The sequence below is a fragment of the Kribbella sp. NPDC056345 genome (genome assembly GCF_042262745.1).
Classification (GTDB): Bacteria; Actinomycetota; Actinomycetes; order Propionibacteriales; family Kribbellaceae; genus Kribbella.
Genome location: NZ_JBHJQQ010000003.1, coordinates 1 through 56718, shown reverse-complemented (window position 1 = coordinate 56718; position 56718 = coordinate 1). Strand labels below are relative to the sequence as shown.

Here is a 56718-nt window from a genome sequence, read left to right as displayed (position 1 = left end):
ATGTTGCTCGACGGTCCGTGGCGACAGGAACAGCACCTCGGCGATCTCGCGGTTGGTCAGGCCCTGCGACACGAGCCGGGCGACATCCTGCTCCCGCGGTGACAGCTCCAGCCCGTAGCCCCGGCGACCTCGCCGCGACGGGGCGGGCGTCCCGCGGGAGCGCAGGTCGTGCCGGCAGCGGGCGGCATCGCGAGTCGCACCCAGTACGTCGTACCAGTCGGCCAGCGCGGGCAGATCGCGTGTCTCGGCCCGCTCGGAGGCTTGCGCGGCGAAGTAGACCGCATCCAAAGCCCGGTACGCTGCCTCTGCCGATCGGAACTGCTCCGGGTCCGCGGTGATCTCGCCGCGGCAGGACCACAGCGCCGCCTGAGCGAGTGGGGCGTCCCGATCGGCGATCCCGGCCGCGAACTCATCGGTCAATGCGGCGGCCTCGGCGACCCGACCGGTCGCCAGCAGCGTGCTCACGGCAACCGGCGCGAGGTCGGCGGCCCAGACCCACACACCCTTGCGCCGGACCAGTTGCAGACCACGCTCGACGATGGCCGTGGCGGCGGTGAGATCGTCCTGCGCCAGCCACATCCGGGCCAGTCCGGCGTAGCCACCGATCGCGATCGGCGTGATCGCGTCCTGTGGACTGTGCACGCCGGTGCGGCCGAGGTGCTCGGCTGCGGCCGGCCATTCGCCGCGGGTGATCGCGAGGAGGCCGAGAACCAGCGAGAGTTCGCTTGCTACCGGCAACAAGTCGCGGTACTCGCCGAGCAGCCGGGTGGCGCGTTCGGTGAGGCCGGACCAGTTGCCGGTGTACCAGTCGAGGCGGACCTCGGTGGAGCGGGCGGTGCTCACCACGAAGGGGCTGCCGGCTTCTGCGGCCAGCCGGATCCCGCTGGCGAGGAACTCGCGGGCCTGGTCGAACCGGCCGATCGTCGTACAGGAGTCGGCCAGGTTGCAGCGGGTACGGGCGAGCTGGCGGCGTTCGGCCTGGGACTCGACGGCGGTCGGGAGGGCGGTCAGGTCGGACAGGACGGCCGGGTCGCCGATGGACAGCCGGGACCCGAGCAGGTTGGCGAGCAGGGAGAACCGGATCTCGAGTTGGTCGCAACTGACCAGGTACTCGTCGACTCGTTCGAGCCACGGGAGATGCTCGGCCAACGGGGTGTCGCCGATGAACGTCGTACCGAGCAGGGCAGCGCCGCGGGCGGCGAGGTCGGGGCGCTCGGCGAGCTCGTCGACGGCCTGGCCGATGGTCAGGCGGGCTTCGGCGATCCGTCCGCTCTCGCGAACCAGCAGCCGGCCGAGCAGGAGCCGGACCTCGCCGCGGGCCGCGGTGGACAGCCGCTGGTCGCTCAGCACCCGGTCCAAGGTCGCGACCGGGTCGTGCTGGTCGAGGCCGGCGTACGCGACCGACCCGAGCTTGGTGGCCAGGCGGTCGACCTCGCTGGTCGGCAGGTCGGGCTCGGCGAGGAGCCGCTGCAGGAGACCGGTGGCGACGGCCGGGTCGCCGACTTCGGTGGCTCGGTCGGCCGCCTCTTCGCCGTACCGGAGCCAGTCGGTACGGCGCCCGGCCCGGCGGCTGTGTTCGGCGAGCTGCACGAGTGGGGGTGGCTCGGTGCCGCGCAACGCGTCGATCGCGGCGAGGTGCAGTTGGCGGCGGGCGGGTCCTTCGAGGGAGTCGTAGACCGCCTGCTGGGCGAGCACGTGGCGGAACCCGTACCGGTTCGGGTGGGTCTCGTGCAGGACGCCGGCCCGGGCGAGCTGGATCAGCGCGAGCTCGGCATGTTCGGGGTCGATACCGGCCACGACCGACAGCTGCTCGACGCCTGCCGGTACGCCGAGGACAGCGGCCGCGTGGACGATTCGGTGCGCGAGGTCGGGGAGCCCGGCGAGACGGTCGGCGAACGCGTCGCGGAGCAGGACCGGTACCTCGACCTCGTCAGGCAGCCGGGCGGCCGTGCCGTGCAGGGAGCGCAACAGCTCCTCGACCACGAACGGGATCCCCGCGGTCCGCTCGTGCAGCCGGTCGGCGAACTCCTCGCTCACCGGCTCGTGCTCCAGGATGGCGGCCGCCAGGACCCGGACCGCGTCGACATCGAGGGGGCGGAGCTGCAGGAGGATCCCGGCCACGTGGTCGGGCGGCCGGTACGCCGTACCGAGGGGAAGGTGGCCGGCCAGGTCCTCGCGGCGGTAGGTGATGACGACCGACAGGTTCGGGGGCGGGTCGGCCATCAGGAAGCGGAGCAGTTGCCGGGTGCCGTCGTCGGCCCACTGCAGGTCCTCGACGACCAGGACCGCCGGGCCGATCGCGGCTAGCACCTCGCGGGTCGCGCGCAGGGTTCGGTGCCGCTCGGCGTGCGGGTCGCCGATCGGCTCGGGCTGTGGTGGCAGCAGCTCTGCCAGCTCAGGCAGGAGTGGCCGCAAGGCTCCGGCGAGCGGGCTGAGCGCGGATAGGCGGGTCAGGGTGGGGGCCGGGCGCACGTCAGCCGGGGCCGATCTGGCGGCCGGGACGCGCGGAGCCAGGGACCGCAGTGCTTCGATCACCGCGCCGTACGGGAACGGTTCGCGCAGCGGCTGGCAGTGCCCGACGAGGACCGTGAGTCTGGCGACGTCGGGGTGGGCGAGCAGTTCGTCGACCAGCCGGGTCTTCCCGATGCCGGCCTCGCCCTCGATCATCACCACGGTCGACCGCCGCGGCACGGTCGAGACCAGCACCTCGAGCTCTTCGCTCCGGCCCACCAGAACAGGTGAGCTCGTGCGGAGCAGGAACGAGCGCGGCATGGTCACTTCCTCGGGGGCGGCGAAGTCGTGTACATCGTTGAGGGGACCCTAGTTCGTCACCGACCGTCCTGGAAGAACCTCAGCCCGTGAGCTTTCGAGGAGCCGGTGTGGCCTTGAGCAACAGGTCGGCGATCAGGGCGTGCCCGGCCGCGTTCGGGTGGTCGCCGTCGGGGGCCAGCAGGCCGGTGATGTCGGGTGCGGTCTCGAACGGCGTGAACACGTCGACGTACGTCGCGTGGGCAGCCTGAGCGGCACTCGCGATCACCTGGTTGGTGGCTTGGGTCAGGGCCTGGGTCGCGTTCTGTCCCTGGAGCGGGTAGGACTCGCGGGCGACCTGGCCGTCCTTGAAGACATTCCAGTAGCCCGTCACCAGGATCTCGGGAGTCCGGTGGGTGTCGAGTTCGATGATGCGGTCGAGGATTCGGCGCAGATTGCGCGTCAGCCCGGCCATTTCCGCGCTGACGCACTCCGTGGTGCAGCGTCCGGCGGTGACGTCGTCCTCGTGCCCGGCGAAGTCGTTGGCGCCGATCGTGAGCAGGACGTAGTCGGCGTCGGTGGCGGCCCGGGCCATCTGCGAGCTGGAGCGGTCGAGCTCCTCGAGGAGACCTTCGGAGTCGAGCCCGCCGACCCCGAAGTTGTGGACGGTCACGCCCGTGCCGGTGCGCTGCGCCAGCAGGTCGCCGTACTCGGCGGGGAAGGCGTCGCAGTAGCAGTGGTAGCCGGACGTGACCGAGTCACCGAGCGCGAGCACGCTCAGGTTGCCGGTGGGTACGTCGAGAGTGGCAGGCCGTGCGTCCGCCGCGACGGTCAGCGTGACCAACGCGAACGTGACGGCGAGGATGAGGAGTCTGCGCGTCACGCCGACCTGTGGTGGGGTGGGTTGAGCTGGCCGACCAGCCAGGGGAAGGACCGGGCGAACGCCGGACCGGCGAACTGCCAGACGTGCGAGCCGGGGGAGACCTGGACCGTCGACGGGATACCGACCTTGGCTGCGGCCCGGGACAGCTGGTGGGCCTCGCGCTGGTGGGTCTTCTCGGCTGTGCTGGTCAGGAACATGCCGCTGACGCCGGTGTACTTGCCGTGGGCATGCATCACCTTCAGCGGCTCATTGGCCTGTTCCGACGCCACCGAGCCACCGTACAACTGGATCAAAGTGTCGTGGTCGTCGCCGCTGTTCGGCTCCAGGTCGCCGGAGATGTCGACGAAGTGGGTGAAGGTGCCGGGGTGCTCGACGACCAGGTCGATCGCGCAGGTCCCGCCCATCGAGAACCCGGCGACCGCCCATTGGGCCGGATTCCGGGAGGCTCCGAACGTCTTCTCGACGTACTGCGGAATGTCGCGGGCCAGGTGCGTCGCGGCGTTCCCGCGCGGGCCGTCGACGCACTCGGTGTCGTTGTCGAACGAGGCCGTCGCATCCACGAACACCAGTATGGGCGCATAGCCGTGGTGTTGGTGGGCATATGCGTTGGCCGTGTCGACCGCGTTCCCGAGCCGCACCCAGTCCGCGGGCGCGCCGCGCTCACCGCCGATCACCTCCACCACGGGCAACGCCGGATGGTGCTTCGCGCTGCGGAACCAGACCGGCGGCAGGTAGACCAGCTCCGGGCGGTGCGTGAACCCGCTGTACGTCGCCGGGATGTCGACCGACACGAGTTTGCCGGCCCGCGGGAGGCTCCGCCCACCCGAGTCCTGGGCGAGCCCGGTCATCGACACCTGCCCGGGCAGCGGCGCGTTGGTCCAGTCGCTCACCGCGGAGTCGATCGTCGGGTAGTACCCGACGAACTGGTTGACCTGGTTCGCACACACGAGGGCCGCGACCGCCATCGCCAGTACGGCGGTTCCGCGCCGCAGCCAGCCTGCAGACTTCCAGCCGGCGACCAGTACGACGAGCGCAGCCAGACCGACCCCGAACCACACCCACACGCCCAGCGGCAGCGGATCCGTGATCCCGACCAACTGCGCTCCCGGGTACGACGCCAGCAGGGCCCCGACGACCGACAACACTGCGATGAGCGGAACCAGCCGCCACCGCCAGCGCCGATCGCGCCACCCGACCGCGATCAGCAACAATCCGCCCGCCAGCACCTCCAGCGCGGCCGGAAACCAACCCCCGAGCAGCGAAATCTCTGCCAGTCCCATCGCAGCCTCCCGTTCAACGGTCCACCCGGGTGACGCCGAGCCCGTCCCGCTGGTTGGCACGAGCGGTGTCTCGCCCGTCACACCGCTACCGTCAGGGCATGCCCGCAGAGTTGCTCGACCACCTCGTCCTCGGCACCGCCGATCTCCTCGGCACCGTACGGCGGTTCGCCGACGCGACCGGAGTCGATCCGGTGGAAGGTGGCCGGCACGAGCGGTGGGGTACCCGGAACTTCCTGGTCGGCCTGGGCGGTACGGCGTACCTGGAATTGCTCGGGCCGGACGTGGACGCGACCCGGGAACCGGCGTTCGACTTCGGCGCGGAGCGGTTCCTCACCTGGGCAATCCACCCGGCCGACATCGACGCCGTACTCGCGACCGCACGAGCGGCCGGAACTGACCTCGGAACGATCGGACCGCTGTCCCGCAAGACCCCGAACGGCGAGCTACTCAGCTGGCGAGTCAGCACACCCCCGGAGTACCTGTACGACGGCCTGGTCCCGTTCCTGATCGATTGGGGCACGACGCCGCACCCGACCACGACCTTGCCGACCGTCGACCTGGTGAGCCTGCACGCGACCCACCCACAGGCCGACGAGCTGCGAGCAGTCCTCCAACTGCTGTCGACGAGCCTCGACCTCAGCACCGGACCCGCCGCGCTGACCGCGACCTTCCGCGGCCCGCGCGGCGAGTACACCGTCAGTTAGTTCGGCCAGCTTGTCGGTGCGCGGCCGAGGCGGATTCGTTGGGGGTGGTCGCCGACCGGGACGGAGACCTGCTTCTGGCCGGTGGCGAAGCTGATCGCGGTGATCTGGTCGGTGCCGCTCTCGGAGATCACGCAGCTTTGACCGTCGGCGCTGATCGTTGCCCAGTACGGTTTGCTCGCCGTGACCAGCGGGCCGTGCGTCAGCGTGCTGCGGTCGACCACGGTCGCGTAGTCGTCCATGGTGCCGGCGACACAGAGCTTGGTGCCGGCCGGGTTCATCGCGAGGCCGTGGTGACGGGAGTCGTTCACCCAGGTGGTGCGGTCCTCGTTCGTGTTCGGGTTCTTCGGCAGTTCGACCTGGCGGGTGATGGCGTCGGAGGCGACGTCGTACTCGAGGAGGCCGTTGAAGAACGACACCTGGAAGTAGAGCTTCGACTCGTTCGGGGTGAACGCGACCGGCCGGACCGCGTCGGACAGGTCGCTGCGGCCGAAGGCGTCGAGCCACGGGCGCATGTCGATCACCTTGACCACCTGGTACGTCGTCGCGTCGGCGACCGTGATCCTGCGGTCGCCCTTGGTCCAGTCCCAGCCGGGGCTGTCCAGATCGGTGAAGACTTCACCGATCGCGGAGTTCCAGATCTTGCCGTCCGCGGTGAACACGTTCTCGTGCGGTTTGTCGCCGGTCGGGAACGAGCCCAGTTGCACGCCGGTCGCGGCGTCCAGGACGTGCACGGTGTTCGACGTCGAGGCGGAGACCGCGACCCGCCGGCCGTCCGGTGACAGCGCCATGTGGTCGGCGCGGAAGCCGGACACGGGGAACCGCCACTTCACCTGCCCGGTCGCGATGTCGATCGACACGACGTCGGCGAAACTCGGCCGGGACGCGACGATCGCCGTACCGTCGGGGCTGCTGTAGAGGTCGTCGACCAGCTGGTCGTGGCCTTCACCGGGTCCGTTGCGGATACCGAGGAAGAAGCCGAGCTTGATCGGGTTCAGGTAGATCTCGGCGAGCCGCTCGGCCTTGTCCGGCACCATGTTGACCCGGCCGATCTTGGCGAAGGTCCCGGACGGCTGCAGGACGTCCGCCGTCCCTTCCCAGTTGTTCCCAACGAACATCACCGGGCGCAAGGCCGCGGTGTCCGCGGCGGCAGCAGTGGTCAGACTGCCGGCAGCCAGACCGGCCAGGGCCAGCGCGATCACCGGCCGGCGCCGGAACGGGGCCCGCGGCCGGGCATGGCGAGCAGAACGGATCCTGAGCATGGGGCGACTCCCAGGGGCGGTGGGGACGGTAGGTGAGCAGGAGATTACCGTGAGGTATCTTCACTTTCCAGTGTGAGATGCCCGTGAGACGTTCCTGAAGTGCCGACCCGCTGGGCTGGACCCATGAGAAGAGCGCTGATGGTGGTACTCGGCATGGTCTTGACGACGGTGGGCCTCACCGCACCGGCGCACGCGGACGCACCGCCGCACCAGGAGGTGTACTGGCAGTACTTCGAGCCCAACGGCCAGAAGTATCAGACCGTCCGCGTCGACTGCCCGGCCGGAATGATCGCTACCACCGCCGGGGCGGACGGCGAAGGTTACCCGTCAGTGTCCGGCAGCCGGTCGGTGGACCACGGGCGCGGGTGGGAACTGATCCTCTCGCAGATCTGGCCGAACCGGTTCTCAGTACAGGTCGTGTGCTGGAGTGGGCTGAGCAACCTCACCACCCTGACCACATGGGCCGACGTGAAGGCCGGCGCAGTCGGTGCGACGTACAACGTCTGCCCAGGCGGTGCCCAGCGGTTCCTTGGCGGTGGTGCCTACACGACGGATCCGGCGATGACCCCGAAGAACTTCGTGTCGTATTCCAACTCTGGCTGGCAGGCCAGCTTCCGCAACACGACTGCGGCCACCCAGCGGATCTTTGTCCAGGTGCTCTGTGCGGACGGTCTGACCGGTCTCCGATGGCAGTCCACCCGCGGCGAGCACATAACCGACGACAGCATCGCGATCCTGAGATGCCCGGACGGAACGGAGGTCGTCAGCGCGGGCGCGCTGGGCCCGCAGGTAGATTTCGTGTATACGCACGGACGGGATGAGCGCGGTTCGTCGTACTCGGTGATCGGCGCCGAGATGGAGGGTGACGACACGTTCTTCCAGGCTCGGGTCCTGTGTGCGTTCTGAGTTTCAGTTGGACGGGAAGATCAGCTGGGCTGCGTCGCGGTGGCTGACTTGACAGGTGATGTCGGCTGCGGTTTGGACTGTGCATGTGAGCAGGCCCGCCGAGGCCGCGGCGATGAAGGTGCTGTCCGATAGCCAGTGCCCGAACATTCGGGGTTGCGGGCCGGTGATGCGGAGGCGTTGCCCGGTCGCGTCGTACAGGTGTGGTGCATTGCCGTTCGGCGCGACGGACAGGTAGGAACCGTTGGGGGAGATGCGTACGGCGGCCTGCCAGGCCGAGTCCTTGAACGCCTCGAGGTGGTAGGGGGTCCCCGGGGAGGCGCCGCCGCTGCGCAGGAAGAGTGACCTGTCTGCGCTCTCCAGGAAGCCAGGGGACAGGTACACGTAGCGATCGGCGGCGGCGGCGACCGACTGGACGGGGACGCCGGACAACCGGATCACGGTGCTCTTCGAGGTGTGCAGGTCGACTCGGAGGACGCCGTTGGTCGCGTCGAAGTATGCGTAGCGATCGTCGAGGCCGACGAGTGAGCGCCGCGTTGTGGGCGTCAGCGGCTCGGAGTCTCCGCTGGGTTGCGGCGTGCTGTGCACGATCTGGTTCGTGCGGAGGTTGATGACGACGGTGCGGGTTCCGCCCGGGACCTCCTCGGTCCAGCCGGCGAAGTCGCCGGCGGCGAACAGCTCCGTGCCTGGCTCGACTGCGGCGACTGTGCGGCTGCTCCGGCCGTCGGTGAGGTGCAAGGTCGGGCTGTTGAGTCCGAGGTAGAGGAAGCCGAGGTTGGTGCGCGCCAAGCGGTCGAGGTCCTTCAGGCCGGTGTCGATCGTCGTGTCGCCGAAGTGGATGACACCGCCGACCGCGTACGTCGGACGTCGTTCCTCGAACGGCAGACCGGCGACCGGTGCCTGGTCACCGGTGGCGCGGACGGCGACCAGGCCTGCGGCAACCACGGCTGCGGCGAGGAACGCCGTACCGATTGCTGCGCCGAGGCGGCGCCGGCGGATCCGGCGGTCACCGGTTGCCATCAGGGCGTCGAGGTCGAGCGGCGGCGGCTCGGATGCCGCGGCCTGGGCGGTGAGGGTGTCCTTGAGTAGATCGGTCACGGCCGGGCTCCTGTCAGGTCCAGGGGAAAGACGTCGTCGCCGAGGCGGTCGCGGAGTTTGCGGAGCGCGACCGAGACCTGGCTCTTCACGGTGCCGATCGAGCAGCCGAGGACCTCGGCGGTCTGGGCCTCGGTCAGGTCCTCGTAGTAACGCAGGACGAGGGCGGCGCGTTGCCGGGGCGGCAGCTGGAGGAGCTCGTGCCACAGCCACAGCCGGGTACCGGTGTCGTCCGAGGGGCTGACTCCGTCGGGTACGTCGTCGTGCGGCCGCTCGTGGTACGACTTGCGGCGCCACCAGTCGATCGCGGTGTTGGTGATCACCTTGCGGGTGTAGGCCTCGGCGGCCAGAGGGTCGCGCAGCCGGCGCCAGGCGATGTACGTCTTGAGCAGGGCTTCCTGGACCAGGTCGTCGGCCAGGCCGCGGTCACCGGCGAGCAGGTACGCGTACCGGTACAGGGCCCCGTGCCGCCCGCGGGCGAACTCGGCGAACTCCTCGCCCATCGGGGCTCCTCTTCTCCTCGGTGGCTTCGTTGTCGCTCACCCAGACGTGTTCACCCTCCCAAAGGGTTGGATCAGGGTGGAAGCAGTCGCTGCGCGTCGCTGGAGAGTTACCGAGTGTCGCAGACCAGTTGTGAACTGGTCCCGTTCGACAATGTCGAACGGCGGGCGTTGTGGTGGCCGCCGATGGCTCCTAGATTCCAGCCAGCCGTGGTCGTCACGGTGGTCTTTGTCAGAGGAAGGGAGGCCAGCCGGTATGGCTACGACCGAAGCGGTCAAAGCGAAAACCCTTCTGGGGGAGTGTTCTGCCGAGCTCGCGGGCACGTTCATCCTGATCCTGTTCGGCTGCGGTGTGGTGGCGCAGGTGGTGGCCGGCGGGATCGGTGACCACGACTCGATCGCATGGGCGTGGGGACTCGGTGTGACACTGGGTATCTACGTGGCGGGCCGGATGACCGGTGCGCACCTGAACCCGGCGGTGACGATCGCCCTGGCGACGTTCCGCGGGTTCAGCTGGAAGAAGGTGCTGCCGTACTCGGTGGCACAGTTCCTCGGAGCGTTCCTGGCGGCGCTGGTAGTTCGGTGGAACTACACCGAGGCACTCAACAAGGTCGACCCGGGCCTGACCATCAAGACGCAGGGCGTGTTCTCGACGCTCCCGGGCAACGGCAGCATGGATCTCGGCGTCGACATGTGGGGCGGCTTCCGCGACCAGATCATCGGTACGGCGATCCTGATGTTCGTGATCCTGGCGATCACCGACCTGCGCAACACGGCCCCCGCGGCCAACCTCGCACCGTTCGTCGTGGGCCTCCTGGTGGTGGCCATCGGGATGGCGTGGGGTACGAACGCCGGCTACGCGATCAACCCGGCCCGTGACTTCGGCCCGCGGTTGGCGTCGTTCTTCACCGGGTACGGGGGAGCGTTCAAGGATCAGTTCGGGGACGTCTATTTCTGGGTGCCGATCGTGGCACCGATCATCGGCGCCCTGGTCGGCGCGTTCCTCTACGACCTGCTGGTCGGGCGCAACCTGCCGATCGCGGACGAGGACGAAGAGCCGGGCCGCATTCCTGACGAGAAGACCGTATGACCCACGTGCGTGAGGAAGGGACTTTTCATGGCTGACTTCGTCGGTGCCGTCGATCAGGGCACCACGAGCACCCGCTTCATGATCTTCGACCACTCCGGTAACGAGGTGGGCAAGCACCAGCTGGAGCACGAGCAGATCCTGCCGCAGGCCGGCTGGGTCGAGCACAACCCGACCGAGATCTGGGAGCGGACCAGCTCGGTCATCCAGACCGCGCTGAACGCCAACGGTCTGCATGCCAGCGACCTGGCGGCGCTCGGCATCACCAACCAGCGCGAGACGGCCGTGGTCTGGAACCGCAAGACCGGCCGCCCGTACTACAACGCGATCGTCTGGCAGGACACCCGGACCGACCGGATCGCCTCCGCTCTCGAGCGCGACGGCAAGGGTGACGTGATCCGGCAGAAGGCCGGGCTGCCGCCGGCGACGTACTTCTCGGCCGGCAAGGTGCAGTGGATCCTGGAGAACGTCGACGGTGTCCGCGCCGCCGCCGAGGCCGGGGACGCCGTCTTCGGCAACACCGACACCTGGCTGCTGTGGAACCTCACCGGCGGTGTCAACGGTGGCGTGCACATCACCGATGTCACCAACGCCAGCCGGACCATGCTGATGAACCTCGAGACCCTCGACTGGGACGACGAGCTGATCAGCTTCTTCAACATCCCGCGGCAGATGCTGCCCGAGATCCGGCCGTCGTCGGACCCGAACAAGTACGGCGAGACCCTGGCGAACGGCCCGCTCGGTGGCGTGGTCGCGTTGACGGGTGACCTCGGTGACCAGCAGGCCGCGACCGTCGGCCAGGTCTGCTTCAACCCGGGCGAGGCCAAGAACACCTACGGCACCGGTAACTTCATGCTGCTGAACACCGGCACCGAGCTGGTCCGGTCGAAGGCCGGTCTGCTCAGCACGATGTGCTACAAGTTCGGCGACGAGGCACCGGTGTACGCGCTGGAGGGTTCCATCGCGGTGACCGGGTCGGCGGTGCAGTGGCTGCGTGACCAGCTCGGCATCATCTCCGGTGCGAGCGAGACCGAGACGCTGGCCCGGCAGGTCGCCGACAACGGCGGCGTGTACTTCGTCCCGGCCTTCTCCGGCCTGTTCGCGCCGTACTGGCGATCCGATGCCCGCGGCGCGATCGTCGGGCTGTCGCGGTTCAACACCAACGCTCACCTGGCGCGCGCAACACTGGAAGCGATCTGCTACCAGAGCAAGGACGTGGCGGACGCGATGGAGAAGGACTCCGGTGTGCGGCTGGACGTGCTGAAGGTCGACGGCGGTGTCACGGCCAACGAACTGTGTATGCAGATGCAGGCCGACATCCTCGGCGTACCGGTGAGCAAGCCGGTCGTCGCGGAGACCACGGCCCTGGGTGCGGCCTATGCGGCCGGCCTGGCGGTCGGGTTCTGGAAGAACAAGGAAGAGCTCGTCCAGAACTGGAACGAGGACAAGCGGTGGGAACCGCAGTGGGACGACGAGCAGCGCGCGAAGGGGTACGCCGGCTGGCAGAAGGCCGTGTCGCGCACGCTCGACTGGGTTGACGTCGACTAACAGGCAGTACTGGTAACTCGGAAGCAGAAGGAGCAGCACAGTGGCGGTAGTAGCTCTGTCACCGCAAGCAAGGGCCGACGCGATCGACGCGATGGCCGACGGACGAGAGCTGGACGTCCTGGTGGTCGGTGGCGGGGTGGTCGGCACCGGCGCGGCACTCGATGCCGCGACCCGGGGCCTGACCACCGGACTGCTGGAGGCACGCGACTTCGCGAGTGGCACCTCCAGCCGCTCCAGCAAGCTGATCCACGGCGGTCTGCGCTACCTGGAGATGCTCGACTTCCGACTGGTGCACGAGGCGTTGCAGGAGCGCGGCCTGCTCCTGCAACGCCTGGCACCGCACCTGGTCAAGCCGGTGCCGTTCCTCTACCCGCTCCAGCACCGCTGGTGGGAGCGGTTCTACGCCGGCGCCGGCGTCGCCCTGTACGACGGCATGGCGGTCAGCTCCGGTCTCGGAGCCGGACTGCCGATCCACAAACACCTGACCCGGCGCGGCGCGATGCGACTCGTGCCGTCGCTGAAGAAGTCGGCCCTGGTCGGTGCACTCATGTACTACGACGCCCAGGTCGACGACGCCCGGCACACGATGGAGCTCGCGCGGACGGCGGCGTCGTACGGCGCTCAGGTCGCGAACCGGGTCAAGGTCACCGGTTTCCTGCGCCAAGGTGAGCGAGTCACCGGTGTGCAGGCGAAGGACCTGGAGAGCGGTCGTGAGTTCGAGGTCCGCGCCAAGCAGGTCGTGAACGCGACGGGTGTCTGGACCGACGACACCCAAGCGATGGTGGGGGAGCGCGGGCAGTACCACGTGCGCGCCTCGAAGGGCATCCACCTGGTCGTGCCGAAGGACCGCATCCAGTCCAGCACCGGCATGATCCTGCGCACCGAGAAGTCGGTGCTGTTCATCATCCCGTGGGGCCGACACTGGCTGATCGGCACCACGGACACGGACTGGAATCTGGACAAGGCGCACCCGGCCGCGACCAGCAAGGACATCGAGTACCTGCTCGACCACGTGAACGCCGTACTGAACACGCCGCTCACCCGCGAGGACGTCGAGGGCGTGTACGCCGGACTGCGGCCGCTGCTGGCCGGGGAGTCGGAGAGCACGTCGAAGCTGTCCCGCGAACACGTGGTCGCACACGCGGCTCCCGGCCTGGTGGTTGTTGCCGGTGGCAAGTACACGACGTACCGGGTGATGGCCAAGGACGCGATCGACGCGGCCGCCGCTGCTCTGGACGGGCGAGTGCCGAAGTCGGTCACCAAGACCACACCGCTGGTCGGCGCCGACGGCTACCAGGCGCTGTGGAACCAGCGGCACCTGATCGCGCAACGCTCCGGCCTGCACGTCGCCCGGATCGAGCACCTGCTCAACCGGTACGGCGCTCTGATCGACGAGGTGCTCGCGCTCGTCGAGGAGAACCCGTCGCTCGGCGAGCAGCTCCCCGGCACGCAGGACTACCTGCAGGCCGAGATCGTCTACGGAGCGAAGGCCGAAGGCGCCCGCCACCTGGACGACGTACTGGCCCGCCGGACCCGGATCTCGATCGAGGCCTGGGACCGAGGCGTCGGCGCAGCCGAGGCCGCGGCCCGCCTGATGGCGCCGATCCTCGGTTGGGACGAGAAGGCGATCGAGCGCGAGGTCTCGTTCTACGTGCAGCGGGTCGAGTCCGAGCGCGCGTCACAGGACCAGCCCGACGACGAGTCCGCCGACAAGGTCCGCCTCGAGGCACCCGACATCGTCTCGCCGGCCTAGGTCTTCGGTCACAGTCTGGCGACAGGTGGGTCGCGGGCGGCCGTCACATCTCGAGGGCGTGAACAGGAACTGGTGGGCCTCAACAAGGCATTACCTGTCTACGCCCGCCGCGCGGTGTCCACACCCACCCTGACCCCCACGACGTTGAGGGACGCTCGACTTTTTTCACGAGTTAGAGTAAGCGTCATGGAGCTGACTGAGCGGCTGGAGCGGGCTGAAGGCGAGATGATGTGGGCGCTCACGCAGACCCCGCCCGGGGTGGTGGAGGCGCTCGGTATCAGCGGGCACCGGATCGGCAAGGGCATCGTCGTGGTGGTGAGCAACGACTCGATCGACTACTGGTCGAGAGCCTCCGGATTCGGCTTCGACCGGCCGATCGACAGTGCTCTGATCGGCGAGATCCTGGAGGTCGCCCGCGCCGCCGGCGGCCGGGTGCTGAACTTCCACCTCGCCCCCGAGGTCCTCCCGGCTGATTGGGCCGAGATCTGTGCCGAGTACGGGATCGTTGCCGGGGGCACCTGGGTCAAGGCGGTCCGCGAAGCCGGCCCGGTCGCCCCGGTCCAGACCGACCTGCGGATCGGCGTCATCGACCCCGAAGAGGCTGCCGTGTGGGCCGCCACCCAGATCGAGATCTTCGAGATGCCGGCCGACCAGACCGACCTGCTGGCCGCATTCGCCGGCGTCCCGGGCTGCACGGCGTACGGGGCCTGGGACGGCGACAAACTGGTCGCGACCGGCGCGCTGGTCGTCACCGGTGAGATCGGCGAGTGCGTCAGCGGTACGACGTTGCCGGCCTACCGCGGCCGTGGAGCGCAGTCGGCGATCCTGGCCCGCCGGGCCGAAGATGCCTTCGCGGCCGGCTGCCGCTGGGTCACCTCCGAGACCGGCAAGCCCGGACCGGGCGAGCACAACTCGTCACTGGCCAACATGGAGCGCGTCGGCTTCAAGGTCGCCTACGACCGCCCCATCTACCGCTGGAAGGCTCAGCCCACCGTCACGGTGTAGTGCGCGCCGTCGTCGGTGAACTCGTAGGTCCCGGCGCCGCCGATCCGCTTCGCACCCAGGTTGTCGTCGTCGTCCGGGAAATCGCCTTCCATCACCGTCAGCACCTTGCCCTGCTCGATCGGGATATCGGAAATATCCTTGTCGTCGCCGTTGGTGAACTGAACCTCATTCATGATCACGGTGCCGTCGACGGTCAGATAAATGTCGTCGGCGCCGGTGTTGTCCTCCTGCTGGTGACACTTGATCCGGGTGATCTTGAGCGCCTGCGTCCCGTCCGCCGACGCCTGCGCGATCACCGGCGCGAGCCCCATCGACGAAACCCCGAGCGTGGCGACCGCCAGAACCCTCACTATCGAAGACATTTCGTTTCCTCCCGAGTCGGTTGCTTGTGCCCGGGACATTAGGCGCGCTCTGTATCAAGCGTTTGAATGTCGCATCACGATCGCCGCTCTTCGATCACCCTGGAAAGGGTTGCGAAATCACTGCTCAGGGCGGATCCAGTTGAAGGTGCGCTGCACGGCGGCTTGCCAGTTGGCGTATTCGGTGGCGCGGCGGGTGGGGTCCATGTTCGGGAGCCATTGGCCGGCGCGGTGCCAGTTGGAGCGGAGGCCTTCGAGGTCGGGCCAGTAGCCGACAGCCAGGCCGGCGGCGTAGGCGGCGCCGAGGGAGACGGTTTCGGTGACCATCGGCCGGACGACGCGTACGTCGAGCAGATCAGCGAGGAACTGCATGAGCAGATTGTTCGCGGTCATGCCGCCGTCGACCTTGAGCGCGGTGAGCGCGATTCCGGAGTCGGCGTTCATCGCGTCGACGACCTCGAGGGTCTGGAAGCCGGTCGCCTCCAGGACCGCGCGGGCAAGGTGGCCCTTGGTGATGTAGCCGGTCAGGCCGGCGATGACGCCGCGCGCCTCGCTGCGCCAGTGCGGTGCGAACAGACCGGAGAAGGCCGGGACGATGTAGGCGCCACCGTTGTCGTCGACCGTCCGGGCCAGCGTCTCGATCTCGGCCGCGGTGTGGATCAGGCCGAGGCCGTCACGGAACCACTGCACGAGCGAGCCGGTGACCGCCATCGAGCCTTCGAGCGCGTACGACGCTGGCTCGTCCCCGATCTGGTAGGCGACCGTTGTGAGCATGCCGTGCTTGGACCGGACGATCTCCTGGCCGGTGTGCAGCAGCAGGAAGGAGCCGGTGCCGTAGGTGCACTTCGCCTCGCCGGCACTGAAACAGGTCTGCCCGAACAGCGCTGCCTGCTGGTCGCCGAGGGCCGCGCCGATCCGGACCCCGGGCAGTACCTCGGTCGCGGTCGCGAAGACTCCCGACGACGGCCGGATCTCCGGCAGTACGGCGCGCGGCACGTCGAAGGCCGCGAGCAGCTCGTCGTCCCATTCCAGGCTGGCGATGTTCATCAGCATGGTCCGGCTCGCGTTCGTCACGTCGGTGACGTGCAGCCCGCCGTTCGCGCCGCCGGTGAAGTTCCAGATCAGCCAGGTCTCCATGGTGCCGAACAGCACCTCGCCGCGTTCCGCACGAGCGCGCAGCCCGGGAGTGTGGTCGAGCATCCATTTCAGCCGCGGTGCCGAGAAGTAGGTGTTCAGCGGCAGACCACACAGATCCGCGAACCGGTCCAGGCCCTCGTCACCGGCGAGCTCGGCCACCAGCCGGTCGGTCCGGGTGTCCTGCCAGACGACGGCGTTGCCGATCGGACGGCCGGTGGCGCGGTCCCAGAGCAGGCTGGTCTCGCGCTGATTGGTGATGCCGATGGCAACGATCTGGCTCGGCGCCGCGCCGATCTGACGGAGTGCGGCCGGTACGACGCGGGTCACGTTCCGCCAGATCTCGGCGGCATCGTGCTCGACCCAGCCCGGTTTGGGGAAGAGCTGCCGGTGTTCGCGCTGCGCCACCGACACGAGTCGCCCGCGCCGGTCGAACAGGATGCAGCGGGTCGAGTTCGTGCCCTGGTCGACGGCGGCGACGTACTGCTCAGCCATTCAGGAGTCACCCCGCAGGTCGCGTGCGATGGCCTCGGCGGTGGCGCGGACCATGGTGACGAGGTCCGTGCGGTGCCGCAGGCGGCTGTCGCAGATCCGCTCGATCCGGCCGATCAGACCGACCGCGCCGACGACCAGCCCGCCGAGCCCACGGATCGGGGCCGCGATGCCGGCGGTCTCGATGGTGTGTTCCTCGAACTCGCCCGCCCAGCCGCGGCCGCGAACCGTGGCCAGTTCCTCGGCCAGCCGCGCCGGGTCGGTGATGGTTCGGGTGGTGAAGGCTTCGAGGCGCTTCGGCCGGGCCGCACCGCTCGCGTCATAGGCGAGCACGGCCTTGCCCAACGCGGTCGCGTGCGGCGGCAACGTCGTACCGACGTCGAGGTCCTGGTCGCTGTCATCGGGGCGGAAGACGTGGTGCACGATGACGACCTTGCTGTCGACGAGCCGGCCGACGCGAACCACTTCGCCGCTGCGCGCCGCCAGTGAATCGGCCCAGTTGATCGCGCGGCTGCGCAACTCGTTCGGGTCGAGGTAGCTCTCACCGAGCCGGCCGAACGCGTCGCTCAGGTGATAGTGCGCGCCGCTGCGGTCCTGCTCGACGAAACCGACTTGATGCAGTGTCCGGAGGATGCCGTGCACGGTCGTCTTGGCCAGGCCGAGCGCGTTGCCGACATCCGCGACCCCGAGCCCGTTGGGAGCAGCCGCGAGTAGCCGCAGCACGGCCGCAGCCCGCTCGATCGACTGCACGCTCCCCGGCACCCCCGCAGGCTACCGGTCAAAGCAGCGTCTGGCTCTACTCCGTGGCGATGGCCTGCAGAACGTTCAAACGCGCTGCACGCCGTGACGGCCAGACCGCAGCGAGTACGCCGATCACTCCGGACACGAGAACGGCGCCGACCAGCTGGAGCACCGGGATGTCGAGCTCGCTGAGGCCGTCGTCGACGAGCACGTTCTGCATCGCGGCCGCGGTCAGCACACCGACCGCGAGACCGAGCAGCGCGCCGAGCAGTGTGACCGCGATCGACTCGACCCGCAGCATCCGGCGCAGCTGCGGACGGTCCATCCCGATCGCCCGCAGCAGACCGATCTCCCGGGTGCGTTCGACGACGCCGAGGGCGAGGGTGTTCACGATGCCGAGGATCGCGATCAGGATCGCCAGGGCCAGCAGCATCCCGATCACCGTGGTCACGGCATCCACCGGTCCGCGGGCCTGAGCGGCGTACGCCTGCTGGTCGCGGACCTGGATCGACGGGTAGTCCTTCAGGCCCTCCAGGATCGCCGTACTGGCCTGGGCAATACCGGTGCCTTCGGCAACATCGACGTACAGCAGCGAGTCGGCCGGGGCGCCGCCGAGCTTCTCGTACGTCGCCAGCGAGATCACGACCGCGTTGAGCTGACGGTTCGGGGCCAGGATGCCGGCCACGGTCAGGCGGTGTTTGCCGGTGGTGGTGGTCAGGGTGATGGTCTGGCCGGGGGAGACGTGGAGGGACTTGGCCATCGTGCGCGGTACGACGGCTTGGCCGGTCGCGAGGCCGTCGAGCGAACCGGAATCGAGGGCGACCGTGATCGGGCCGTCGAGCGTTCCGTCGCCGACACCGGTGACCTTGACCGGGAGATCGCCGGCCTTGCCGTCCTGCTGCCGGACCTGATGGACACCCGCGATCCCGCCGACCTGGCGGATCCGGTCGGCGACCTGCGGACCGAAGGTGTCCGGGTCGGACGAACTCACGACCAGGTCGGAGGTACCGATCGCGGCCGCGACATTCGCGTCGATCGACGCCTTGGCCGAGGCGCCGATCACCACCAGCCCGCTGATCAGTGCGACCGAGATCATCAGCGCCGACGCGGTGGCCGACGTACGGCGCGGGTTGCGCTCGGCGTTGCGGCGGCCGAGCGTGACCGGGGCCTTGTGACCGAACGGCGCCATCAGCCCGCGGACGACGTACCGGCTGACCAGGGGACTGGTCATGACGATGCCGAGCAGCGCCATCGCCGACGAGAGTCCGATCAGGAACGCGCCTGGCATGCCACCGGCATAGTCGCCGATCAGGTAGAGCACCAGCGCCATCAGCAGGAGGAACGCACCGGCCAGCAACCGGACCAGCAAGGAGCGTTCGGGGATCGTCGCGCCGTCGCGCAGGGCGGTCATCGGAGGCAGGCGGCCGGCGCGGCGGGCGGCTGGGTAGGCGGCGCCGACGGTGAGCAGGACGCCGAGCACGTAGCAGGCGATGATCGTGGCCGGCGTGATCTGCAGACCGGCGCTCGGGATCGCCGCGCCGAGCCCTTCGTAGGCGAAGGTGATTCCGGCCGCGACCGCGATACCGAGCAGCAGGCCGAGGGTCGAACCGATCAGCCCGATCACGACCGCTTCAGCGAGGACCGTGCCGGTGACCTGGCCGCGCGACGCGCCGATCGCACGCAGCATCGCGAGCTCGCGGGACCGTTGCGCGACCTGCATCGCGAAGGTGTTGACGATCAGGAACGCACCGACGAACAGCGCGAGCCCGGCGAACATCAGCAAGATCGAACTGAATCCGCCGAACGTCGTGTCGAGCGCGGTCTCACCATCGGCCTCGACCTGCGCCGCCGTGCGGACCTTGAACGTCTCACCGACCGTCTTGGCGATCGCCGCACGGACTTGTTCGGTATCCGCGCCCGGCTTCAGCGCGACGGCGATCGACGTCCAGCCCGGCTTGCCGAGCAGCACGAGCTGAGCGGTCGCGGGGTCGAACGTGACCAGCGGTGCGCCCGCGGCCGGACCAGCCTGGGCAGGTGTCGTGATCGCGGTCAGGGTGGCCGTCACGGGCCGGGTCGCGGTGACGATGCGCACCTGATCGCCGAGGCCGTAACCAGCCTTCGACGCGGTCGACTCGTCCAGCCCGAGCTCCGCCGTACCCCAAGGTTGTTTGCCGTCGAGCAGCCGGAACGGCGAGGTCCGTACGGCGTGCGGCCAGCCGGCGCCGTACGTCGGGAGACCGTAGGTGTCGATCGGGGTGCCGTCGGGTTTGCGGATCTGCACGTCGCTGACCAGCAGTTGCGCGTCGGCGTCGGCCACCCCGGGAACGGCGGCGACCTGGCCGACGACCGCAGCCGCGAGCGTCGCGGGTGGGCCGGTGCGCGCCTCGACCGGATCGACCGGCGTGATCGTGATGTCCGCCGTACTGCCGGCGTACTGCTTCTTCAGAGCGGTCGAGAGGGTGTCGGTGAAGACCATCGCGCCACCGACGAACGCGATCCCGAGCACGACCGCGACCGTGCAGAGCACGAACCGCAGCCGGTGCGCCAGAACCGAGCGCAGGCCGATCCTCAGCATCAGCCGGCCACGGCCGGATCGAGACTCTTCATCGTGTCGAGGACGGTCTCGGCGGTCGGGTCGAGCAGCTCCGAACGCAGCCGGCCGTCGGCCAGGAACAGAACCCGGTCCGCGTACGACGCCGCGGTCGGATCGTGGGTGACCATCACCACGGTCTGCCCGAACTCACGCACCGACCGGTGCAGGAAGCCGAGCACATCGGCCGACGACTGCGAGTCGAGGTTGCCGGTCGGCTCGTCGGCGAAGACCACCTCGGGCCGCGACGCCAGCGCACGGGCACACGCGACCCGCTGCTGCTGGCCGCCGGACAGCTCGGACGGCTTGTGCTTGAGGCGGTCGGTCAGCCCGATCGTGTCGATGACCGTCCGCAGCCACTCCCGGTCCGGCGTGCGGCCGGCCAGGTCGAGCGGGAGCGTGATGTTCTCGTACGCCGTCAGGGTCGGCACCAGGTTGAACGCCTGGAACACGAAACCGATCCGGTCCCGGCGCAGATGCGTCAACTGCTTCTCGGGCAACCGGCTCAGCTCGACATCACCGACCCACACCTGACCGGCCGTCGGCTGGTCCAGACCGGCCAGGCAGTGCAGCAGCGTCGACTTGCCCGACCCCGACGGCCCCATGATCGCGGTGAACCGGCCCTTGCCGAAGTCCGCGGTGAGCTCGACCAACGCATCGACCTGGGTCTGGCCCACGCCGTACCGCTTGGTCACGCCGATCGCCCGGACCGCAGGTGTCTGTTCCACGCTCATGCGACGAACGGTATCGAGTGAGGGTTCCTCGTCAGCCGTCGACGCTGATGAGGTCTACACCGGCGGACTCGACGACGACTTCTTCGACTGATCGCTGCGGTAGCGGAGGAGGTGTGCCACCCCAGGACGGGCAGAGGGGTTTGTAGTCGCACCAGTCGCAGAGGGGGCCTGGGCTGGGGCGCCAGTCACCGGACTCCAGGGCGCGGCTGATCGCGGTCCAGAGCGCGCTGACCTTCCGCTCGCAGGCGCGCAGATCGGCCTCGTCGGGGATGTAGCGGACGATCTCACCGTTGCCCAGGTAGACCAGCTGCAACATCGCCGGCACGACGCCGCGCAACCGCCACAGCACGAGGGCGTAGAACTTCATCTGGAACAAGGCCTTGGCCTCGAAGAACTCCGACGGCGACCGGCCGGTCTTGTAGTCGACCACCCGGATCTCGCCGGTCGGCGCGACATCGAGACGGTCGACGTAACCTCGCAGCACCAGGCCCGACTCGAGCTCGGTCTCGACGTAGAGCTCGCGCTCGGCGGGCTCCAACGCGTTCGGGTCCTCGAGAGTGAAGTACTTGCCGAGCAGTTTGTGCGCCTCGGCCAGCCAGCTCGCCAGCTCCTCGCCGCTGGCGTCCTCGGCGAACAGCCCGGCCACCTCCGGCTCGGCGGCCAGCACCTGCTGCCACTGCGGCTCAAGCATCTCGGCCGCCTGCTCCAGCGTCCGCTGACCGCGGGGGAGATCGAACAGGCGCTCCAGCACACCGTGCACGACCGTGCCCCGGACCGCCGCGGACGACGGCTTTTCCGGCAGCCGGTCGACGACGCGGAACCGGTACTTCAGCGGGCAGCTCATGAAATCGGCCGCCCGGGACGGCGACAGCGCTCCACGCGGATGCCCGTTGACTGGTACCTCGGCCGCAACACTCATACCGGAACCCTAGGCGCTCCCGCCGACACTTTCGGACAGAAGGGCGGAAAGGCTCCCAGGGAATTCCCAGCGGACTTTCGGCCAACTATCGGTTCGGCTTGCCAAGCTCTGAGTATGAAGCCACCACGTGAGCACGATCTCGGCCTCGAATACGACCTCGGCACCCTGCGCCGGCGGAAGGTGCTGAGCCTGTTCGCCGGTGCCGGGTTGGTCGCTCTCGCGGGCTGTTCACCCGACTCGTCGACCACCTCTTCGCCGTCGGCCACGCCATCAGCCACGGGATCGACGTCCACCACTCCGTCCACATCGACGGCCGGTGTCGACGAGATCCCGGGCGAGACCGCCGGCCCTTACCCAGGTGACGGCTCCAACGGGCCGAACGTGCTCACCGAGTCCGGCATCGTCCGCAGCGACATCACCAAGTCGTTCGGGTCGGCCTCCGGCACGGCGACCGGCGTACCGCTGACTGTCGAGCTGACCATCCTCGACGCCGACAAGGACACCCCGCTGACCGGTGCGGCCGTCTACGTCTGGCACTGCGACGCGCAAGGCCGCTACTCGCTCTACTCCGACGGAGTCACCAACGAGAACTACCTGCGCGGTGTCCAAGCCACCGACGCCGACGGCAAGGTGACCTTCACGACCATCTTCCCCGCGGCGTACCCGGGCCGCTGGCCACACATCCACTTCGAGGTCTACGCCAGCCTGTCCGACGCGACCGCCGCCGGGAAGATCAGTGCGACCTCGCAGCTCGCCTTCCCCGAGAACGTCTGCCACGCCGTCTACGGCACCGAGGGGTACGACGGGAGCGCGGAGAACATGCGCCGTACGTCGCTTGCCGACGACAACGTGTTCGGCGACGACGACGGCGTACACCAGCTCGCGACGGTCGCCGGAGACGCGGTCCAGGGGTACACGGCGAAACTCGATGTCGGCGTTTGAGCCGGGTTGGTAGCAGCTTGTTACCGCTGGACCAGTAGCGTTGGAGCGATGGCTGAGTCGCGTGATCCCCAGAGCCCCGCCCAGCCGGCCGGCCCACCGCCGCCCGGTACCTGGGTTCTCGGTCGTGTCCGTGGGATCCGGCTGACCATGCGGTTCACCTGGCTGCCGGTGGCGATGCTGCTGGCGTTCGGGTTCTCCGCGGTGATCGGGCAGCAGTTCCCGCAGATCGGCGCCTGGCGCTACGTCGCGTCGTTCGCCTTCGTGGTCGCGTTCACGCTGTCGATCCTGATCCACGAGCTGGCGCACGCACTGATGGCTCTGAGGTTCGGGATCGGCGTGTCGGAGATCAACCTCGGTTTCTTCGCCGCGGGTACGCATATCGAGGGCGAGCGGAAGACGCCGTTCGAGGAGTTCGCGGTGTCGGTGGTCGGGCCGATCGCCTCGCTGGTGGTCGGCGGTCTGGCGTACGTCGGCTCGCGCGCGGTCGACGATGGTGTCGCGTACATCGCCTTGTGGCAGCTGGCGGTCGCGAACCTGATCGTCGGTGTCACCAACCTGCTGCCCGGCCTCCCGCTGGACGGCGGTTGGGTGGCGCGGGCGCTGGTCTGGAAGATCACCGGCAACATGCACACCGGCACCATCGTGGCCGCCTGGGGCGGCCGGATCCTGGCGATCCTCGTACTGGCCGCGCCGGTCCTGCTGGAGGAGATCTTCGGCCGGCAGCCGACGCTGATCGACTTCCTGATCGCCCTCGCGGTCGGGTTCTTCCTGTGGATGGGCTCCACCGCCCAGCTGATGCAGGCCCGGCTGCGCCAGAAGCTGCCGACCCTTCAGGTGCGCACGATGGCCCGCCGCGCGATCGCGGTGCACACCGGTACGCCGATCTCCGAAGCGGTCCGGATGGCCGGCGACGCACACGCCGGTGCGGTCGTGGTGATCGACGGCGACGGCAAGCCGCACGCGCTGGTCTCGGAGAGCGCAGTCGCCGCAGTCGCGCCGAACCAGCGGCCGTGGACCACGGTGAGCGAGGTTTCCACCCGGATCGGCGCGGGCCACATCATCGGTGTGAACGACACCGGCGAGGAGATCCTGAAGACGATCCGCGAGCACCCCGCCTCGGAGTACCTGGTCCTCGACGCGGCCGGCAGCGTCTACGGCGTACTGGCGACCGCCGATATCGAACAGGCCTTCCGCGGGCGCTGACCACCTCGGTTACGGCGCGAGGGTCACCGAAAGTTAAGGTGAGCGCCTTATGGCTGACTTGCGCGACTTTCCCGACCAGGCGTACTCCGGGGTCCATCACGGCCCGCTGCAGGCGGGGGAGTGGATCACCCTGCAGGACTCCAAGGGCCGCCGGCACTCGGTGTTCCTGGAGCGTGGAAAGGTTTTCCACACCACCAAGGGCGGTATCGAGCACGACGAGCTGATCGACGGCCCGGACGCCGTCGTGATCCGCTCCAAGGGTGGCGTCGAGTACCTCGCGCTGCGGCCGCTGATGGCCGACTACTCGGTCTCGATGCCGCGTGGTGCCGCGGTGATCTACCCGAAGGACACCGCGCAGATCGTCACGATGGCCGACATCTTCCCGGGCGCGAAGGTGGTCGAGGCCGGCGCCGGTTCCGGTGCCCTGACCACCGCGCTGTTGCGTGCCGTCGGCATCCACGGCCAGGTCATCTCGTTCGAGCGCCGTGAGGATTTCGCCGAGGTCGCGCGGAAGAACGTGGCCGGTTTCTTCGGCGGCGAGCACCCGGCCTGGCGGCTCGAGGTCGGTGACCTGGTCGAGAACCTGAACGAGCAGGACGTCGACCGGATCATCCTGGACATGCTGGCCCCCTGGGAGTGCGTGGACGCCGCTGCAGGGGCCCTGAGCCCCGGTGGGGTGTTCTGCGCGTACGTCGCCACCACGACCCAGCTGAGCCGGGTTGTGGAGACGCTGCGGGCACACGGCGAATTCACTGAGCCGCGCGCGTGGGAGTCACTCGTGCGAGACTGGCACGTGGAGGGACTGGCGGTTCGTCCGGGACACCGGATGCAAGGTCACACCGCCTTTCTGGTCACCGCCCGACGGATGGCGCACGGGGTTCAGGCACCCCGGAAGAAGCGCCGGCCGGCACCGGGCGCGTACGGCGACGACTACCAAGGCCCCCGTCGGGGTGACGGTTCCGGAGATGTGCCGGAAACAACAGGTTCATCCGCAACCGACACGTGATGGGATTCAGCTTGCCCGGCGAGGTTTTCTGGGTAAGGTCCATAGGGTCGAGCCCCACATGGTGAGGTGATGATCGTGGCTGGAGACGAGAGTCCTACCGCGGCAGAGCTGCGTAACCAGGTCCGGTACCTGGAGGCCGAGGTCGCAGCGTTGCGGCGTCGGTTGTTGGAGCACCCGGCTGACAGCCGGTCGCTCGAAAGCAGGCTGTCCGAAACACAGGCCTCCTTGGCGAGTGTCACCGCTCAGAACGAGCGGCTGGCCGACACGCTGCGGGAGGCGCGAGAGAAGATCATCGCCCTGAAGGAGGAGGTCGACCGGCTGGCGCAACCGCCGTCCGGATTCGGCACCTTCCTCGGCCGCAACGACGACGACACGCTGGACGTGTTCACCGGGGGCCGCAAGCTCCGGGTGGCGGCCAGCCCGTCGATCGACCTGGACGCGCTGAAGCTCGGCCAGGAACTGATGCTGAACGAGGCGCTGAACGTGGTCGAGGCCTGCGACTTCGAGGTCGTGGGCGACGTGGTGATGCTGAAGGAACTGCTGGCCGACGGCGAGCGGGCACTGGTGATCGCGCAGGCCGACGAGGAACGGGTCGTCCGGCTCGCCTCGCCGCTGCTCGACATCGCGCTGCGCACCGGCGACTCGCTGCTGCTGGAGCCCCGCTCCGGCTATGTGTACGAGAAGATCCCGAAGTCCGAGGTCGAGGAGCTGGTCCTCGAAGAGGTCCCGGACATCGACTACACCCAGATCGGTGGCCTGGCCGGCCAGATCGAGGCGATCCGGGACGCGGTCGAGCTGCCCTACCTGCACAAGGACCTGTTCCTCGAGCACGAGCTCAAGCCGCCGAAGGGCGTGCTGCTCTACGGCCCACCCGGCTGCGGCAAGACGCTGATCGCGAAAGCGGTGGCGAACTCGCTGGCCAAGAAGGTCGCCGAGCGGACCGGGGTGGCCGAGCAGAAGTCGTTCTTCCTGAACATCAAGGGTCCCGAGCTGCTGAACAAGTACGTCGGTGAGACCGAGCGGCACATCCGCCTGGTCTTCCAGCGGGCCCGGGAGAAGGCATCCGAGGGGATGCCGGTGATCGTGTTCTTCGACGAGATGGACTCGCTGTTCCGCACCCGCGGATCCGGTGTCTCCTCCGACGTCGAGAACACCATCGTCCCGCAGCTGCTCAGTGAGATCGACGGTGTCGAGGGCCTGGAGAACGTCCTGGTCATCGGTGCCTCGAACCGCGAGGACATGATCGACCCGGCGATCCTGCGGCCGGGCCGGCTGGACGTGAAGATCAAGATCGAGCGCCCCGACGCCGAGGCGGCCCGGGACATCTTCTCGAAGTACCTGACCACCACGCTGCCGCTGCACGCCGACGACCTCAGTGAGTTCGGCGGCGACCGGGCCTCGTGTGTGAACGGGATGATCCAGCGCACCGTCGAGCGGATGTACACCGAGGCCGACGAGAACCGGTTCCTCGAAGTGACGTACGCCAACGGTGACAAGGAGGTCCTGTACTTCAAGGACTTCAACTCCGGCGCGATGATCCAGAACATCGTCGACCGGGCCAAGAAGATGGCGATCAAGGCCTACCTGGACGAGAACCAGAAGGGCCTGCGGGTGCAGCACCTGCTGCAGGCGTGTGTCGACGAGTTCAAGGAGAACGAAGACCTCCCGAACACGACCAACCCCGACGACTGGGCCCGCATCTCCGGCAAGAAGGGCGAGCGGATCGTCTACATCCGCACACTCATCTCCGGCAAGCAGGGCACCGAGCCCGGCCGTTCGATCGACACCGCAACGAACACCGGCCAGTACCTGTAAGTACGACGTACGAAGGCGATGGGCGACGTGTGTCCGCGAACCGCGCGGACCATGTCGCCTTCGTCGTGTTGTGCGGCGAGCGGGGGCTTCGCCACCCGCACCCCCTTGGTGCCGGGCGGACGTCGGCGCGCTAGGGGCCGCTCGGGGCTTTCCCCGATACCTTCAGGCGCAGGGCGGTCATACCGTGAGTGGTATGGCGACGGAGGATGTGCGTAAGGACCTGCGGGCTGCGGTGGCCGCTCGGCAGGAGCTGGGGCCGGAGTACGAAGCAGAGATCATCGAAGGCTTCCTGGAGCGGCTCGACGCCCAGCGCCGCGCGACCGCGCTCCCTGAACCGGTCCAGCCGCCGGCCTACCCGAGCCGTGAGAAGGACCCGGGTGGCCTGGCCCTGGCGATCGTCTCGATCGTCGCGGCGATCCCGATCACCGCGATCGCCGCCGACATGATCGGCCCGTTCGGCGTCGTGGTCAGCTGGGCAGGCCTGGTCGGTATCAACCTCGCCCGCTCGGTGAGCCGCCGCCGGTTATGAAGGGTTGACCGGTACGGCGTTCCCGGCGGCGTCGAAGGCGCGAATCTGCGCCTTCAGCCCGGCCGGTGACTTGCCGCCGTACTTCGCCCTGGTGTCGGTGTAGGCGAACCCGTCGGCCACGACGCCCTTCGTCCAGGGCCCGGCACCGCCCTGCCAGACGTAGCGGCTCTCGACCCGTGCGATCTCGGGCACCGCCCGATAGATCCGCCAGAACTGAGTAGCGCCCGTCACCGGAGTTTCGAACGCGCCGGTGGTGAGGATCGCCAGGCCCTGGGCAGCTGTCGGGCGGCGGTCCCAGTCGCTGTCCGGGATCGGGTTGTTGAGCGAGTAGGGCACGCAGACGGCCATCCGTTGGTGGTAGCCGTCGTTGGGCTCGCCATCGGCCGGGCGCCGCACCAGCAGGATGGAAGTCCGGCTGCCCGCGGTGCTGTCCAGGACGTATCGCGCCCAGACGACCTCGGTCGTGCCTTTCTCGATCAGGCACGCTGTCGACGCGATCGACGCGGCCGTGGGATAGGGACCGAGGTCGACTTCGGTCGGTACGACGAAGTCGCGAAGCGGTAGCGGAGTTGGCGGCTGGATACTGCGCGTCGGGCTGGAGCCGGCAGGGGGAGCGGCGGGTCCGGTCATCCCGCCGATCGCGACGGCACCGGCGGTGACAGCTGCCACGGCCGCCACGGCGATCGCGGGTACCCAGCGGCCGGCCGCCGTACGACGGGCCGGCCGGGCCTTGGCCATCACCTGCCGGCGCAGGCGGGAGTGCTGCTGCGGTGACAGCGGGGGCACGCGCGGAGGGTCGGTTCGAACAGTCATGACATGTCCTCCAGGAAGCTGTCCCGGCTCATCAGCTCGGGGAAGCGCCGGCGAGTGCGGTGAAGTCGCGCTTTGACAGTGCCGATCGGCACCCCGAGCGCGTCGGCGGCCTCGGCCTGGGTGAGGCCGGCCCAGACGACCAGCTCAAGCGTGTCGCGCTCGTGGCGGGGGAGCTTGTCGACTGCTCGGCGCACCTGCGACATCCGGCGTTCGTCGTCGAGCCGCTGGATGACGTTCCCGGCATGGTCGCCTGCGTGCGTGGGGTCGGGGAGCCGGTCCAGGAGGTTGCGGAAGCGAGCCGCCGTACGGGCCAGCGTGCGGCATTCGTTCGAGGCGACCACCAGCAGCCAGCCCCGAGCGCTGGAGCTCGTCAACGGGCCGGGCGGAGTGCGCTGGAAACGTCGCCACGTGTTGAGGAACGTGGCCTGGACGACGTCCTCGGCGGTCGCCCAGGACGCTGTTCGACGGAACGCGAACGCATGCACCGCGTCCGCATGCCGGTCGAACAGTTCGCCGAGCGCCTCCTGGTCACCGTCGCACAGGCGGCTCCACAACTCGTGATCCGAGGCCGGTGACGCCATCACGGGCTCCGTCTCGTCGGTCAGGATGATCTTCACACCTGTCTGTGACCGGTGCCCCTGCCGATGGTTGCATCAGAGCCGGGCCAGCACCCCGGCGAGACCTTCGTCCCGGTTGATCTTCATCGGAACGACCTCACCAGTGGGCCGATCAGGGCGGCGGTGTCCGGCATCACCGGCCACGAGGGGTCGTCCAGCTTCGCGATCAGCTCGGCCGGGGACATCCAGGCGCCCCACGCGACCTCCGATGGCTGGTGCTGGATCGGGCCGTCCCAGACGCAGCTGTAGAGATAGGCGTGGTACGTCGTGTTGTCATCCGCGTAATCACCTTCCGGCAGCTTCACCAGCTCGACGCCGCTGATCCCGAGTTCCTCGGCCAGTTCGCGCACCACTGCGTCGTACGGGTCCTCACCGGCCGCCACGACGCCGCCGGCCATGAAGTCGTAGTACGACGGGTAGACGTCCTTGGTGGCGGTCCGGCGGTGTACGTAGATGTCGCCGGCCGGATTCCGGACGAGTACGCCGGTTGCGGCGTGGCGCAGGTTGTCGCGGCGCATCACGGAGCGGGGCTGGGCGCCGATGACCGCGTTGCCGGCGCTGAGAATCGCCACCATTTCGTCCACTCGGGCAGTCTCACACGGCGCCCGGGGACCAAGCACCCCGATTTGCGGGCGCAACCGCGTAGGCTCGGAGGCATGAGTGTGCGGCGCATTATGGGGACCGAGACCGAGTTCGGCATCTCGGTGCCCGGCCAGCCCGGGGCCAACCCGATGCTGACCTCGAGCCAGGTGGTGAACGGCTACGCCCAGACGCAGCCACTGGCGCGCAAGACCCGGTGGGACTTCGACGAGGAGCACCCACTGCGGGACGCGCGCGGCTTCGACCTGAGCCGGGAGGTGGCCGACTCCAGCCAGCTCACCGACGAGGAGACCGGCCTGGCCAACGTGATCCTCACCAACGGCGCCCGGCTGTACGTCGACCACGCACACCCCGAGTACTCGGCGCCCGAGTGCACCAACCCGCGGGACGTGGTGGTCTGGGACAAGGCCGGTGAGCTCGTCATCATGGAGGGCGCGCGGCAGGCCCGGCAGATCCCCGGTGCCCCGCAGCTGAACCTCTACAAGAACAACACCGACAACAAGGGCGCGTCGTACGGGTCGCACGAGAACTACCTGATGCGCCGGTCGACGCCGTTCGCCGCGATCGTGCGGCACCTGACACCGTTCTTCGTCAGCCGCCAGGTCGTCACCGGCGCCGGCCGGGTCGGGATCGGTCAGGACGGCGGCACGAACGGGTTCCAGATCAGCCAGCGGGCCGACTACTTCGAGGTCGAGGTGGGCCTGGAGACGACGCTCAAGCGGCCGATCATCAACACCCGCGACGAGCCGCACGCGAATCCGGACCGCTACCGGCGGCTGCACGTGATCATCGGCGACGCGAACCTGTCCGAGATCTCGACGTACCTGAAGGTCGGGACGACGTCGCTGGTGCTGGCGATGATCGAGGACGGCTGGCTGACCGACGACCTCGGGGTCGACCGCCCGGTCACCGCGCTGCACGAGGTCAGCCACGACCCGACCTGCACGCACCTGATGACGCTCAAGGACGGTCGCAAGCTGACCGCGATCCAGCTGCAGACGGAGTACCTGGAGCAGGCCCGCAAGTACGTCGAGGACAAGTACGGCGACGACGCGGACCGGCAGACCAAGGACGTGCTGCACCGCTGGGAGCAGGTCCTCGACCAGCTCGCCATCGACCCGATGAAGCTGTCCGACCAGCTCGACTGGGTGGCGAAGTACAAACTGCTGCAGTCCTATCGCGACCGCGACGGCCTGCAGTGGGACGACCCGAAGCTGCACCTGGTCGACCTGCAGTACGCCGACCTTCGTCCGGACAAGGGCCTGTACCACAAACTCGTGAAGTCCGGCCGGATGCAGCGGATCGTGTCCGACGAGGAGATCCGGATGGCGGTCTCGCACCCGCCGACCGACACCCGCGCCTACTTCCGCGGCCGCTGTATGCAGCAGTACGCACCGCAGGTCGCGGCCGCCTCCTGGGACTCGGTGATCTTCGATCTGCCGGGCAAGGAGTCGCTCCAGCGGATCCCGACCCTGGACCCGCTGCGCGGCACGAAGGCCCATGTCGGTGCCCTTCTGGACCAGTGCGACACCGCAAGTGACCTGGTTCGCACCATTACTGGGGGTGCCGCCGGGTAGGGTCGCTCTTAGAAGCACGGAGAAGCGGTTGGGCGTCTTCTCCACTGCGGTTCTAGGAGGTGTGTGCGATGGCGAAGGACGGCGGGCAGCAGCACAAGCAGCCGAAGCGTTCGACGACCGAGGAAGAGGTCGAGCAGTCGGCCACGTCGGAAGATGTGGCCGAGCGCAAGGAACGGCTCGACGAGGACGTCGACTCGATCCTCGACGAGATCGACGAGGTGCTCGAGGAGAACGCCGAGGAGTTCGTCCGCGGGTTCGTCCAAAAGGGTGGGGAGTGAACCGCTCGATGACATTTGATGCCTCCGGCCGGTTGCCGGAAGCCTTCCTGACCCCAGGTGGCTCGTCGTTCATGGACTTCCTGGCCGGGCACGCGCCCGACCTGCTGCCCGGACGGCGCAGCCTGGGGCAGGCCGACTTCTCCGACCAGGTCCCGCACGGTACGACGATCGTCGCGGCCACCTTCGCGGGTGGCGTGCTGATGGCCGGCGACCGGCGGGCCACGATGGGCAACATCATCGCGTCGCGGGACATCGAGAAGGTGTTCCCGGCCGATGAGTACTCGGCGGTCGCGTTCGCGGGATCGGCCGGGTTCGGGATCGAGATGGTCCGGCTGTTCCAGGTCGAGCTCGAGCACTACGAGAAGCTCGAGGGCACCGTGCTCAGCCTGGACGGCAAGTCCAACCGGCTGAGCGCGCTGATCCGGGGCAACCTGGCGATGGCGATGCAGGGCCTGGCCGTGGTGCCGCTGTTCGCGGGCTACGACCACGACCGCAAGGGCGGGCGGATCTTCTCCTACGACGCCACCGGCGGCCGGTACGAGGAGACCCACTTCCACAGTGTCGGCTCGGGCTCGCTGTTCGCCCGGGGCTCGCTGAAGAAGCTGTACCGCGAGGACCTGTCCGCGACCGACTGCGCGACGGTGGCGATCCAGTCGCTGATCGACGCCGCCGACGACGACTCGGCGACCGGCGGCCCGGACATGCTGCGGCGGATCTTCCCGGTGGTCGGTGTGGTCACCGCGGACGGCTACCAGCGGTTGCCCGAGGACGAGGTCGCCACCCTGGTCGACGCGGCCTGGGCGCAGCGCCACGAGCGCCCCGACGGCCCCGCCACGGCGTCCCTGACCTGAGGGGGTGTTGTGGAGCTCCAGCCCTACTGCGGGGCACCCGGCACGGCATCTCGCCGCACGGGTGCAAAGGGCACGATGCTCCGCATCGAACCCTTCGCCCCCGCACGCCGAGCCACCGCACCGGGCACCTCCTCGCTACGGCCTGAAGCTCCACAACACCCCCTGATCCCCATCGACGATAGAGGACGACACCTTCGATGAGCACGCCGTTCTACGTCTCACCCGAACAGCTGATGCGCGACCGGGCGGACTTCGCCCGGAAGGGCATCGCCAAGGGCCGCAGCGCGATCGCGCTGCAGTATGCCGACGGCATCCTGTTCGTCGCCGAGAACCGCTCACCCGCACTGCACAAGGTCGCCGAGATCTACGACCGGATGGCGTTCGCCGCGGTCGGCCGCTACAACGAGTTCGAGAACCTGCGGATCGCCGGCGTCCGGCTGGCGGACATGCGCGGGTACTCCTACGACCGGCGCGACGTCACCGGCAGGGCCCTGGCCAACGCGTACGCGCAGACCCTCGGCGCGATCTTCTCCTCCGGCGGTGAGAAGCCGCTCGAGGTGGAGATCCTGGTCGCCGAGATCGGTGCTGCCCCGTCCGACGACCAGATCTACCGGCTCACCTACGACGGCTCGATCGCCGACGTCCGGGGGTACGCGGTGATGGGCGGCCAGGCCGAGCAGGTCGCGGAGTACGTCGGCGAGCACTACCAGGAGGGGATCTCGCTGGCCGGGGCCCTCCGGCTCGCCGTCGACGCCCTCGGCCACGACAGCAACGAGCCCCGCGAGCTGACCTCCGACCAGCTGGAGGTCGCCGTACTGGACCGGACCCGGACCCAGGTCCGGAAGTTCAAGCGGATCTCCGAGGAGACGCTGGCCCGGATCCTGTCGGAGTCGCACCCGGCCGCCGACATCGAGGCGGCCGTCGAGGCCGACGAACCGGCGAAGCCCCCGGCTGCCGGGACGGACACCTCGTCGGCAGCGCCGTCGTCGGCCGACGACGAGGCGCCGATCGCTCCGCCGGAGGAGCCCGACGACAGTCGTCCCCTGTGACGGACCGAATCATCGACGCAGCCGCCACCTCCTCCGATGTGGCGGCTGCGTCGTCTCGGGCCGCCGACCCGGAGCCCTGGGAGTTGCTGGGGGAGAAGGTCGCCTACCAGCGGTTCCTCACAGTGAAGGTCCGCCAGTACCGGATGCCGAACGGGCACGAGGTCGAATGGGACGTCACCGGACCCGAGTCCGCCGACGGAATCGCCCGCGGAGTCACAGTCCTGCCGCTGACCCCGGACGGGCGGATCGTCACGATCCGGATGTTCCGCCCCGGCCCGGACACCGTGGTCACCAACCTCCCGGGCGGCCTCATCGAGCCCGGCGAGGATCCGGCAGCCGGCGGAGCCCGCGAGCTGGAAGAGGAAACCGGCTACACCTGCGACAGCATCGAGATCGTCGGCTGGCTCTGGGCCGGCACCTCGTCGATGTTCCGCAAGTACGTCGCGATCGCCCGCGGCTGCCGTCCAGACGGCAAGCAGGACCTGGACGAGGCCGAGGACTGCGTCCCCGTCGAGCTGACGGTCGACGAGTTCCGCGCCGAGCTCCGCACCCCCGGTGGGATGACCGGCACCGACGCCGCCTACCTGGCCCTGGACCACGCGGGCCTGCTCTAGCCCTCGCCCCGGCCAGTTCGTGGGGGCGTAGACACCTCGCCGTGGGTTTGAACAGGTTATGACTTGTTCGAGCCCACCATTTCCTGTTCACACCCGTTCTTCCTGTCCCCGATTGGTCTACTATCACGGCCGCGTGACTCGCGCTGCTCGGCCCGGAGCGCCTTCGGCCACGGTCGAAACGGTCGTGAAGACGGCTCGTGTGGCCGAGGATCGTCGCTATGCCAATCAAGCGTTTCTTTGGTCTGGGGATCGCGATCCTGGTGACTGCCGGAGTCGCCGTCGGAGTCCAGCTCAGGTCCCGCGACACGAGCTCGGCGGCAGCGCCGGCACCTGTCAGCACCGAGCAGAAGGCTCTGCTGCACCAGGCTGAAGAACGTCTCATCAGCAAGTGCATGACGGCGGCCGGTTTCCGGTACGACGAGCAGGCGCTGCCGGCCGTTTCCATCGATCGCAGGTTCCCGTTCCTGATCGACGACATCGCCTGGGCCCGGACCAACGGTTACGACCGGCCGGCCCAGAAGCGACCGGATCCGTACCTGGACTCACTGTCCGACGAACGGCACGCACAGTACGCCCGGACACTGCTGGGCCAGGGCAAGCAACTGTCCGTCGAGCTGCCCAGTGGTCCGCGTCTGTCCGCCAGCGACCGAGGCTGCATCGCGGAGGCCCGGCGTGAGCTTTACGGCGACCTGCCGCGCTGGTTCGTCGTACGGCGAACGTCCGACAAGCTGATCTTCGCCGTCTATGCCGATGTCCGCGACGATGCCCGCTTCAGCACAGCGATGAAGCAGTGGAGCGACTGCATGCGGGACCGCGGCTATCCCGTCGACAACCCCGGGCAACTCCGCGGCCTTGCGAAGGATCGCGGGACCGGGCGCGACACCGCCGTCGCCGAGGCGACCTGCGCCACGACCACCCCCGCGGGCCGGGCGCTGCGCGAACTCGAGGCCGAACACCTCGCCAAGATCACCGCCGAACATCGGCGGGAGCTCCAGGATCTCGACGCCCTGGAGCGGTCCGCACTGCCCCGGGCCGTTGCGGTCCTGGGGAAGCGATAGTCACCCCTCACAGAGATAGGAATCATGATGGTGAGACTCACCGCCGCGAAGACGGCAGCCTTCACCACCCTCGCCGTACTCGGCATCCTGGTCCCGACGACCTCGGCCCAGGCCGCGACGACCGATCTGGGCGACTGCCCGCGGAGCCACTTCTGCGCCTGGGCGGACGACAACTACAAGGGCACCCTGGCCAGCTGGGAGGGCGACGACAGCTGGTGGGGTGACAACAACATGCACGACGACGCCGAGTCGATGTTCAACAACGGCACCCCGGCGAGTGAGGACGTCGTCGCGATCTACTACGACGTCAATCACGGCGGGTTCGCCTTCTGCATGGACCGCGGCGAGACGATCGACGTCAACATGGACGACAACGACTACGACTCGCACGTGTGGACCAGCGGCTGCTGATCAGCTGAGGTGAAGGAGCCCTGCTCTCCTCCGGGGGAGCAGGGCTTCTGCCTGCCGGCAGGTAAACTCGTCCCCGGACCGCGACTGGCGTTGAGGTGGGGTACCACCGGGGAGCGGTCTGCCGGACGATCCGGCCGCCGGGCAGGTTCCGGCCTTGTCGCGCGCCTGGGCACTCGAATCGATGCCCGGAGGAGTGTGCGCATGACCGCCGAACTGATGATCGGGACCGATCTCGCTGCCGAGATGGTGACGAACGCCGCCGCCCGCGCCGAGAAGCTGCGCGAATCCACCGGCGTGCAGCCGTGTCTGGCGACTGTGCTGGTCGGTGACGATCCCGCGTCCGCGACGTACGTGCGGATGAAGCAGAACCGCAGCAAGAAGGCCGGGATCGGCTCGCGCAGCGTCGTACTGCCGGCCGAGACCACCACCGCCGAGCTGGTCGCCGAGCTGACCAAGCTGTCGGACGACCCCGAGGTGCACGGGATCCTGCTGCAGCACCCGGTTCCGGGGCACATCGACGAGCGTGCTGCGTTCGAGGCGATCGATCCGGCCAAGGACGTCGACGGGGTGACCATGCACGCGTTCGCGGCGATGGCGTTCGGTGAGCCCGGGTTCCGGTCCTGTACGCCGGGTGGGATCCTGCGGCTGCTCGAGGCGTACGACGTACCGATTGCCGGAGCGCACGCGGTCGTGATCGGCCGCAGCCCGATCCTCGGCAAGCCGGCCGGGATGTTGCTGCTGGCATCGGATGCGACCGTGACCTACACCCACTCGCGGACCGTCGGCCTGCCCGAGATCGTCCGGACGGCGGACATCGTGGTTGCCGCGGTCGGCAAGGCGAACTTCGTCCGCGGCGACTGGCTGAAGCCGGGCGCGGTCGTGATCGATGCCGGATACAACGAAGGCAACGTGGGCGACGTCCACTTCGAGGAGGCGAGCGCGGTGGCGCGCCTGATCACTCCGGTGCCGGGCGGGGTCGGGCCGATGACCATCGCGCTGCTGCTGGAGCAGACGGTCGACGCCGCTGCAGCGCAATCCGAGACGGCTGTCCAGTCCGTGGCCGGTCTGGCCTAGGCTGTCTACGTTGTGAAGTAAGTTCGATGAGGAGGCGTGACGTGGCGGTGCGGGCGATCCGGGGAGCCACCCAGCTGGACGTGGACGAGCGCGAGCATCTGCTCGAGCGGTCCGCGGAGCTGGTGAAGGCGGTCCTGGAGGCGAACGATCTGGACAGTGCCGATCTGATCAGCATCCTGTTCACCGTCACGCCGGACCTGCACGCCGAGTTCCCGGCCGTGGCCGGCCGGCAGATCGGGCTGACCGACGTACCGCTGATGTGCATGCAGGAGATCGACGTACCGCACGCGCTACCGCGGGTGGTCCGGATGATGGTGCACACCGAGACCGAGCGTTCCCGCGACAAGATCCAGCACGTCTACCTGCACGGTGCGTCGGCGCTCCGTCCCGACCTGACAGGCGCCCAGTGACCGAATTGCGCGGCCCGGTCCGCATCGTCGGTGCGGGCCTCATCGGTACGTCGATCGGTCTCGCCCTCGCGCGGTTGGGGGTGGTCGTTGAGCTGGTCGACGCGAACCCGGACAACGCGTTGATGGCCGAGCGCATCGGCGCGGGATCACGGCTCGTGCAGATCGAGCCGCAGTTGGTGGTGGTCGCCGTACCGCCGGATCACGTCGGAGCGGTGATCGCCGAGCAGCTCGCCCAGACCGACGCGGTCGTCACCGACGCGGCGAGCGTGAAGTCCAAGCCGCTGACGGATGCTCGGCTCCTGTCCACCGACCTGACCCGGTACGTCGGCAGTCACCCGATGGCAGGTTCGGAGCGCAACGGCCCGTTGGCCGCGCGCGCGGATCTGTTCGACGGGGCTACCTGGGCGATCACGCCGCACTCGTCCAGCTCACCTGAAGCGGTTGAGCTTGTTCGTTGCCTGGCCGAGGCTTGTGGCGCGCGGACGGTCGAGCTGTCCGTCGAGGACCACGACCTTGCGGTTGCGCGGGTCTCACACCTGCCGCAACTGATGTCGTCCCTGGCCGCCGGCACTCTCGTCGACGCCCCGAACTCACACCTGCAACTGTCCGGCCAAGGCGTCCGCGACGTCACCCGGATCGCCGCCGGCGACCCCGGCCTGTGGACCCAGATCGTCTCCGCCAACTCCGCCGCCCTGACCGGCCTGCTCGAACAGATCCGCGACGAACTCGACCGCGTCCTGGTTGCCCTAGGCAAAGAAGAAGCCGGCGACGAACTCACCTCGGTGCTAGCCCGTGGCGTCTCGGGCGCCATCCGCGTCCCCGGCAAACACGGCACCCCGCACATCGAACTGGTCAGCGTCCTGGTCACCATCCCCGACCGCCCCGGCCAGCTCGCCCGCCTCTTCAACGACGCCGCCGCCTCCGGCGCCAACGTCGAAGACCTCCGCATCGACCACAGCCCCGGCCGCCCCGTCGGCGAGGTCGAACTCCTCGTCAAACCCGGCTCCGACGACCAACTAGTCGCCACCCTCACCGCCCGAGGCTGGGTCGTCCACCGCTAGCCACCCCGCCCCTGCTGGAACCTCGCAGTCGCTCCGCGTGATTCACCGCAGAGCCCGGCTCTCCCTATACCGCTCGCCGACCTAGGAGCCGGTGACTGCGCGCGCGGTCCCGAGCTCCGGCTCCGGCGCTCCGATCGCGTGCGAGATCGAGGGCTGGGCGACGTACGGGGCCGAGCGGCCGTTCCTGCAGGTTTCACATATGCACGACCGTGGTCGAGGGATGTCCCTGGCGACGGATATTCTCGGGTCATGATCATCGCTGTGGACGGGCCGAGCGGGTCCGGTAAGTCGAGTACCGCTCGGGGCGTGGCCGACCGGCTGGGGCTGCGGTTCCTGGACACCGGAGCGACGTACCGGGCGGTGACGTGGTCCGCGATCGAGCACGGGCTGGACCTGGACGACACCGCCGCGGTCGCGCAGCGGGCGCGCGAGCTGCGGCTCGAGCTCAGCACCGACCCGCTGAACCAGTTCGTGATCGCCGACGGGAGCGACATCACCGCGGCGATCCGGGAGCCGCGGATCAGTGAGCGGGTCAGCAAGATCGCGACCAATCTGGACGTCCGCAAGGAGCTGATCCGGCGGCAGCGCGAGATCATCGACGCCGCCCAGCCCAGCGGCGGGATCGTGGTCGAGGGCCGCGACATCGCGACCGTGGTCGCCACCGACGCCGAGCTGAAGGTGCTGCTGACCGCGGATCAGGAGGCCCGGCTGGCCCGGCGCGGCGCCGAGCTGGCCGTCGGTTCGGTCACCGCGGAGCAGTTGCGCGACCAGATCGTCCGCCGGGACGCGGACGACTCGACCGTGGCGGAGTTCCAGGTCGCGTCCGACGGCGCAGTCACCATCGACTCCACCGATCTTTCCCTGGAGGAGGTCATCGACGTGATCAGCAGACTCGCCAAGGAGGCCTCTACGGAGTGACAGCCGAAATCACGAGGCAGCGAGACCTACCGCTCACCGACGATCTGCCCCGGCTGCCGTATCGGCTGGCTGTGCCGGTGCGGGCGGTGGCGAGCCGGTACTTCGCGCGTAAGTACGACCTGCGGGTGCATCACGAGGAGCTGTTCCCGCGGACCGGGCCGGTGCTGATGACGCCGAACCATCTGAGCCTGCTCGACGGGCCGTTACTGGGTGCGACCGCGCCCCGGATGCTGCACCAGCTCGGCAAGATCGAGGCGTTCGGCGGCCTGCAGGGGCTGTTCCTGCGCCGGATCGGCCAGATTCCGATCGACCGTACGTCGTACGACCCGCTCGCGATCCGGCAGTCGATCAAGGTCCTGCGGGACGGGCGGGTGCTGAACATCTACCCGGAAGGGACCCGCGGGACGGGGGATTTCAGCCGGATCCGGCTCGGTACGGCGTACCTGGCGATGGTCACCGGGGCTCCGATCCTGCCGGTGGCCCTGCTCGGGACGAGGCTGCCGGGGGGCGATATCGAGGGTTTTCCGCCCGCTGGGAGCCGCGTGGACGTGGTGTACGGCGAACCGTTCCCGATCGACCGCGTATCCTTTCCTAGGCGGCACTCCGACGTACGGGCGGTTGCCGACCAGATCGGCGACATGCTGCGTGCCCATATCAAGGCCGCCGTCGCAGCCACCGGTCACCCGCTCCCGGGTGCGCCAGACAAGAAGGACCCTGATGACTGACCTGCCCACGGGCTACGACTTCGCCGAGCCGACGCACGACGCGGAGGACTCCGGTCCGCTGCCCGTGCTCGCCATCGTCGGCCGGCCGAATGTGGGCAAGTCCACGCTCGTCAACCGCATCATCGGCCGCCGCGAGGCCGTCGTCGAGGACACCCCGGGGGTCACCCGGGACCGCGTCTCGTACGACGCCGACTGGGCCGGCCGAAGCTTCACCGTCGTCGACACCGGCGGCTGGGACCCGGACGCGGTCGGGATGGCCGCGCTGGTGGCCGCCCAGGCCGAGGTCGCGATCAACGCGGCCGACGCGGTGCTGTTCGTGGTCGACGCGACCGTCGGCATCACCGACGCCGACGAGGCCGTCGTCCGGGTGCTGCGCAAGTCCGGTAAGCCGGTCGTGCTCGCGGCCAACAAGGTCGACGACCAGCGGGTCGAGTCCGAGGCGATGAACCTGTGGGGTCTCGGCATCGGTGAGCCGTTCCCGATCTCGGCCATGCACGGCCGGGGGACCGGTGACATGCTCGACGCCGTTCTGGCCGCACTGCCCGAGGCACCGCCGGAGCGCGATGCCGCGGCCGGTGGCCCGCGCCGGATCGCGATCGTCGGCAAGCCGAACGTCGGCAAGTCCTCGCTGCTGAACAAGGTCGCCAAGGAGGACCGAGTCGTCGTCAGCGACGTCGCCGGGACGACGGTCGACCCGGTCGACGAGCTGATCACGCTCGTCGGCAAGGAGTGGCGGTTCATCGACACCGCCGGTATCCGGCGCAAGGTCAAGAACGTCCAGGGCCACGAGTACTACGCCTCCCTGCGGACCAACGCCGCGATCGAGCGGGCCGAGGTCGTGGTCGTGGTGGTCGACGCGTCCGAGCCGATGACCGAGCAGGACATCCGGATCATGAACTCGGTCGAGGAGGCCGGCAAGGCCCTCGTCATCGCCTACAACAAGTGGGACCTGGTCGACGAGGACCGGCGGTACTACCTGGAGAAGGAGATCGACCGGGACCTGGTTCAGTTCCGCTGGGCGCCGCGGGTGAACATCAGCGCGCTGACCGGGCGGCACATGGAGAAGCTGGTCCCGGCGATCGAGGCTGCGCTCGAGGGCTGGCAGACGCGCGTCCCGACCGGTCAGCTGAACGCGTTCCTCGGCCGGCTGGTGGCGGCCCACCCGCACCCCGTGCGGTCCGGCAAGCAGCCGAAGATCCTGTTCGGCACGCAGGCGACCACGATGCCTCCGACCTTCGCGATCTTCACCTCCGGCGCGATCGAGCCGTCGTACCAGCGGTTCATCGAGCGCCGGCTGCGCGAGGACTTCGGCTTCGTCGGCAGCCCGGTGCACGTCCAGATCCGGCCCCGGAAGAAGCAGAAGCGCTAAGACCGTTTTGCTGGAGACCATTTGATGGGTCTCGAACAGATAGCGAGCGGGTAGGGCCTCCGGCAGGCTGCGTGTCCTCGACACGCTCCTCGGAGGCCGCCCGTGCTCAGCCCTTTCAAACGCGGACAGCTCGCGCTCGCTCTTGCCCTGGTGGCTGCGCCACTTGCCGCTGTCCCGGCGACTTCGGCGGCTGCCGAACCTGTTGGGGTCGTCCGGGCCTACGAGGTCGAACCGGTCGGCGGTGTGCCATCCGGCTGTACGACGCCCGCCGGAAAGGGAGCCGCGGTCGTCAGCGGAGAACGCGGCGTTCACGAGAGTCAGCGTTCTCTGCTCGTGAACGACGTTTCTGGAGCGTCGCACACCGTGGTCGTGTGCCCGCTCGATCCCGCGCCGAGTACGGCGCTCTCGTTCTCCGTGTACCCGGCGACTCTCCAGAACGGGTTTCTGGTGAGCCTGAACGGCCGCTGGCAAGGCGGTGCGGCCGGGACGATCTATCACCTGAACGTGCTGCCGAGCGGCTCGATCCAGTGGTACGACGGCACCCGCTGGACGCCGTTCGCCGCGGCCGGGACGGTGCCGATAGGGGCCTGGAGCAACGTTCGGATCGAGGCCGGATCCCAGTCGGCACAGGTGTTCGTGGGCGGGCAGTCGGTTGGTGCTGCGTCCCGCGCCGGGTCGGCGGGTGTCCTCGAGCTGAGTAGCTACCAGTTCGGGAGCAACGGGACGGTGCCGGAGGGGGACCGGGTCTTCTTCGACGACGTGCAGACGACGGCGGGCCGCGGATTCGAGTCCGAAGCGGTGGGCGCCGTACCGGCTGGGTGTTTCACGCCGGCGGGTAAGGCGGCCGCGGTCGTGAGCGATCTCCGCGCGTTCAGCGGAGAGCGCTCTCTCCAGATCAACGACCGGGCCACGACTCTCCAGAACGTGATCTCGTGCCCCTCCGTTCCCCAGCGCGGCATCGATCTCAAGATCGCGGCCTACCCCGCGGCGCTCGAGAACGGGTTTCTCGTGTCCCTGCGCGGTCACTTCGAGGGTCAGGCGGGGGAGCAGGTGGTGTTCCATCTCGCGATCCAGTCGGATGGCAGCCTGCGCTGGTACGACGGCGCTGCCTGGACGACCGTGAGCCCACCAGGCGCTGTACGGGTCGGGGCTTGGAACCAGCTGGGCGTCCGGGTGGCGTCCGACCAGGAAGAGGTCCAGCTCACCGTGAACGGCGTCCGGCAGCTGGCCGGGGGACCGTGGGGGATGCGGCGGGTCACCGACATCACCGGCTTCGACCTGTCCAGCAACGGCACCGCACCAGCGGGGGACGAGGTGTTCTTCGACGACATCTCCGGGCTGACCGCTCCCGCCGCACAGCCGCCGGCAGCGATCTCTGTCGGTCAGCCCGTGACGATCGAGCAGGCGAACGGTTCGCTGCTGCAGATGCCGCACGCGTCGGCGAACACCGGCTCCGAGGCCCTCGTCACGTACGCCGCCCACGCCGACGCAACCAACAGCACCGGCACCCGCTTCGCCACATCGGCCGACCAGGGCACCAGTTGGCGACGTGAGGATGCGCGCAACCCGTTCCCGAACGAGCAGTCGTACAACCTCTCGACGCTGCGGAACGGCGACGTACTCGCGCTCTCGTACCACACCTTCATGCGCGCCGGGAATCGCAGTGCCGACGTGGAAACCAAGATCTCGCACGACGGCGGCAAGACCTGGGGTCCGGTGCGGGTCGGTGCGATGACGACACCGCAGACCATGAAGCCGATCAGCTCAACCACCAGCCGGCCCGGCCGCACAATGGGCGGCTTCGTCCTCGTGCACAGCGTGATCGAGGATCCGGACGGCACCATGTACCTCTCGGCGTACGGCTACTACGACGGCGACACCCGCTACCGCCAGCTGATCCTGCGCTCCACCGACAGCGGCCTGAACTGGTCGACCCAGGGAACCGTCGCCTACAACGGAACCCAGCCCGGCGAAGGCTTCTGCGAAGCCGGCATCCAGCGCGTCGCCGACGGCTCCCTGCTCGCCGTCATGCGCACCGGCTGGTACCTGAACATGTACGTCGCCCGCTCCACCGACAACGGCCGCACCTGGACCACCCCCACCGTCCTCAAGTCCTCGAACGGCGTCCCCACCATCGGCGTCTACCCGAGCCTGGTCCTGATGCCCGACAACCGCCTGGTCCTCTACTACGGCCGCCCCGGCCAGTCCGTCATGATCTCCGACGACGGCAGCGGCCACACCTGGTCCCCACCCACCTACATCGACTACCGCAACAGCGCCAACGGCAGCCTCGTCCCCACCGCCCCCAACACCCTCCTGGCCTTCGGCGACCGAGGCGCCAACTGGTCCGTCAACAAACCCCCAACCGCCGCCATCTGGTCCCGAACCATCACCCTCCCACCCCGTTCATAACCACCCCGAAAGATGATGTAAGGTTTCCCTGTCCGGTTCTACGGAGCCGGGCGGCGGGCTGTGGCGTAGTTTGGTAACGCGTCTGGCTGGGGGCCAGAAGAGCGCAGGTTCAAATCCTGTCAGCCCGACCCCAGGAGGGGCACCGATTTTGTCGGTGCTCCTCTTTAGTTTTGGCCCCATGAACACTCTGGGGGATCGACGCAACTGGACCGACGACGCCCTGCGTTCGGCCATGAAGAACAACCACTCCTGGCGCGGCGTTGCGCGTGCGCTGGGCCTGAAGGGCACCTCAGCAGGCGTGATTAGGACCCTGAAGCGGCACGCCGACCGACTCGGACTGGACTCGGCTCATTTCACCGGACAACGGCCGTGGTCCGATCACCAGGTGCGCGAAGCGGTGCCTTCGGCAACCTGCTGGGCCGACGTGCTCAAGGCGCTGAATGTCATTGACAACGGTGCGAGTCGGGCGCGTATCAAGGGACACGCGGTGCGATTGGGCCTGGACTTCACGCACTTCACGGGGCCACGAGAACCAGTTGCTGACGCGGACCTGTTCAATGAGCCAGCTCAGCTGGAAGCCCTGCGGTATGCAGCGTCATCGGTCGCAATGGCCTGGTTCACGTTGCGCGGCTGCGCAGTCGCGTTGCCGGTCGAGCCTCAGGAGTACGACCTACTGGTCACAACGTCCAAAGGTGTCCAGCGAGTGCAGGTGAAGACGTGCGCCGCGCGCAACAGCAAAGGGTATTGGGGTGTCGGCATCGGCCGTCGCCCGTACACGCTCGACAAGACCGCAGCCAAGATGCCGTACGACCCCGACACCATCGACCTGTTCTTCATCCTGCTGGGCGACGGCAGCATCTACGTCATCCCCAGCACGGTGCTCGCCGGCCGAGTCGGAATCTCGGCCGAGAGCTACGCGCCGTACCGGGTGGGGGATGCGTCGAGCTTGTTGCGGTGAGGGGTCAGCTGGCGCAGATGACAGAGGCGGAACGCGCGGCTGCCAGCGGCACGCCGGCCAAGACCGTGAAGCGCGAGTAGGTGGGGTCCTCGTGATCGGGGCGTCCGGCGCGGGTCGCTTGGAGGCCGGGCCCGGAGCCGCCGCCGCTGATCGGGATGGTTCCGTCCTGCGGGCAGTTGACGCTGATGTCCATGCCCAGCGAGGTGGGTTCGGACGACGTCCGGACACTGCGGTTGACGGCACCGTTGGCGCAGATGGCGTGGGTGTTGACCGTGCGGGTGACCGGGTCGTTGTTGAGGTAGCTCGCGATCCAGCCGCTGCGGCCCCCACCCGTGTTGTTGAACACGCTGGTCTGCTTGAGGACGACATTCAGGTCCGAGGCCGAGACGCCGCCGCCGACCACCTCGCCGGTGCTGCAGAAGGCGATGCGGAAGCTCGTCGTACCGGCTGAGACGGGGGCGTTCTCGGTCTGGATGTTGTAGTCGGTCAGGCCCGGGAGGCAGATGGCTCCTACATAGAACGACGTGGCGTATTCACCCGTCCGGACTGCTCCACGCCAGCTGTTCCCGTCGCTCATCGGGTAGCTCGAATGCAGCTGCCAGGTCCCGCCGTTCACCCAGCCGCCCGTCACCTTCGTGCCGCCCGGGCAGACCGCCGACTGCGCCGCGTACTGGTTGGGCCCCAACTCGACCAGTCCGGACGTGACGTAGATGATCCGCTCGGCGCCGGCCGGTACGGCGGCGATCGCCGTACCGGCTGTCAGCAGGAGCGCGGCCAGCAGGGTCAGTACTCCACGAACGACGCGCATGAGGTGCTCCTCCGGAAGGCAGTGAGATCCCGACCGTAGGAGCGCTGCCTTTCACCCTCGTCTCACGCGCGTCTCGCCGGGTCAGTGGACGTCGACCAGTTCCTTCTGTTCGGGCTTGGTTTCGACGCGCAGCGACTCGCCTTCGATGTCGACGTTGGGGGTGATGCGGTCGAGCCACTTCGGGAACCACCAGGCAGCCTTGCCGAGGAGGCTGAGGACGGCTGGTACGAGGGTCATGCGGACGACGAAGGCGTCGATCAGGACGCCGATGGTGAGGCCGAAGCCGATGGCTTTGATGATCGGGTCGTGGACGAGGATGAAGCCGGCGAAGACCGAGGCCATGATCAGGGCGGCGGCGGTGACGACGCGGGCGCCGTGGCCGAGGCCTTCGACGGTGGCCGGGGTCGGGGCCTTGCCGTGCACGAACTCCTCGCGGACGCGGGAGACGATGAAGACCTCGTAGTCCATCGCGAGGCCGAACAGGATGCCCATCATGATGATCGGCAGGAAGCTCACCATCGGGCCCGGGTTGTCGATCCCGAACAGGCTCGCGAGGTGACCCTGCTGGAAGACCGCGACGGTGATGCCGAAGGTCGCGCCGATGGTGAGGACGAAGCCGAGGGTCGCCTTGAGCGGGACCAGGATCGAGCGGAAGGCGAGCAGCAGGAGCAGGAACGACAAGCCGACGATCAGGAGGAGATAGATCGGCAGTGCGTCGGCCAGCTTCTGCGACACGTCGACTCCGACGGCCGTGTTACCGGTCACCGAGATCGTTGCGCCGTTGGTGGCGAGCGGCTGCACCGTGGCGCGGACGTTCTTCACCAGGTCGCTGGTCGCCTCGGTGGCGGGGCCGCTCTTCGGGATGATCTGCAGCAACTGCGTCGTACCGTCCGGGCTGGCCGCTGCGGGCTGAGCCGCGATCACATCGGGCAGGCTCGGGACCTTCGCCAGCACCTGCTGGACCAACGCGCCGGACTGCTTCGGGTCGTTGCTCTTCACCACGACGATCAGTGGCCCGTTGGCGCCAGGCCCGAAGGCCTCGGCGGTCAGGTCGTACGCGACGCGCTGGTGACTGCCGGCCGCGGCGGAAGCGCCGTCGGGTAGTGCGAGCCGCATGTCCTTGGCCGGGATCGCGAGCAGGCCGAGCCCGATGATGCCGAGAGCAACGATCGGAACACGGAAGCGCGTGACGAACCGGGCCCACCGGAAGCCGAAGCCCTCGGTCGGAGTGTCTGCGGCCGGTGCCTTGCGGAGCTTCCGCGGCAGGATGCGGTTGCCGATGAAGCCGAGCATGGCCGGCAGCAGCGTCAGGGCGACCAGTACGGCGGTCAGCACGGTCGCGGCAGCCGCGATTCCCATCGCGGTCAGGAACGGTACGCCGACCACCGACAACCCGGCCAGTGCGATCACCACGGTCGCCCCGGCGAACAGTACGGCGGAACCGGCGGTCGCGGTCGCCCGCGCCACGGACTCCTCGGGATCCATTCCCTCGGCCAGCTGGCTGCGGTGCCGTGAGCTGATGAACAGGGCGTAGTCGATACCGACCGCGAGCCCGAGCATCAGCGCCAGGATCGGGCCGGTCGACGAGACGTCGGCGAACGCGGTGACGATGAACAGGCCGGCCATCCCGGCCAGTACGCCGAGCAGTGCGGTCAGCAAGGTCATTCCAGCCGCGACCAGCGAGCCGAAGGTGATGACGAGCACGAGCGCGGCGACGACGACACCGATGATCTCGGTCGCGCCGATCTCCGGGACACTGCCGACCACCTGGCCACCCGGGACGACCTGCAGGTCACCCGTGCTGAGTCCGGACAGGCCGTCGTACCCCTCGGTGCTTGCCTTCGACAGCTCGTCGGCCGGCTTGGCGAACTGGACGCTGATCAGGCCGGTCCGTCCGTCCGGGCTGATCGCCTTGCTGGTGAACGGGTCGATCGCGGCGATCACCTCGGGGACCTGCGTGGCCTTGGCGACGGTCGCGTCGACCGCGGCCTTCACGTTCGGGTCGGTCAGCTTCTTGCCGTCCGGCGCCTTGACCACGACGGTCGCCGACGCGCCACTCGCGGCCGGCAGGTCGGTCTTGAGGGCGTCCAGCGCGCGCTGCGACTCGGTCCCCGGGATCGAGAACGTGTTCGTCGTCGTGCCGCCGAGGGCCAGTGCGCCGACGCCGAGCGCGACGATGAACACCGCCCAGATCGCGGCGACCAGGCGCCTGCGCTGGTAGGAGAACCGGCCGAGCCGGTACAGGAGATTGGCCATCGGAAGGCATCCGTTTCTGACGTGCGGGCAGAAGCCGGCCGCCCGTCGTACCTCGGCGGGCCGGTGAATCGGGTGGAGCGGTTCAGTTGGGTCTGAGCACGCGGCGCAGGGCGATGTCGCAGAGGCGGCGCATCTCCTCGTCGGTCCGCTCACCGGGGCGCCGGCACTCGCCGAGCAGCCCGTTGATGGCGAAGCTGGCCAGGTTCAGTTCCAGCGGGTCGTCGGATCCGGCCAGGAACTCCGTCATCCGGAGACCGTCGGCCACGAGTTGCGCGAACTCCGGCATCTCGTGGATGACCGGGATCAGCTCCTGCAGTACGTCGATGACTCCGCGGTAGTGGACGGAGAGTTCGGTGAACCGGCCGATCGTGTACTCCTGCGCTTCGTCCCGGTCCAGCTCGGCGGCGGCAGCGACGAGCTCCGCCAGATCGGCCTTCGCCGGCTCCAGAACGGCCGCCAGCACCGCCGGCTTGCCGTTGAAGTGGTAGAGGACGGTCGCCTTCGAACACCCCGCCGCCGTCGCAATGTCCTGCAACGAGACCGCGCTGTACCCCCGCCCTTGGAACAGCCGCATCGCCTGCCGCACGATCTCGTGCCGGGTGCGCTCACGGGCCGGAGTGGTGGTCATACCCGCATCTTCCCTGACCGATCGGCCAGTTTTCAACCGATCGGTCAGGATTGTGCCCCGCATCACGCGAATCGGCGCAGAATCTCCGCGCACGAGACACTCGTCCGGTGATCGTGATGCAGCCCGTCCTCGAACTCACGAGTTCCGACGGCTTCGACCTCTGGCCGGTCGCGGCGACCGCGCCGTACGGCTGGTTCGCGCTCAGTGGCAACCTCACACCCGCCGAGGTCGGTACGGCGGTCTGGTGCATCGCGGACTACAGCGACGACCCCGAGGACACCGCTCGGCCAGCTGACCCTCTCGACGGATTCCTGCACGGGCTGCTCACGGTGGACCTGCCGATCGTGGCCGGCGGTCTGCGGGTCGTCGACGAGTCCACCGGTACGACGTTCGTGCCCGGCTGCTGCGACGGGCTGGAGGACTGGCGCGAGTGGCGGCAGCTGCTCAGCCCCGGCGGCCTGATCGCCTACGGTCACCCACCCGTGTCGCCGCTGGCCGAGCGGATCGGCGACACGATCCTGCTCACGGCCGACACCGAGCAGGCCGACAGCCCCACGCTCGAACTGACCGACGCGGACCTGGCCCGCATGCTCGCCGAAGTCGAAGGTGACCTGACCGACTTCCTCGCGCTCGTGGTCGCGTGGGCCCCTCAGCACCTACCCGGCCGAGAGGCGGCGGTCACCGCCGCCATCGCCCAGGCGCTCGACCTGCCGCCGCCATACTGGGGGCATGCCCCAGATCACCGTTGAGTACTCGGATTCCCTTGTCGACGCATTCGACCGCCGAGGCTTCGCCCTCGCGCTCCACCCCGCCGCAGCCGACCTGATCGGTAGCTCCGTCCCAGGCTTCAAGACCCGCTTCGTCCGGCTGGACGACGCGGTCATCGGCACAGGCGACCCCGCGGAAGCGATGATTCACATCACCATCGCCGTCCTCCCCGGCCGCGACGCCGCCCTCAAGGACCGCCTCGGCGACCTGACCCTGACCACCCTCACCGACCACCTGAAGCCCACCCCCGACCTCAACACCCAACTAACCGTCGAAATCCGCGACCTCGCGACCTACCACAAACGCCCCGACTGAGCCGCCGACAGTCAGAATTCCTCGTCCTCGACGACACCCACGTGCGGGGAGAGGAACGAGTCCGCCTCGGAACTCACCGAGCCGCGCTTCATGACCCAAGCGACCCAGCGGTTGGACTCCTCACCCGCGGCTTCGTCGTCGTAGACGTACAGCACGCCGTACGAGCCGGGTGCCAGTCGGGCGATCCGCCCGAACCCCTCGATCACGGCGCGTTGCCGGTGATTGCGGAGCCCTGCGAGCCAGACGTGGGCCGAGCCGTTCGAGATCCGGAGATCAGCGGTTTGCCAGTCGTTCCGTAGTACTGCGAGCTCGGCCAGCACCGCGTCGTACGCGTCCCGGCTCAGGTCGTCGGCTGGGCCGCCGTCGACTTCGCCGGCGGCCCGCACGGTGGCCCAGCCGTGGTACTCGAACACCTACCGCCTACCAGCCGCGTTCGCGCCACTCGGCGACGTGGGGGCGTTCGGTGCCGAGGGTGGTGTCGGCGCCGTGGCCGGGGTAGACCCAGGTTTCGTCGGGGAGGGTCTGGAAGAGTTTGGTGTCTACGTCGTTGAGGAGGGACTCGAAGCGTTTCGGGTCCTTCTCGGTGTTGCCGACGCCGCCGGGGAAGAGGCAGTCGCCGGTGAAGACGTGGGGGGCGCCGTCGGGGTCGTCGTAGACGAGGGCGATCGAGCCGGGGGTGTGGCCGACCAGGTGGACGACGCGCAGGTGGCAGTCGCCGACGGAGATCTGGTCGCCCTCGTCGGCGAGCTGGTCGGTCGGTACGTCGATGCCTTCGGCGTCGAAGCGGCCGGCGACGGTCGTGGCGCCGGTGCGGGCGACGACCTCGGCCAGGGCCTGCCAGTGGTCGCCGTGGCGGTGGGTGGTGACGATCCGGGCCAGGCCGCCGTCGCCGATCAGGGTCAGAAGCGTGCTCGCGTCGTTCGCGGCGTCGATCAGGACCTGCTCGTCGGTCTGCCGGCAGCGCAGCAGGTAGGCGTTGTTGTTCATCGGGCCGACCGCGACCTTGGTGATCATCAGCTTGGCCAGCTCGTGGGTCTGTGCGGGCCCGCCGACCTCGACGTTTCCGTGGTACTCCGGCATGCGCCATCTCCCTGGATTCTCGGTACGGACCTCGATCCTCGCACCTGCGCCGATTTGCGCGGAAGGCAGGTTTCGATCGAATATACTTTCGAACACGGTCGCCCCGCTCAGCGCCCGGAAAGACCTTGAGATCTGCTGCCGGAAGTTTTTGTCGGTGGGCCTCGTTAGCATCACGGGGCATGCCCCGGTCAACCCCCGAGAACGTCTGAGAGTGAGCTTGTGTCTGACCGTCTGATCGTGCGCGGAGCACGTGAGCACAACCTGAAGGACGTCTCGGTCGACCTGCCCCGGGACGCGATGATCGTGTTCACCGGGCTGTCCGGTTCCGGGAAGTCGAGCCTGGCCTTCGACACGATCTTCGCCGAGGGCCAGCGGCGTTACGTCGAGTCGCTGTCGGCGTATGCGCGGCAGTTCCTCGGCCAGATGGACAAACCCGACGTCGACTTCATCGAGGGGCTGTCGCCGGCCGTCTCGATCGACCAGAAGTCGACCTCGCGCAACCCGCGCTCGACGGTCGGCACGATCACCGAGGTCTACGACTACCTGCGGCTGCTGTTCGCCCGCGCCGGCCGGCCGCACTGCCCCGAGTGCGGCGAGGCGATCGCGCGGCAGACCCCGCAGCAGATCGTCGACCGCGTGCTCGAGCTGCCCGAGGGGACGCGTTTCCAGGTGCTGGCCCCGGTCGTCCGCGGCCGCAAGGGGGAGTATGTGGATCTCTTCCGCCAGCTCAGTGGCCAGGGGTTCGCTCGGGCCCGGGTGGACGGCGAGATCATCCAGCTGACCGAGCCGCCGAAGCTCGACAAGCAGAAGAAGCACACCATCGAGGTCGTGGTCGACCGGCTCGCGGTGAAGAGCTCGGCCAAGCAGCGGCTGACCGACTCGGTCGAGACGGCGCTGAATCTGGCCAGCGGTCTGCTCCTGCTCGACTTCGTCGACCTGCCGGAGAAGGACCCGGGCCGCGAGCGCCGGTTCTCCGAGAAGCTCGCCTGCCCGAACGACCACCCCCTCGCGATCGACGAGCTGGAGCCGCGGTCGTTCTCGTTCAACTCGCCGTACGGCGCCTGCCCGGTCTGCACCGGTCTCGGCACCCGGATGGAGGTGGACCCGGAGCTCCTGGTCCCCGACCCGGAGAAGTCCCTCGACGAGGGCGCCATCCAGCCGTGGTCCGGGGCGAACGTCTCGCAGTACTTCGAGCGTCTGCTCGCCGCGCTGGCCAAGGACCTGAAGATCAAGACCACGACACCGTTCGCCGAGCTGCCGGCCAAGGCGAAGAAGTCGCTGCTCACCGGGCACGACAAGCAGGTGCATGTCTCCTACCAGAACCGCTACGGCCGCGAGCGGTCCTACTACACGACCTTCGAAGGTGTCATCCCGTACGTCGAGCGCCGGCACGCCGAGGCGTCCAGTGACACCGGCCGGGAGCGCTTCGAGGAGTACATGCGTGAGGTGCCGTGCCTGGCCTGCAACGGCGCCCGGCTGAAGCCGATCTCGCTCGCGGTCACCCTCGGCGGGAAGAACATCGCCGAGATCAGCGCGATGTCGATCGACGAGGTGCACGACTTCCTGCGCGGCATGGAGCTGTCACCGCGCGAGAAGCAGATCGCCGAGCGGGTGGTGAAGGAGATCGGCGAGCGGCTGCGGTTCCTGCTCGACGTCGGTCTGGACTATCTGGCGCTGAGCCGGCCGGCCGGCTCGCTGTCCGGTGGTGAGGCCCAGCGGATCCGGCTCGCGACCCAGATCGGGTCCGGTCTGGTCGGTGTGCTGTATGTCCTCGACGAGCCGTCGATCGGTCTGCACCAGCGTGACAACCGGCGGCTGATCGACACCCTGGTCCGGTTGAAGGACCTGGGCAACACGCTGATCGTCGTCGAGCACGACGAGGACACCATCGACCACGCCGACTGGGTGGTCGACATCGGCCCGGGCGCGGGGGAGCACGGCGGCCAGGTCGTCGTCTCCGGCACGGTCGAGGACCTGCGCAACCACCCGGACTCCATCACCGGCGCCTACATCTCGGGCCGTCGCGAGATCCCGATCCCGGCGGTCCGCCGGCCACTCACCGAAGGCCGCGAGCTGACGGTGTACGGCGCCCGCCAGAACAACCTGCAGGACATCGACGTGACCATCCCGCTCGGGGTGTTCGTCGCGGTCACCGGGGTGTCGGGCTCGGGGAAGTCGACGCTGGTGAACGACATCCTCTACACGTCCCTGGCGCGGCAGATCTACGGCGCCCGCGCGGTGCCCGGCCGGCACACCAAGATCTCCGGCATGGATCAGGTCGACAAGGTCATCCACGTCGACCAGTCACCGATCGGGCGGACCCCCCGGTCGAATCCGGCGACGTACACGGGAGTCTGGGACCACGTCCGCAAGCTGTTCGCGGAGACGCCCGAGGCCAAGGTCCGCGGGTATCTGCAGGGCCGGTTCTCGTTCAACGTCAAGGGCGGCCGCTGTGAGGCCTGCTCCGGTGACGGCACGCTGAAGATCGAGATGAACTTCCTGCCGGACGTCTACGTTCCGTGCGAGGTCTGCCACGGCGCGCGGTACAACCGCGAGACGCTCGAGGTGCACTACAAGGGCAAGACGGTCGCCGACGTGCTGGACATGCCGATCGAGGAAGCGGCGGAGTTCTTCGCCGCGATCCCGGCGATCTCGCGGCACCTGACCACGCTGGTCGAGGTCGGTCTCGGGTACGTCCGGCTCGGGCAGCCGGCCCCGACGCTGTCCGGTGGTGAGGCGCAGCGCGTGAAGCTGGCCTCCGAGCTGCAGCGACGGTCGACCGGCCGCACGGTCTACGTGCTGGACGAGCCGACCACGGGTCTGCACTTCGAGGACATCCGCAAGCTGCTCGGGGTGCTCGGCGGGCTCGTCGACAAGGGCAACTCGGTGCTGGTGATCGAGCACAACCTCGACGTGATCAAGACCGCCGACTGGATCATCGACCTCGGCCCGGACGGCGGTCGCCGTGGCGGCACGCTGGTCGGCGAGGGCACCCCGGAGGACATCGCGGCGAACCCCGCGTCGTACACCGGTGAGTTCCTCCGCGAGATCCTCGCCGGTCGCGCCGCGAAGCCGAGCGCCAAGGTGCTGGCGGCCGAGGCCAAGGCGCTCCCCGGCAAGAAGACCGCCGCGAAGAAGGCCCCGGCCAAGGCGGCCACATCAAAGGTTGCCGGCACGAAGACCGCACCGGCCAAGAAGGCGACCGCGACCAAGGCGACCGCGAGCAAGACGGTGGCAACCAGGACGGCTGCGACCAAGACAGCTGCCGCGAAGACCGCAACCAAGGTCACCGCAACCAAGGCCGCCGCGAAGAAGGCGCCGGCCCGGAAGCGAGCAGCCGGCTGACACGGCTGACCCGCCCGACCTGACCCGGTACGACGGTCGTCGTACCGGCTCGGGCGTGGCTGCCGACGGCGGGTGCGCCGCCTCCTGCATCGCGGTCCGGGGAGGGCGCTGGTGCTTGTTGCAGGCAACCAGTTTCGCGCGGGCCGGGCAGGCGCACCTTTCCATCTCGGCGGAAAGGTGCGGACGAGTGCCCGGCGGTGCCGAAGTGACCCGTAGGTCCGACTAAGGTTGCGGTCGCGGCGGAACACCATAACCTCGGAGGAGAGACCGTGACGGGACAGCGCTGGAGTATGGGCCAGGACACCCTGAGTCAGTTGGCGAAGAAGACCGGGACTGGGACCCAGGACCTCGGTGGCCTGGTGAAGCAGCTGGTCGCTGCCGCGCAGCCGCTGGAGGGCAAGATGAGCGGCGCCGGTAAGCAGATGTTCGACGGGTTCAAGGCGCAGGTCGACGGCATCGCGGGCGACCTGAACGCCGGGCTCGCCGCGATCAACCAGGGCCAGTCCGGAATGGACGCCGCGTTCCGCGGTGGTGACAGCGAGATGGCCGACCAGGCGAAGAAGGCCCAGGGTTCGGCCGACTTCAATGCCGCCAAGTTCGGCAAGCGCTGAGAGAGGAACTGACATGGCAAACCGCAACGCCTACGACACCGCCGCCTCCGGCGAGGTGCAGACGACGATCAACAACCTCGCCGGTCAGATCTCCGGCCTGATCGCCACCCACAAGCAGAACGTGACGGCCGCGCTGGCCGACGCGTCCGCCAGTGGCGTGACCGACAACTACCGTGCTGTCGAGGACCGCTTCAACAAGGCGGCCGAGCAGACCCTGGCGATCATCAAGACGCTCAAGGACACGATGGCGCAGAACGACGCGACCGCCGCCGCGACCCTGAAGAAGGCGGCGTCCGCGGTCGACGGCATCGGCGGCTGACCGAGCGCACAAGCTATCCCCGGCTCTGGACACTTCGGCCTTGAGGTGTCCAGGCCTGTTGTCGGCCGGGCGCGCCCCGGCAGACCTGAGGAGTGACTGAGTGGACTGGGATATCAATGTCGAGGCCGTGAGCAAGGTCCTCCAAGACACCAGTACCGCGGCGACACCGTTCGACGCACTGGCCAAGGACTACGGCACCAAGCTGCAGACCGTCGCGGACGGCCTGAACTACAGCTCCTTCACGGTCGTCGCGGCAGCGCTCGGCGAGTACGCGACGCACTGGTCGCCGACGCTGGAGGCCGCGGCGAAGCAGATCGGTGCGTCACTGACCGGCGCCCAGAACGCGGTCAAGGCGTACATGGAGGGCCAGAACGAGATGGCCCTGAACGCGCAGCGCGCAGCCGGGCGCGGCGAGATTCCGCAGGTTCCCGGTGTGAACAGAGGGGCGAACAGAGCCGTATGAGCGAACAAGAATCCGCGCTGGCGCCGGACGACGTGGCCCAGGCGGGCCGGGTGCGGCTGGCCGAGTGGCTGACCGCCGAAGCCGGCGGGAACCCCGAGCTCGCGACGTCCGTCGAAGAGCTGGCGGAGTGGCCGGCGTACCAGGCCGAGGAGTTCCTGGTCTTCGTGCCGCCTGGTTTCGCCAACCGGATGTTCCTGCTGGGCGAACGCGGCATCACGTCGTTCGCGCCGAGCGAGCAGACGCTGGCCGAGGTCATGGCCGCGGCCCGCACGCAGTCCTGACGCTGCCCCGCACCGAACGCCGTACCTGAACTTGATCGTCGACCCCCGTGTGACCGAGGACTGAGCTGACATGATCCAACCCGAAGGTATCCCGATCGCGGAACTGGACAAGGTGGTTTCTGCCCTCGACCGCAATGTGTTCGGGCTCGGTCCGCTCGGGCAGGGGTTCACGGACGTCGGCAACAACGTCCACAACACGTTCCAGCGGCTGAACGACCACTACCACGCGCCGGAGCGCGAGGTGCTGGTCAACTCGACGCGGAAGGTTCAGAAGAACCTGACCGACTTCGGGCCCAGCCTGCCGAAGATGTCGAAGCATCTGGAGAACCTCGCCAACGAGGTCCGGGGCCGGCTCGGCACGCTGAAGAACATCCGCGAAGAGGCCCACACCTGGCACCGCCGCAAGAACGGCAACCCGGAGTGGCAGAACGACCAGGACATGATCGACGACAACAACCGGATGGTTGCTGACGTCACCCGGATCGTGAACGAGGAACTGCCGAACCTCTGCTTCACCGCGGCCAACGAGATCGTCAAGCTGCACGGTGGCAAGCCCTGGGACCCGAAGACGGGTGTCAAGGAGGGCGAGAAGGCGCCGGAGCCGAAGAAGCAGGAAGGTGACCCGCCACCGCCGGCCTGGGGTACGCCGGAGGAGCGCGATCGCCCGCTCTGGCAGGACATCGTGATGGCGCCGGTCGACTTCGTCGTCGGTGTCGCGACGGTGGTCGGCGAGACCATCGAGGGCATCCTCACCCTGATCCCGGTGCTGCCGCTGCTCGGCATGATTCCCGGGCTCAAGGACTGGGCCAAGGAGAACCTGGGCTACGACATCCCGACCTGGGACGACGCCGGGGCCGCCTGGGTGGGGCTCGGCACGATGGTCGGGCAGATAGTCACAGCGCCGTACCAGCTCGCCTGGTGGGGCTTCGACAAGCTCACCGGCCAGGACACCCGGCCCGACTGGGTCAAGGAGTGGGGCGAGACCGGCCTCACCATGGGTGAGGGCATGCTCAAGGGCTTCGTGGCCTGGGACGAGTGGGCGAAGAACCCGGCGAAGGCGTTCGGGATGGCGCTCACCAACGTGGTCGCGACCGTGGCCAGTGGTGGTACGGCGGGCGCGGTGAAGACCGCGGCGATGGCCGGCAAGTTCGGTGCCGCGAGTATGGCGGTGACGAAGGTCGCCGGGATGGCGGAGAAGCTGCAGGTCGGCCGGATGGCGCTGCACGACGGCGCGCTCGGCCTGGTCAACAAGATCCCGAAGGTCGCCGACGTCACCGGCGGGCTTGCGAAGATCCCGATCGTCGGCGACACCTTCAAGATGCAGGGCGTGCCGAAGGTCGACGTCCCGTCGGTCGACACCCCGAACGTGGGCAACGCCTCGACGCACGCCCCGGTGAACACCCCGAACGTCTCGGTCGACAGCCCATCGGTGAACACACCGTCGGTGAACACCCCATCCGTGGACACACCGTCGGTGAACACGCCGAACGTGGACAGCCCGTCCGCGCCGGCGACGCACGCCGACACAGGCACCAACACGCCCCAGGCACCCGCGGCTCACTCGGGCACCCCCGGTACGACGAACGCGCCGGGCTCGACGAATACGCCGGGTACGACGAACGCGCCGGGGTCGACGAGTACGCCGGGTTCTACGAACACGCCGGGCTCTACGAACACGCCGGGCTCGACGAACACGCCGGGCTCTACGAACACGCCGGGCTCTACGAACACGCCGGGCTCTACGAACACGCCGAGCTCTACGAACACGCCGAGCTCTACGAACACGCCGAGCTCTACGAACACGCCGAGCTCTACGAACA

Annotated in this window: 53 protein-coding genes, 1 tRNA gene, 1 pseudogene and 1 riboswitch (1 of these 56 only partly in view); of the genes and pseudogenes, 35 read left to right on the top strand and 20 right to left on the bottom strand. The window is 68.6% G+C overall.

What is annotated here, in order from left to right; translation table 11 throughout:
• From ACFCV3_RS11310 to ACFCV3_RS11300, 3 genes are all read right to left on the bottom strand, one after another.
• A protein-coding gene (locus tag ACFCV3_RS11310) for an AAA family ATPase (protein ID WP_376028869.1) crosses the window boundary here: on the bottom strand, positions 1-2772 show its 5' portion. 66 nt of this gene lie to the left of the window's left edge; only the first 2772 of its 2838 coding nucleotides appear in the window; the start codon lies at positions 2770-2772; its stop codon lies off the left edge, out of view.
• A 79-nt stretch (positions 2773-2851) separates the two neighbouring features.
• A complete protein-coding gene (locus ACFCV3_RS11305; protein ID WP_376028868.1) occupies positions 2852-3631 on the bottom strand; it encodes an SGNH/GDSL hydrolase family protein in 780 nt (259 codons plus the stop codon).
• Positions 3628-4911, bottom strand: a complete 1284-nt coding sequence (locus tag ACFCV3_RS11300; protein ID WP_376028865.1) for an alpha/beta hydrolase — start codon at positions 4909-4911, stop codon at positions 3628-3630. Before ACFCV3_RS11300 ends, ACFCV3_RS11305 begins: the two co-directional genes overlap by 4 nt.
• 98 nt (positions 4912-5009) lie before the next feature.
• On the opposite strand from ACFCV3_RS11300, the gene ACFCV3_RS11295 reads away from it, so the two are divergent.
• Positions 5010-5615, top strand: coding sequence for a VOC family protein (locus tag ACFCV3_RS11295; RefSeq protein ID WP_376028863.1), 606 nt, complete (start codon positions 5010-5012; stop codon positions 5613-5615).
• Here the strand turns inward: ACFCV3_RS11295 and ACFCV3_RS11290 are convergent.
• Positions 5612-6874, bottom strand: a complete 1263-nt coding sequence (locus tag ACFCV3_RS11290; protein WP_376028860.1) for a YncE family protein — start codon at positions 6872-6874, stop codon at positions 5612-5614. The genes ACFCV3_RS11295 and ACFCV3_RS11290 overlap by 4 nt on opposite strands.
• A gap of 123 nt (positions 6875-6997) precedes the next feature.
• Here ACFCV3_RS11290 and ACFCV3_RS11285 point away from each other — a divergent pair, with 123 nt between their 5' ends.
• The gene (locus tag ACFCV3_RS11285) at positions 6998-7780 is read left to right on the top strand and encodes a hypothetical protein (protein WP_376028857.1); all 783 of its coding nucleotides are present in this window, start codon (positions 6998-7000) and stop codon (positions 7778-7780) included.
• Positions 7781-7783: 3 nt separating this feature from the next.
• Here ACFCV3_RS11285 and ACFCV3_RS11280 read toward each other — a convergent pair whose 3' ends face one another.
• Positions 7784-8875 carry a hypothetical protein gene (locus ACFCV3_RS11280; RefSeq protein ID WP_376028854.1) on the bottom strand — a complete coding sequence of 364 codons (1092 nt, stop codon included), beginning with the start codon at positions 8873-8875 and terminating at the stop codon, positions 7784-7786.
• Positions 8872-9375, bottom strand: coding sequence for a SigE family RNA polymerase sigma factor (locus ACFCV3_RS11275; RefSeq protein ID WP_376028852.1), 504 nt, complete (start codon positions 9373-9375; stop codon positions 8872-8874). Before ACFCV3_RS11275 ends, ACFCV3_RS11280 begins: the two co-directional genes overlap by 4 nt.
• A gap of 253 nt (positions 9376-9628) precedes the next feature.
• On the opposite strand from ACFCV3_RS11275, the gene ACFCV3_RS11270 reads away from it, so the two are divergent.
• The 4 genes from ACFCV3_RS11270 (at position 9629) to ACFCV3_RS11255 (ending at position 14765) form a co-directional block, all read left to right on the top strand.
• Positions 9629-10462 (top strand): MIP/aquaporin family protein, encoded by an 834-nt coding sequence (locus ACFCV3_RS11270; protein ID WP_376028850.1) that lies wholly within the window; start codon positions 9629-9631, stop codon positions 10460-10462.
• Positions 10463-10489: 27 nt separating this feature from the next.
• Positions 10490-12007, top strand: coding sequence for a glycerol kinase GlpK (glpK, locus tag ACFCV3_RS11265; RefSeq protein WP_376028847.1), 1518 nt, complete (start codon positions 10490-10492; stop codon positions 12005-12007).
• A 40-nt stretch (positions 12008-12047) separates the two neighbouring features.
• Positions 12048-13760, top strand: coding sequence for a glycerol-3-phosphate dehydrogenase/oxidase (locus ACFCV3_RS11260; protein WP_376028845.1), 1713 nt, complete (start codon positions 12048-12050; stop codon positions 13758-13760).
• Between the two features lie 186 nt (positions 13761-13946).
• Positions 13947-14765 (top strand): GNAT family N-acetyltransferase, encoded by an 819-nt coding sequence (locus tag ACFCV3_RS11255; protein ID WP_376028843.1) that lies wholly within the window; start codon positions 13947-13949, stop codon positions 14763-14765.
• On the opposite strand, the gene ACFCV3_RS11250 is transcribed toward ACFCV3_RS11255, so the two are convergent.
• From ACFCV3_RS11250 to ACFCV3_RS11225, 6 genes are all read right to left on the bottom strand, one after another.
• Positions 14744-15127 (bottom strand): hypothetical protein, encoded by a 384-nt coding sequence (locus ACFCV3_RS11250; RefSeq protein ID WP_376028840.1) that lies wholly within the window; start codon positions 15125-15127, stop codon positions 14744-14746. The two genes, ACFCV3_RS11255 and ACFCV3_RS11250, sit on opposite strands and share 22 nt — an antisense overlap.
• Before the next feature lie 117 nt (positions 15128-15244).
• Entirely contained in the window at positions 15245-16753 is a 1509-nt protein-coding gene (glpK, locus tag ACFCV3_RS11245) for a glycerol kinase GlpK (protein ID WP_376028837.1), read from the bottom strand.
• Positions 16754-17512 (bottom strand): IclR family transcriptional regulator, encoded by a 759-nt coding sequence (locus ACFCV3_RS11240; RefSeq protein ID WP_376028835.1) that lies wholly within the window; start codon positions 17510-17512, stop codon positions 16754-16756.
• 34 nt (positions 17513-17546) lie between these two features.
• A complete protein-coding gene (locus ACFCV3_RS11235; RefSeq protein ID WP_376028832.1) occupies positions 17547-20066 on the bottom strand; it encodes an ABC transporter permease in 2520 nt (839 codons plus the stop codon).
• Complete coding sequence (locus ACFCV3_RS11230) at positions 20066-20815, bottom strand: ABC transporter ATP-binding protein (protein WP_376028830.1); 750 nt, start codon at positions 20813-20815, stop codon at positions 20066-20068. The genes ACFCV3_RS11235 and ACFCV3_RS11230 overlap by 1 nt, the downstream gene beginning before the upstream one ends.
• Positions 20816-20846: 31 nt before the next feature.
• On the bottom strand, positions 20847-21734 hold the full coding sequence (locus ACFCV3_RS11225; RefSeq protein ID WP_376028827.1) for a RecB family exonuclease: 888 nt from the start codon (positions 21732-21734) through the stop codon (positions 20847-20849).
• Between the two features lie 114 nt (positions 21735-21848).
• Here ACFCV3_RS11225 and ACFCV3_RS11220 point away from each other — a divergent pair, with 114 nt between their 5' ends.
• The 5 genes from ACFCV3_RS11220 (at position 21849) to ACFCV3_RS11200 (ending at position 27229) form a co-directional block, all read left to right on the top strand.
• Complete coding sequence (locus ACFCV3_RS11220; RefSeq protein WP_376028825.1) at positions 21849-22676, top strand: intradiol ring-cleavage dioxygenase; 828 nt, start codon at positions 21849-21851, stop codon at positions 22674-22676.
• Between the two features lie 48 nt (positions 22677-22724).
• Positions 22725-23879: a site-2 protease family protein gene (locus ACFCV3_RS11215; protein ID WP_376028823.1), complete on the top strand. Its 1155-nt coding sequence runs from the start codon at positions 22725-22727 to the stop codon at positions 23877-23879.
• Between the two features lie 49 nt (positions 23880-23928).
• A complete protein-coding gene (locus ACFCV3_RS11210) occupies positions 23929-24885 on the top strand; it encodes a tRNA (adenine-N1)-methyltransferase (RefSeq protein ID WP_376028820.1) in 957 nt (318 codons plus the stop codon).
• A gap of 69 nt (positions 24886-24954) precedes the next feature.
• The gene (gene arc, locus ACFCV3_RS11205) at positions 24955-26700 is read left to right on the top strand and encodes a proteasome ATPase (protein WP_376028817.1); all 1746 of its coding nucleotides are present in this window, start codon (positions 24955-24957) and stop codon (positions 26698-26700) included.
• A gap of 193 nt (positions 26701-26893) precedes the next feature.
• Complete coding sequence (locus ACFCV3_RS11200; RefSeq protein WP_376028815.1) at positions 26894-27229, top strand: hypothetical protein; 336 nt, start codon at positions 26894-26896, stop codon at positions 27227-27229.
• Here ACFCV3_RS11200 and ACFCV3_RS11195 read toward each other — a convergent pair.
• From ACFCV3_RS11195 to ACFCV3_RS11185, 3 genes are all read right to left on the bottom strand, one after another.
• Positions 27224-28042, bottom strand: coding sequence for a hypothetical protein (locus ACFCV3_RS11195; RefSeq protein ID WP_376028812.1), 819 nt, complete (start codon positions 28040-28042; stop codon positions 27224-27226). The two genes, ACFCV3_RS11200 and ACFCV3_RS11195, sit on opposite strands and share 6 nt — an antisense overlap.
• Positions 28039-28659, bottom strand: coding sequence for an RNA polymerase sigma factor (locus ACFCV3_RS11190; protein WP_376028810.1), 621 nt, complete (start codon positions 28657-28659; stop codon positions 28039-28041). Before ACFCV3_RS11190 ends, ACFCV3_RS11195 begins: the two co-directional genes overlap by 4 nt.
• Before the next feature lie 83 nt (positions 28660-28742).
• Positions 28743-29234, bottom strand: a complete 492-nt coding sequence (locus ACFCV3_RS11185) for an NUDIX hydrolase (RefSeq protein ID WP_376030358.1) — start codon at positions 29232-29234, stop codon at positions 28743-28745.
• An 81-nt stretch (positions 29235-29315) separates the two neighbouring features.
• On the opposite strand from ACFCV3_RS11185, the gene dop reads away from it, so the two are divergent.
• The 16 genes from dop to ACFCV3_RS11105 all read left to right on the top strand — a co-directional run bounded on the left by dop (position 29316) and on the right by ACFCV3_RS11105 (position 44024).
• Positions 29316-30836, top strand: coding sequence for a depupylase/deamidase Dop (gene dop / locus ACFCV3_RS11180; protein ID WP_376028808.1), 1521 nt, complete (start codon positions 29316-29318; stop codon positions 30834-30836).
• A gap of 68 nt (positions 30837-30904) precedes the next feature.
• The gene (locus ACFCV3_RS11175) at positions 30905-31114 is read left to right on the top strand and encodes a ubiquitin-like protein Pup (RefSeq protein WP_376028807.1); all 210 of its coding nucleotides are present in this window, start codon (positions 30905-30907) and stop codon (positions 31112-31114) included.
• 8 nt (positions 31115-31122) lie between these two features.
• Positions 31123-31965: a proteasome subunit beta gene (prcB, locus tag ACFCV3_RS11170; protein WP_376028804.1), complete on the top strand. Its 843-nt coding sequence runs from the start codon at positions 31123-31125 to the stop codon at positions 31963-31965.
• Between the two features lie 197 nt (positions 31966-32162).
• Positions 32163-33014, top strand: coding sequence for a proteasome subunit alpha (gene prcA / locus ACFCV3_RS11165; RefSeq protein ID WP_376028801.1), 852 nt, complete (start codon positions 32163-32165; stop codon positions 33012-33014).
• Positions 33011-33628 carry an NUDIX hydrolase gene (locus tag ACFCV3_RS11160; RefSeq protein ID WP_376028798.1) on the top strand — a complete coding sequence of 206 codons (618 nt, stop codon included), beginning with the start codon at positions 33011-33013 and terminating at the stop codon, positions 33626-33628. The genes prcA and ACFCV3_RS11160 overlap by 4 nt, the downstream gene beginning before the upstream one ends.
• Before the next feature lie 218 nt (positions 33629-33846).
• On the top strand, positions 33847-34686 hold the full coding sequence (locus tag ACFCV3_RS11155; protein ID WP_376028796.1) for a hypothetical protein: 840 nt from the start codon (positions 33847-33849) through the stop codon (positions 34684-34686).
• 24 nt (positions 34687-34710) lie between these two features.
• Entirely contained in the window at positions 34711-35097 is a 387-nt protein-coding gene (locus tag ACFCV3_RS11150) for a peptidase inhibitor family I36 protein (protein WP_376028794.1), read from the top strand.
• A gap of 70 nt (positions 35098-35167) precedes the next feature.
• A riboswitch (ZMP/ZTP riboswitch) is annotated at positions 35168-35275 on the top strand.
• Between the two features lie 23 nt (positions 35276-35298).
• Complete coding sequence (locus tag ACFCV3_RS11145; RefSeq protein ID WP_376028792.1) at positions 35299-36171, top strand: bifunctional 5,10-methylenetetrahydrofolate dehydrogenase/5,10-methenyltetrahydrofolate cyclohydrolase; 873 nt, start codon at positions 35299-35301, stop codon at positions 36169-36171.
• Between the two features lie 26 nt (positions 36172-36197).
• Positions 36198-36581, top strand: a complete 384-nt coding sequence (gene aroH, locus ACFCV3_RS11140) for a chorismate mutase (protein WP_376028789.1) — start codon at positions 36198-36200, stop codon at positions 36579-36581.
• Entirely contained in the window at positions 36578-37642 is a 1065-nt protein-coding gene (locus ACFCV3_RS11135; protein WP_376028787.1) for a prephenate dehydrogenase, read from the top strand. Before aroH ends, ACFCV3_RS11135 begins: the two co-directional genes overlap by 4 nt.
• Before the next feature lie 249 nt (positions 37643-37891).
• The gene (cmk, locus tag ACFCV3_RS11130; RefSeq protein ID WP_376028786.1) at positions 37892-38560 is read left to right on the top strand and encodes a (d)CMP kinase; all 669 of its coding nucleotides are present in this window, start codon (positions 37892-37894) and stop codon (positions 38558-38560) included.
• Complete coding sequence (locus ACFCV3_RS11125) at positions 38557-39285, top strand: lysophospholipid acyltransferase family protein (protein WP_376028783.1); 729 nt, start codon at positions 38557-38559, stop codon at positions 39283-39285. The genes cmk and ACFCV3_RS11125 overlap by 4 nt, the downstream gene beginning before the upstream one ends.
• The gene (der, locus tag ACFCV3_RS11120) at positions 39278-40654 is read left to right on the top strand and encodes a ribosome biogenesis GTPase Der (RefSeq protein WP_376028781.1); all 1377 of its coding nucleotides are present in this window, start codon (positions 39278-39280) and stop codon (positions 40652-40654) included. Before ACFCV3_RS11125 ends, der begins: the two co-directional genes overlap by 8 nt.
• Positions 40655-40756: 102 nt before the next feature.
• Positions 40757-43066, top strand: a complete 2310-nt coding sequence (locus tag ACFCV3_RS11115; protein WP_376028779.1) for a sialidase family protein — start codon at positions 40757-40759, stop codon at positions 43064-43066.
• Between the two features lie 54 nt (positions 43067-43120).
• Positions 43121-43194: transfer RNA gene (locus tag ACFCV3_RS11110), tRNA-Pro, on the top strand.
• Between the two features lie 50 nt (positions 43195-43244).
• Positions 43245-44024, top strand: a complete 780-nt coding sequence (locus ACFCV3_RS11105; RefSeq protein ID WP_376028777.1) for a group I intron-associated PD-(D/E)XK endonuclease — start codon at positions 43245-43247, stop codon at positions 44022-44024.
• Positions 44025-44028: 4 nt separating this feature from the next.
• Here the strand turns inward: ACFCV3_RS11105 and ACFCV3_RS11100 are convergent, their stop codons facing one another.
• From ACFCV3_RS11100 to ACFCV3_RS11090, 3 genes are all read right to left on the bottom strand, one after another.
• Complete coding sequence (locus ACFCV3_RS11100) at positions 44029-44832, bottom strand: hypothetical protein (RefSeq protein WP_376028776.1); 804 nt, start codon at positions 44830-44832, stop codon at positions 44029-44031.
• 81 nt (positions 44833-44913) lie between these two features.
• Positions 44914-47088 carry an MMPL family transporter gene (locus tag ACFCV3_RS11095; RefSeq protein WP_376028775.1) on the bottom strand — a complete coding sequence of 725 codons (2175 nt, stop codon included), beginning with the start codon at positions 47086-47088 and terminating at the stop codon, positions 44914-44916.
• A gap of 82 nt (positions 47089-47170) precedes the next feature.
• Positions 47171-47716: a TetR/AcrR family transcriptional regulator gene (locus ACFCV3_RS11090; protein ID WP_376028773.1), complete on the bottom strand. Its 546-nt coding sequence runs from the start codon at positions 47714-47716 to the stop codon at positions 47171-47173.
• 107 nt (positions 47717-47823) lie between these two features.
• On the opposite strand from ACFCV3_RS11090, the gene ACFCV3_RS11085 reads away from it, so the two are divergent.
• The gene (locus ACFCV3_RS11085; protein ID WP_376028772.1) at positions 47824-48465 is read left to right on the top strand and encodes a hypothetical protein; all 642 of its coding nucleotides are present in this window, start codon (positions 47824-47826) and stop codon (positions 48463-48465) included.
• Entirely contained in the window at positions 48446-48799 is a 354-nt protein-coding gene (locus ACFCV3_RS11080; RefSeq protein ID WP_376028770.1) for a 5-carboxymethyl-2-hydroxymuconate Delta-isomerase, read from the top strand. Before ACFCV3_RS11085 ends, ACFCV3_RS11080 begins: the two co-directional genes overlap by 20 nt.
• 11 nt (positions 48800-48810) lie before the next feature.
• On the opposite strand, the gene ACFCV3_RS11075 is transcribed toward ACFCV3_RS11080, so the two are convergent.
• Both ACFCV3_RS11075 and ACFCV3_RS11070 read right to left on the bottom strand, forming a co-directional pair.
• Positions 48811-49212 (bottom strand): Imm7 family immunity protein, encoded by a 402-nt coding sequence (locus tag ACFCV3_RS11075; RefSeq protein WP_376028768.1) that lies wholly within the window; start codon positions 49210-49212, stop codon positions 48811-48813.
• A gap of 7 nt (positions 49213-49219) precedes the next feature.
• Positions 49220-49879 (bottom strand): MBL fold metallo-hydrolase, encoded by a 660-nt coding sequence (locus tag ACFCV3_RS11070; RefSeq protein ID WP_376028766.1) that lies wholly within the window; start codon positions 49877-49879, stop codon positions 49220-49222.
• 219 nt (positions 49880-50098) lie between these two features.
• On the opposite strand from ACFCV3_RS11070, the gene uvrA reads away from it, so the two are divergent.
• From uvrA to ACFCV3_RS11040, 6 genes and pseudogenes are all read left to right on the top strand, one after another.
• Positions 50099-53224, top strand: coding sequence for an excinuclease ABC subunit UvrA (uvrA, locus tag ACFCV3_RS11065; RefSeq protein WP_376028763.1), 3126 nt, complete (start codon positions 50099-50101; stop codon positions 53222-53224).
• A gap of 269 nt (positions 53225-53493) precedes the next feature.
• Positions 53494-53835 (top strand): hypothetical protein, encoded by a 342-nt coding sequence (locus ACFCV3_RS11060; protein WP_376028761.1) that lies wholly within the window; start codon positions 53494-53496, stop codon positions 53833-53835.
• 13 nt (positions 53836-53848) lie between these two features.
• Positions 53849-54154 carry a hypothetical protein gene (locus ACFCV3_RS11055; RefSeq protein ID WP_376028759.1) on the top strand — a complete coding sequence of 102 codons (306 nt, stop codon included), beginning with the start codon at positions 53849-53851 and terminating at the stop codon, positions 54152-54154.
• Between the two features lie 100 nt (positions 54155-54254).
• Positions 54255-54617, top strand: a complete 363-nt coding sequence (locus ACFCV3_RS11050) for a DUF6507 family protein (protein ID WP_376028758.1) — start codon at positions 54255-54257, stop codon at positions 54615-54617.
• A complete protein-coding gene (locus tag ACFCV3_RS11045; protein ID WP_376028756.1) occupies positions 54614-54898 on the top strand; it encodes a hypothetical protein in 285 nt (94 codons plus the stop codon). The genes ACFCV3_RS11050 and ACFCV3_RS11045 overlap by 4 nt, the downstream gene beginning before the upstream one ends.
• A gap of 70 nt (positions 54899-54968) precedes the next feature.
• Positions 54969-56718: pseudogene (locus ACFCV3_RS11040) on the top strand (hypothetical protein); the annotation flags it as partial.

Bases quoted from the DNA above. Each gene is read 5' to 3' on its own strand.
- ACFCV3_RS11095 (WP_376028775.1), bottom strand. From the start codon at position 47,088: ATGGCCAATCTCCTGTACCGGCTCGGCCGGTTCTCCTACCAGCGCAGG.
- ACFCV3_RS11055 (WP_376028759.1), top strand. From the start codon at position 53,849: ATGGCAAACCGCAACGCCTACGACACCGCCGCCTCCGGCGAGGTGCAG.
- dop (WP_376028808.1), top strand. From the start codon at position 29,316: ATGAGTGTGCGGCGCATTATGGGGACCGAGACCGAGTTCGGCATCTCG.
- ACFCV3_RS11080 (WP_376028770.1), top strand. From the start codon at position 48,446: ATGCCCCAGATCACCGTTGAGTACTCGGATTCCCTTGTCGACGCATTC.
- ACFCV3_RS11090 (WP_376028773.1), bottom strand. From the start codon at position 47,716: ATGACCACCACTCCGGCCCGTGAGCGCACCCGGCACGAGATCGTGCGG.
- ACFCV3_RS11255 (WP_376028843.1), top strand. From the start codon at position 13,947: ATGGAGCTGACTGAGCGGCTGGAGCGGGCTGAAGGCGAGATGATGTGG.
- aroH (WP_376028789.1), top strand. From the start codon at position 36,198: ATGAGGAGGCGTGACGTGGCGGTGCGGGCGATCCGGGGAGCCACCCAG.
- ACFCV3_RS11230 (WP_376028830.1), bottom strand. From the start codon at position 20,815: ATGAGCGTGGAACAGACACCTGCGGTCCGGGCGATCGGCGTGACCAAG.
- ACFCV3_RS11155 (WP_376028796.1), top strand. From the start codon at position 33,847: ATGCCAATCAAGCGTTTCTTTGGTCTGGGGATCGCGATCCTGGTGACT.
- ACFCV3_RS11275 (WP_376028852.1), bottom strand. From the start codon at position 9,375: ATGGGCGAGGAGTTCGCCGAGTTCGCCCGCGGGCGGCACGGGGCCCTG.
- prcA (WP_376028801.1), top strand. From the start codon at position 32,163: ATGAGCACGCCGTTCTACGTCTCACCCGAACAGCTGATGCGCGACCGG.
- ACFCV3_RS11225 (WP_376028827.1), bottom strand. From the start codon at position 21,734: ATGAGTGTTGCGGCCGAGGTACCAGTCAACGGGCATCCGCGTGGAGCG.
- ACFCV3_RS11070 (WP_376028766.1), bottom strand. From the start codon at position 49,879: ATGCCGGAGTACCACGGAAACGTCGAGGTCGGCGGGCCCGCACAGACC.
- ACFCV3_RS11290 (WP_376028860.1), bottom strand. From the start codon at position 6,874: ATGCTCAGGATCCGTTCTGCTCGCCATGCCCGGCCGCGGGCCCCGTTC.
- ACFCV3_RS11045 (WP_376028756.1), top strand. From the start codon at position 54,614: ATGAGCGAACAAGAATCCGCGCTGGCGCCGGACGACGTGGCCCAGGCG.
- ACFCV3_RS11250 (WP_376028840.1), bottom strand. From the start codon at position 15,127: ATGTCTTCGATAGTGAGGGTTCTGGCGGTCGCCACGCTCGGGGTTTCG.
- ACFCV3_RS11200 (WP_376028815.1), top strand. From the start codon at position 26,894: ATGGCGACGGAGGATGTGCGTAAGGACCTGCGGGCTGCGGTGGCCGCT.
- ACFCV3_RS11270 (WP_376028850.1), top strand. From the start codon at position 9,629: ATGGCTACGACCGAAGCGGTCAAAGCGAAAACCCTTCTGGGGGAGTGT.
- ACFCV3_RS11285 (WP_376028857.1), top strand. From the start codon at position 6,998: ATGAGAAGAGCGCTGATGGTGGTACTCGGCATGGTCTTGACGACGGTG.
- ACFCV3_RS11300 (WP_376028865.1), bottom strand. From the start codon at position 4,911: ATGGGACTGGCAGAGATTTCGCTGCTCGGGGGTTGGTTTCCGGCCGCG.
- ACFCV3_RS11235 (WP_376028832.1), bottom strand. From the start codon at position 20,066: ATGCTGAGGATCGGCCTGCGCTCGGTTCTGGCGCACCGGCTGCGGTTC.
- ACFCV3_RS11185 (WP_376030358.1), bottom strand. From the start codon at position 29,234: ATGGTGGCGATTCTCAGCGCCGGCAACGCGGTCATCGGCGCCCAGCCC.
- ACFCV3_RS11175 (WP_376028807.1), top strand. From the start codon at position 30,905: ATGGCGAAGGACGGCGGGCAGCAGCACAAGCAGCCGAAGCGTTCGACG.
- ACFCV3_RS11150 (WP_376028794.1), top strand. From the start codon at position 34,711: ATGATGGTGAGACTCACCGCCGCGAAGACGGCAGCCTTCACCACCCTC.
- glpK (WP_376028837.1), bottom strand. From the start codon at position 16,753: ATGGCTGAGCAGTACGTCGCCGCCGTCGACCAGGGCACGAACTCGACC.
- ACFCV3_RS11100 (WP_376028776.1), bottom strand. From the start codon at position 44,832: ATGCGCGTCGTTCGTGGAGTACTGACCCTGCTGGCCGCGCTCCTGCTG.
- prcB (WP_376028804.1), top strand. From the start codon at position 31,123: ATGACATTTGATGCCTCCGGCCGGTTGCCGGAAGCCTTCCTGACCCCA.
- ACFCV3_RS11105 (WP_376028777.1), top strand. From the start codon at position 43,245: ATGAACACTCTGGGGGATCGACGCAACTGGACCGACGACGCCCTGCGT.
- ACFCV3_RS11195 (WP_376028812.1), bottom strand. From the start codon at position 28,042: ATGACTGTTCGAACCGACCCTCCGCGCGTGCCCCCGCTGTCACCGCAG.
- arc (WP_376028817.1), top strand. From the start codon at position 24,955: ATGATCGTGGCTGGAGACGAGAGTCCTACCGCGGCAGAGCTGCGTAAC.
- ACFCV3_RS11145 (WP_376028792.1), top strand. From the start codon at position 35,299: ATGACCGCCGAACTGATGATCGGGACCGATCTCGCTGCCGAGATGGTG.
- der (WP_376028781.1), top strand. From the start codon at position 39,278: ATGACTGACCTGCCCACGGGCTACGACTTCGCCGAGCCGACGCACGAC.
- ACFCV3_RS11210 (WP_376028820.1), top strand. From the start codon at position 23,929: ATGGCTGACTTGCGCGACTTTCCCGACCAGGCGTACTCCGGGGTCCAT.
- cmk (WP_376028786.1), top strand. From the start codon at position 37,892: ATGATCATCGCTGTGGACGGGCCGAGCGGGTCCGGTAAGTCGAGTACC.
- ACFCV3_RS11220 (WP_376028825.1), top strand. From the start codon at position 21,849: ATGAAGCCACCACGTGAGCACGATCTCGGCCTCGAATACGACCTCGGC.
- ACFCV3_RS11295 (WP_376028863.1), top strand. From the start codon at position 5,010: ATGCCCGCAGAGTTGCTCGACCACCTCGTCCTCGGCACCGCCGATCTC.
- ACFCV3_RS11215 (WP_376028823.1), top strand. From the start codon at position 22,725: ATGGCTGAGTCGCGTGATCCCCAGAGCCCCGCCCAGCCGGCCGGCCCA.
- glpK (WP_376028847.1), top strand. From the start codon at position 10,490: ATGGCTGACTTCGTCGGTGCCGTCGATCAGGGCACCACGAGCACCCGC.